50 protein-coding genes (2 of these 50 cut by a window edge) are annotated in these 57,671 nt (G+C 59.8%); 30 read left to right on the forward strand and 20 right to left on the reverse strand.

Annotated elements, in window-relative coordinates; genetic code table 11:
* From ttcA to HNQ50_RS19725, 5 genes are all read left to right on the forward strand, one after another.
* On the forward strand, nt 1-431 hold the final stretch of the coding sequence (gene ttcA, locus HNQ50_RS19705) for a tRNA 2-thiocytidine(32) synthetase TtcA (protein ID WP_184102934.1). Its footprint begins 517 nt before the window's first position; 431 of the gene's 948 nt are visible here — the last part of the coding sequence; its start codon lies beyond the left edge, outside the window; its stop codon occupies nt 429-431.
* A complete protein-coding gene (locus HNQ50_RS19710) occupies nt 431-1,219 on the forward strand; it encodes a fused MFS/spermidine synthase (RefSeq protein ID WP_184102935.1) in 789 nt (262 codons plus the stop codon). Before ttcA ends, HNQ50_RS19710 begins: the two co-directional genes overlap by 1 nt.
* 167 nt (nt 1,220-1,386) lie before the next feature.
* Nucleotides 1,387-1,893 (forward strand): RNA pyrophosphohydrolase, encoded by a 507-nt coding sequence (locus tag HNQ50_RS19715; protein ID WP_184102936.1) that lies wholly within the window; start codon nt 1,387-1,389, stop codon nt 1,891-1,893.
* Nucleotides 1,894-1,954: 61 nt separating this feature from the next.
* Nucleotides 1,955-3,637: a sensor histidine kinase gene (locus tag HNQ50_RS19720; RefSeq protein WP_184102937.1), complete on the forward strand. Its 1,683-nt coding sequence runs from the start codon at nt 1,955-1,957 to the stop codon at nt 3,635-3,637.
* Entirely contained in the window at nt 3,609-4,964 is a 1,356-nt protein-coding gene (locus HNQ50_RS19725; RefSeq protein WP_281386228.1) for a sigma-54-dependent transcriptional regulator, read from the forward strand. The genes HNQ50_RS19720 and HNQ50_RS19725 overlap by 29 nt, the downstream gene beginning before the upstream one ends.
* 100 nt (nt 4,965-5,064) lie before the next feature.
* On the opposite strand, the gene HNQ50_RS19730 is transcribed toward HNQ50_RS19725, so the two are convergent.
* Nucleotides 5,065-5,886 (reverse strand): PhzF family phenazine biosynthesis protein, encoded by an 822-nt coding sequence (locus tag HNQ50_RS19730; protein WP_184102938.1) that lies wholly within the window; start codon nt 5,884-5,886, stop codon nt 5,065-5,067.
* 109 nt (nt 5,887-5,995) lie between these two features.
* Here HNQ50_RS19730 and ppc point away from each other — a divergent pair, with 109 nt between their 5' ends.
* From ppc to HNQ50_RS19745, 3 genes are all read left to right on the forward strand, one after another.
* Nucleotides 5,996-8,755, forward strand: a complete 2,760-nt coding sequence (gene ppc / locus HNQ50_RS19735) for a phosphoenolpyruvate carboxylase (RefSeq protein WP_184102939.1) — start codon at nt 5,996-5,998, stop codon at nt 8,753-8,755.
* Between the two features lie 73 nt (nt 8,756-8,828).
* Nucleotides 8,829-9,317: a hypothetical protein gene (locus HNQ50_RS19740; protein WP_184102940.1), complete on the forward strand. Its 489-nt coding sequence runs from the start codon at nt 8,829-8,831 to the stop codon at nt 9,315-9,317.
* A gap of 697 nt (nt 9,318-10,014) precedes the next feature.
* Entirely contained in the window at nt 10,015-12,012 is a 1,998-nt protein-coding gene (locus HNQ50_RS19745; RefSeq protein WP_184102941.1) for a glycosyl hydrolase family 18 protein, read from the forward strand.
* Between the two features lie 398 nt (nt 12,013-12,410).
* On the opposite strand, the gene HNQ50_RS19750 is transcribed toward HNQ50_RS19745, so the two are convergent.
* The gene (locus tag HNQ50_RS19750; RefSeq protein ID WP_184102942.1) at nt 12,411-13,460 is read right to left on the reverse strand and encodes an FUSC family protein; all 1,050 of its coding nucleotides are present in this window, start codon (nt 13,458-13,460) and stop codon (nt 12,411-12,413) included.
* Between the two features lie 164 nt (nt 13,461-13,624).
* Here HNQ50_RS19750 and murB point away from each other — a divergent pair, with 164 nt between their 5' ends.
* Nucleotides 13,625-14,638 carry a UDP-N-acetylmuramate dehydrogenase gene (gene murB / locus HNQ50_RS19755; RefSeq protein ID WP_184102943.1) on the forward strand — a complete coding sequence of 338 codons (1,014 nt, stop codon included), beginning with the start codon at nt 13,625-13,627 and terminating at the stop codon, nt 14,636-14,638.
* 243 nt (nt 14,639-14,881) lie between these two features.
* On the opposite strand, the gene mpl is transcribed toward murB, so the two are convergent.
* Nucleotides 14,882-16,252: a UDP-N-acetylmuramate:L-alanyl-gamma-D-glutamyl-meso-diaminopimelate ligase gene (gene mpl / locus HNQ50_RS19760; RefSeq protein WP_184102944.1), complete on the reverse strand. Its 1,371-nt coding sequence runs from the start codon at nt 16,250-16,252 to the stop codon at nt 14,882-14,884.
* Between the two features lie 103 nt (nt 16,253-16,355).
* Here mpl and HNQ50_RS19765 point away from each other — a divergent pair, with 103 nt between their 5' ends.
* Nucleotides 16,356-17,327: a GGDEF domain-containing protein gene (locus HNQ50_RS19765; protein WP_184102945.1), complete on the forward strand. Its 972-nt coding sequence runs from the start codon at nt 16,356-16,358 to the stop codon at nt 17,325-17,327.
* Nucleotides 17,328-17,390: 63 nt separating this feature from the next.
* Here the strand turns inward: HNQ50_RS19765 and HNQ50_RS19770 are convergent, their stop codons facing one another.
* The 9 genes from HNQ50_RS19770 to def all read right to left on the reverse strand — a co-directional run bounded on the left by HNQ50_RS19770 (nt 17,391) and on the right by def (nt 28,229).
* Entirely contained in the window at nt 17,391-18,845 is a 1,455-nt protein-coding gene (locus tag HNQ50_RS19770; RefSeq protein WP_184102946.1) for a TrkH family potassium uptake protein, read from the reverse strand.
* Entirely contained in the window at nt 18,845-20,224 is a 1,380-nt protein-coding gene (gene trkA / locus HNQ50_RS19775) for a Trk system potassium transporter TrkA (RefSeq protein WP_184102947.1), read from the reverse strand. The genes HNQ50_RS19770 and trkA overlap by 1 nt, the downstream gene beginning before the upstream one ends.
* Nucleotides 20,225-20,375: 151 nt before the next feature.
* The gene (locus HNQ50_RS19780) at nt 20,376-21,683 is read right to left on the reverse strand and encodes a sigma-54-dependent transcriptional regulator (RefSeq protein ID WP_308419190.1); all 1,308 of its coding nucleotides are present in this window, start codon (nt 21,681-21,683) and stop codon (nt 20,376-20,378) included.
* Nucleotides 21,680-23,818 carry a sensor histidine kinase gene (locus HNQ50_RS19785; RefSeq protein ID WP_184102948.1) on the reverse strand — a complete coding sequence of 713 codons (2,139 nt, stop codon included), beginning with the start codon at nt 23,816-23,818 and terminating at the stop codon, nt 21,680-21,682. Before HNQ50_RS19785 ends, HNQ50_RS19780 begins: the two co-directional genes overlap by 4 nt.
* Entirely contained in the window at nt 23,819-24,451 is a 633-nt protein-coding gene (locus HNQ50_RS19790; protein WP_184102949.1) for a DUF4390 domain-containing protein, read from the reverse strand.
* Nucleotides 24,411-25,688 carry a 16S rRNA (cytosine(967)-C(5))-methyltransferase RsmB gene (gene rsmB / locus HNQ50_RS19795; protein WP_184102950.1) on the reverse strand — a complete coding sequence of 426 codons (1,278 nt, stop codon included), beginning with the start codon at nt 25,686-25,688 and terminating at the stop codon, nt 24,411-24,413. The genes HNQ50_RS19790 and rsmB overlap by 41 nt, the downstream gene beginning before the upstream one ends.
* A complete protein-coding gene (htpX, locus tag HNQ50_RS19800) occupies nt 25,689-26,543 on the reverse strand; it encodes a zinc metalloprotease HtpX (RefSeq protein ID WP_246428799.1) in 855 nt (284 codons plus the stop codon). It abuts the gene before it with no gap.
* A 121-nt stretch (nt 26,544-26,664) separates the two neighbouring features.
* Complete coding sequence (gene fmt, locus HNQ50_RS19805; RefSeq protein ID WP_184102952.1) at nt 26,665-27,597, reverse strand: methionyl-tRNA formyltransferase; 933 nt, start codon at nt 27,595-27,597, stop codon at nt 26,665-26,667.
* Between the two features lie 128 nt (nt 27,598-27,725).
* Entirely contained in the window at nt 27,726-28,229 is a 504-nt protein-coding gene (gene def, locus HNQ50_RS19810) for a peptide deformylase (RefSeq protein WP_184102953.1), read from the reverse strand.
* A 202-nt stretch (nt 28,230-28,431) separates the two neighbouring features.
* Between def and HNQ50_RS19815 the strand changes: the two genes are divergently transcribed.
* From HNQ50_RS19815 to HNQ50_RS19835, 5 genes are all read left to right on the forward strand, one after another.
* A complete protein-coding gene (locus HNQ50_RS19815) occupies nt 28,432-29,487 on the forward strand; it encodes a LysM peptidoglycan-binding domain-containing protein (RefSeq protein WP_184102954.1) in 1,056 nt (351 codons plus the stop codon).
* A gap of 44 nt (nt 29,488-29,531) precedes the next feature.
* Nucleotides 29,532-30,596, forward strand: coding sequence for a DNA-processing protein DprA (dprA, locus tag HNQ50_RS19820; RefSeq protein ID WP_308419191.1), 1,065 nt, complete (start codon nt 29,532-29,534; stop codon nt 30,594-30,596).
* 98 nt (nt 30,597-30,694) lie between these two features.
* Nucleotides 30,695-31,147 carry a DUF494 family protein gene (locus HNQ50_RS19825; RefSeq protein ID WP_184102955.1) on the forward strand — a complete coding sequence of 151 codons (453 nt, stop codon included), beginning with the start codon at nt 30,695-30,697 and terminating at the stop codon, nt 31,145-31,147.
* Between the two features lie 67 nt (nt 31,148-31,214).
* On the forward strand, nt 31,215-33,503 hold the full coding sequence (gene topA / locus HNQ50_RS19830; protein ID WP_184102956.1) for a type I DNA topoisomerase: 2,289 nt from the start codon (nt 31,215-31,217) through the stop codon (nt 33,501-33,503).
* 151 nt (nt 33,504-33,654) lie between these two features.
* On the forward strand, nt 33,655-36,288 hold the full coding sequence (locus HNQ50_RS19835) for a putative bifunctional diguanylate cyclase/phosphodiesterase (protein ID WP_184102957.1): 2,634 nt from the start codon (nt 33,655-33,657) through the stop codon (nt 36,286-36,288).
* Here HNQ50_RS19835 and HNQ50_RS19840 read toward each other — a convergent pair.
* Nucleotides 36,271-37,104, reverse strand: a complete 834-nt coding sequence (locus tag HNQ50_RS19840) for an anti-sigma factor family protein (protein WP_184102958.1) — start codon at nt 37,102-37,104, stop codon at nt 36,271-36,273. The two genes, HNQ50_RS19835 and HNQ50_RS19840, sit on opposite strands and share 18 nt — an antisense overlap.
* Nucleotides 37,101-37,634: an RNA polymerase sigma factor gene (locus HNQ50_RS19845; RefSeq protein WP_184102959.1), complete on the reverse strand. Its 534-nt coding sequence runs from the start codon at nt 37,632-37,634 to the stop codon at nt 37,101-37,103. Before HNQ50_RS19845 ends, HNQ50_RS19840 begins: the two co-directional genes overlap by 4 nt.
* A gap of 157 nt (nt 37,635-37,791) precedes the next feature.
* Here HNQ50_RS19845 and HNQ50_RS19850 point away from each other — a divergent pair, with 157 nt between their 5' ends.
* Entirely contained in the window at nt 37,792-38,268 is a 477-nt protein-coding gene (locus HNQ50_RS19850) for a tetratricopeptide repeat protein (RefSeq protein ID WP_184102960.1), read from the forward strand.
* 33 nt (nt 38,269-38,301) lie between these two features.
* On the opposite strand, the gene HNQ50_RS19855 is transcribed toward HNQ50_RS19850, so the two are convergent.
* From HNQ50_RS19855 to HNQ50_RS19865, 3 genes are all read right to left on the reverse strand, one after another.
* Entirely contained in the window at nt 38,302-38,991 is a 690-nt protein-coding gene (locus HNQ50_RS19855; RefSeq protein ID WP_184102961.1) for a PEP-CTERM sorting domain-containing protein, read from the reverse strand.
* A 419-nt stretch (nt 38,992-39,410) separates the two neighbouring features.
* The gene (gene groL, locus HNQ50_RS19860) at nt 39,411-41,051 is read right to left on the reverse strand and encodes a chaperonin GroEL (protein WP_184102962.1); all 1,641 of its coding nucleotides are present in this window, start codon (nt 41,049-41,051) and stop codon (nt 39,411-39,413) included.
* Between the two features lie 73 nt (nt 41,052-41,124).
* Nucleotides 41,125-41,415 carry a co-chaperone GroES gene (locus tag HNQ50_RS19865; protein WP_184102963.1) on the reverse strand — a complete coding sequence of 97 codons (291 nt, stop codon included), beginning with the start codon at nt 41,413-41,415 and terminating at the stop codon, nt 41,125-41,127.
* A gap of 269 nt (nt 41,416-41,684) precedes the next feature.
* On the opposite strand from HNQ50_RS19865, the gene HNQ50_RS19870 reads away from it, so the two are divergent.
* From HNQ50_RS19870 to HNQ50_RS19895, 6 genes are all read left to right on the forward strand, one after another.
* Nucleotides 41,685-42,647: a hypothetical protein gene (locus HNQ50_RS19870; RefSeq protein WP_184102964.1), complete on the forward strand. Its 963-nt coding sequence runs from the start codon at nt 41,685-41,687 to the stop codon at nt 42,645-42,647.
* A gap of 569 nt (nt 42,648-43,216) precedes the next feature.
* A complete protein-coding gene (locus HNQ50_RS19875) occupies nt 43,217-43,579 on the forward strand; it encodes a hypothetical protein (protein WP_184102965.1) in 363 nt (120 codons plus the stop codon).
* Nucleotides 43,580-43,725: 146 nt separating this feature from the next.
* Complete coding sequence (locus HNQ50_RS19880; RefSeq protein ID WP_184102966.1) at nt 43,726-45,555, forward strand: pectate lyase-like domain-containing protein; 1,830 nt, start codon at nt 43,726-43,728, stop codon at nt 45,553-45,555.
* Between the two features lie 179 nt (nt 45,556-45,734).
* Nucleotides 45,735-46,580, forward strand: coding sequence for an HDOD domain-containing protein (locus HNQ50_RS19885; protein WP_184102967.1), 846 nt, complete (start codon nt 45,735-45,737; stop codon nt 46,578-46,580).
* 38 nt (nt 46,581-46,618) lie between these two features.
* Nucleotides 46,619-47,098: a PAS domain-containing protein gene (locus HNQ50_RS19890; RefSeq protein WP_221303275.1), complete on the forward strand. Its 480-nt coding sequence runs from the start codon at nt 46,619-46,621 to the stop codon at nt 47,096-47,098.
* Between the two features lie 154 nt (nt 47,099-47,252).
* Nucleotides 47,253-48,002, forward strand: coding sequence for a response regulator (locus HNQ50_RS19895; protein WP_184102969.1), 750 nt, complete (start codon nt 47,253-47,255; stop codon nt 48,000-48,002).
* An 87-nt stretch (nt 48,003-48,089) separates the two neighbouring features.
* On the opposite strand, the gene HNQ50_RS19900 is transcribed toward HNQ50_RS19895, so the two are convergent.
* Complete coding sequence (locus HNQ50_RS19900; RefSeq protein ID WP_184102970.1) at nt 48,090-48,851, reverse strand: alpha/beta fold hydrolase; 762 nt, start codon at nt 48,849-48,851, stop codon at nt 48,090-48,092.
* Nucleotides 48,852-48,995: 144 nt separating this feature from the next.
* On the opposite strand from HNQ50_RS19900, the gene HNQ50_RS19905 reads away from it, so the two are divergent.
* The 7 genes from HNQ50_RS19905 to HNQ50_RS19930 all read left to right on the forward strand — a co-directional run bounded on the left by HNQ50_RS19905 (nt 48,996) and on the right by HNQ50_RS19930 (nt 55,258).
* Nucleotides 48,996-50,453: an HD domain-containing phosphohydrolase gene (locus HNQ50_RS19905; protein ID WP_184102971.1), complete on the forward strand. Its 1,458-nt coding sequence runs from the start codon at nt 48,996-48,998 to the stop codon at nt 50,451-50,453.
* Nucleotides 50,454-50,636: 183 nt separating this feature from the next.
* On the forward strand, nt 50,637-50,762 hold the full coding sequence (locus tag HNQ50_RS22430) for a hypothetical protein (protein WP_281386229.1): 126 nt from the start codon (nt 50,637-50,639) through the stop codon (nt 50,760-50,762).
* A gap of 17 nt (nt 50,763-50,779) precedes the next feature.
* A complete protein-coding gene (locus HNQ50_RS19910) occupies nt 50,780-52,114 on the forward strand; it encodes an ATP-binding protein (protein WP_221303276.1) in 1,335 nt (444 codons plus the stop codon).
* 126 nt (nt 52,115-52,240) lie between these two features.
* Entirely contained in the window at nt 52,241-53,251 is a 1,011-nt protein-coding gene (locus tag HNQ50_RS19915; protein ID WP_184102973.1) for an alpha/beta fold hydrolase, read from the forward strand.
* Between the two features lie 280 nt (nt 53,252-53,531).
* Complete coding sequence (locus tag HNQ50_RS19920) at nt 53,532-53,948, forward strand: organic hydroperoxide resistance protein (protein WP_184102974.1); 417 nt, start codon at nt 53,532-53,534, stop codon at nt 53,946-53,948.
* Nucleotides 53,949-54,020: 72 nt separating this feature from the next.
* On the forward strand, nt 54,021-54,563 hold the full coding sequence (locus tag HNQ50_RS19925; RefSeq protein ID WP_184102975.1) for a thioredoxin family protein: 543 nt from the start codon (nt 54,021-54,023) through the stop codon (nt 54,561-54,563).
* A gap of 83 nt (nt 54,564-54,646) precedes the next feature.
* On the forward strand, nt 54,647-55,258 hold the full coding sequence (locus HNQ50_RS19930; protein WP_184102976.1) for a TetR/AcrR family transcriptional regulator: 612 nt from the start codon (nt 54,647-54,649) through the stop codon (nt 55,256-55,258).
* A 7-nt stretch (nt 55,259-55,265) separates the two neighbouring features.
* On the opposite strand, the gene HNQ50_RS19935 is transcribed toward HNQ50_RS19930, so the two are convergent.
* Together HNQ50_RS19935 and HNQ50_RS19940 are read right to left on the reverse strand one after the other, a co-directional pair.
* Nucleotides 55,266-56,024, reverse strand: a complete 759-nt coding sequence (locus tag HNQ50_RS19935; RefSeq protein WP_184102977.1) for a COG4705 family protein — start codon at nt 56,022-56,024, stop codon at nt 55,266-55,268.
* Between the two features lie 94 nt (nt 56,025-56,118).
* On the reverse strand, nt 56,119-57,036 hold the full coding sequence (locus HNQ50_RS19940) for an AraC family transcriptional regulator (RefSeq protein WP_221303277.1): 918 nt from the start codon (nt 57,034-57,036) through the stop codon (nt 56,119-56,121).
* 139 nt (nt 57,037-57,175) lie between these two features.
* On the opposite strand from HNQ50_RS19940, the gene HNQ50_RS19945 reads away from it, so the two are divergent.
* A protein-coding gene (locus tag HNQ50_RS19945; protein ID WP_184102978.1) for an SDR family NAD(P)-dependent oxidoreductase crosses the window boundary here: on the forward strand, nt 57,176-57,671 show its 5' portion. The gene runs 284 nt beyond the window's last position; the window shows 496 of its 780 coding nt (coding positions 1-496); it begins with the start codon at nt 57,176-57,178; the stop codon falls past the right edge of the window.

Here is a 57,671-nt window from a genome sequence, read left to right on the forward strand (position 1 = left end):
AGATGAAGTCCATGCCGCCCAAACTGGTGAGTGACGATGGCAAGCATGTGGTGATCCGCCCGTTGGCGTACTGCCGGGAGAAAGACATCGTCCGCTACGCCGAAGCCCGGCAGTTCCCGATCATTCCGTGCAATCTGTGCGGCAGCCAGCCCAACCTGCAACGGGAAGTGGTGGGGCAGATGATCAAGGATTGGGACAAGCGTTTTCCTGGCCGGATCGAGAGCATGTTCCGCGCCATGCAGAACGTGGTGCCTTCGCACCTGGCAGATACCCGCTTGTATGACTTCAAGAACGCCAAGGCCGATGGCATTGCGCGTGAAGATGGCGACAAGGCGTTTGACCGCGACCAGTTCAGCGAACCCGGCCGCATCAATATCCTGGCCAGCAAGCCGGATGGCGATGCCCAGGATAGCGGCTGCGGTGATTTCTGATGCTGTTCCGCTCAAAACGCATCAGCCCGGCCGCACACGAAGAGATCCAGATCGACATTTCGGACTCGCTGGGCATCCGCAAGCTGCACTTTGGCGGCGATGACACACAGAGCGCCATGCGCGTCAGTGACCCGCTGGAACTCGTACTGGCCTACACCCGCTGCCTGTTTGGTTTTCTGCTGTTCAACCCCGAGCCGCGTGATGCGCTGCTGATTGGTCTGGGCGGCGGTTCGATTGCCAAGTGGATGCACGAAAAAATGCCCGCCACCCGGCTGACTGCAGTGGAATTGCACCCGCAAGTGGTGGCCGTGGCGCGTTCCATGTTCCAGTTGCCGATGGATGATGATCACCTGCAAGTGGTGGTGGGCGATGGCGCGGCGCACGTGTACGCCATGCCGGACGCCTCAACCGAGCTGATCATGATGGATGCCTATTCGGCCTCCGGCATTGCCGAACCCCTGGCGAGAGCGGACTTTTTCAGCGCCTGCCGCGACCGGCTGACCGAAAACGGCGTGCTGGTGGTGAATCTGTGGGGATCAGACCGGCGCTTTGAGACCTACCGGGACCGTCTGAGTGCCGCTTTCAATGAACGCATCCTGCTCTTGCCAGCCCGGCAAAAGGGCAATGTGCTGGCATTTTGCTTTGTGCGAGGCCAGAACAACCCCGCCTGGGCCACGCTGGCGGAGCGGGCAATCGCACTCAAAACCCGGTACGGACTGGAATTTGACGAGTTCGTCAGTGACCTGGCGCGCTTGAATCCACACAACGACCGCAAGATCTTCATTTGATTGCAAAATGCTGCGACCCGCATCGCAGCACGTCATGACAGCGTATTCAGGCCTGCCCCGTCCCCGATAAAACCGCGCTTTGCAGCGCCGGATCGCATTTGCTGGTTTCCAAGCCTTGGCGGATGTGGAAAAATCGGGGTTAACCAAAGTTTAACAAGGTATTACCCATGCTCGACCGAGACGGTTATCGTCCGAACGTCGGCATCATCATCATCAACCAAAGGAATCAGGTTTTCTGGGGAAAACGCGTACGCGAGCATTCCTGGCAATTCCCGCAGGGTGGGATCAAACAGGGTGAAACACCGGAACAAGCCATGTTCCGCGAGCTGATGGAAGAAGTCGGCCTGTCGTCGCAACAGGTCGAAATCATCGGTCGCACGCGCGAATGGTTGAAATATGATGTGCCGACCAACTGGGTCCGCCGCGAATGGCGCGGTACTTATAAAGGACAAAAACAGATCTGGTTTTTACTGCGGCTTAAGGGACATGACTCTGATGTCTGCCTGCGCCGCACCAACCACCCCGAATTCGACGCCTGGCGCTGGAACGAATGGTGGTCGCCGCTGGAGGCCGTGATCGAGTTCAAACGTGGCGTGTATGAAGCTGCGTTGTCGGAGTTGTCGCGTTTTCTGGATCGCGCGCCGGATCGTCGGCCGCCTTCTTCATCGACCTGAGCACGGTGCTGGCAAGCGGTACGCTGCATCACTGACCCGGCCCCAAGGCAGGGTGGCTGCTTTGGCCATCTTGCCCGGGCCGGTTTTCTTCCCGGATTTCGACAATGGCCCGGTTGGGCCAGGCAACAAGGCACAACAGAAGGCCCACGCCATGCCGGACACACCCGCCCATTCCACCCCGGAAATGCACTGGCGCTCGCTGGCCGTGCTCAATCTTTTCCGCCTGCTATGCGTTGTCGGGCTGATTCTCAGTATTGCCGTTTTTTCCCACCGTTTTGTGACTGACCCCGGCCTGCGTGAGCCTTTTTTGTGGCTGGTGGCGGGTGATCTTGTGCTGGTTGGCCTGTTTGCGCTGACCATCACCAAACGTAAACCCGGTTTTGAAATCCAGCTCAGTGTGCAGGTGGTCACGGATGTGATCTTCCTTGTGAGCTTGATGGATTTGTTTGGCGGGGTGAAAAGCGGCCTGGGTATCCTGTTGTTGCCCTATCTGGCGGCCGCGGGGTTGATTTCGCGCGGACGCATGACCTTGTTCCACGCCGCTGTAGCCAGTATTGCGCTGCTGATCGAGCAACTGTGGCGGGTGGTGGCATTCCAGTCGTCGTTCGATGAAAACTTCACCCCGGCCTTGCTGTGCGTGGCCTGCTTTGCGGTGGCCTGGCTGGGACACCGCTTGTCCCGCACCGCCGAGGCCAGTGAAAAGCTGGCTGAACAGCGAGGGGTGGATTTGCAGAACCTGGCGCAAGTGAACCAGCGCATCTTGCAAGACATCTCCGATGGCGTGGTCGTGGTTGATAGTCTTGGGCATATCCGCCAGTTCAATGAGCGCGCCGAGCAACTGACCGGGCGCAGCCTGCTGATTGGTGATCTGGTGGCCGAGCCCTTGCCCCGGTTGGCCGAAGCGGTGGCTGCCTGGCAAATGGACCGCACCCGGGTGGCCGAACTGGTGGCGGGCGGGCGCCCGCAGAAAACGCTACGCCTGCGCATGGTGGGTCTGTCAGATCAGGCGCCGGGTGATGTGATGGTGTATCTGGAAGATATGGACCGCCTGCGGCATGAATCCCAGCAACTCAAGCTGGCCGCGCTGGGCCGGCTGACGGCCAATCTGGCCCATGAAATCCGCAATCCGCTCTCTGCAATCAGCCATGCCGCGCAATTACTGGCCGAAGAAACGACGGATGATCCGCTATACACAAGACTGACGGCGATTATCGGCGACAACGCCGGCCGGCTGGAGCGTATGGTGCGTGACGTGCTGGAACTGAACCGGCGCGACCGGCTGCAGATCACCGAGATCAACCTGGGGCAATGGCTGGAAAGCTTCCTGGATGAGTTTCGTCAGGTAGAAAAGATCGCTCCGCCGCTGCCGCTTCTCTGTCCGCCGGATGTAGTGATACGGTTCGACCCCGGCCATTTGCATCAGGTGTTATGGAATCTGGCGCGTAATGGCTGGCGCTACTGCAGCCAGGGTGAGGGTAGTCTGACCTTTACCGTGACGCTGGCCGATGGCCACTGGCTGCTGGATGTGTACAACGATGGCCCGCCAGTTCCCGCTGATGCGCAGGTGCAACTGTTCGAGCCGTTCTTCACCACAGAATCGAAAGGCACCGGGCTGGGTCTGTATATTGCGCGGGAGATCTGCGCCGCCAACGCCGCACATCTGGTGTATGCGCCGCCGGAAAAAGGCGCGCGTTTTCGCATTACCTTCGGAATGAATGATGGCCAGAAAAACACGAACGGATAAACGCGTTCTGGTGGTGGATGATGAAGTCGATCTGGCAGAACTGCTGGAGCTAACCCTGCTGAAAATGGGCTTGTCGGTCGATACCGCCAACAGCGTGGCCCAAGCCCGGCAGCGGCTGGATAGCCAGCGTTACGACTTTTGCCTGACCGACATGCGCATGACCGATGGCGATGGCATGGACGTCATCCGCTATGTGCAGCAAAAGAAGCTCGATGTCCCGGTCGCGGTGATCACGGCCTATGGCAGTACGCAAAACGCAGTTGATGCCCTGAAGGCCGGCGCGTTTGACTACCTGGCCAAGCCGGTGTCGCTGGAACAACTGCGCACGCTGATCAAATCCGCCCTTAATCTGGATGAAGAAGCCGTCGCATCCGCCAGCACCGGCCCGGCCCGCATGTTGCTGGGTGAATCCCCTGCCATGAAACAGGTGCTGGAACTGATCGACAAGCTGGCGCGCAGCGCCGCACCGGTCTATGTCAGTGGTGAATCGGGATCCGGCAAGGAGCGCGCGGCACGCATGGTCCATGCCCAGTCGGTCCGTGCAGAAAAACCGTTTGTGGCCGTCAACTGCGGGGCGATCCCGGAAAACCTCATGGAAAGCGAGTTTTTCGGCTACCGCAAAGGGGCCTTCACAGGGGCGGATGCGGATCGTGACGGGTTTTTCCAGGCGGCACACGGCGGCACGCTGTTTCTGGATGAAGTGGCCGACTTGCCGCTGCCCATGCAGGTCAAACTGTTGCGCGCCATTCAGGAGCGCAAAGTGCGCAAGGTGGGCGCAACGCAAGAAGAAGCCGTCGACGTACGCATTATCAGCGCCACCCATCAGAACCTGGCGCGTTGTGTGGAAAGCGGGCGTTTTCGCCAGGATTTGTATTACCGCCTCAACGTGATCGAACTGCACATGCCGCCGCTGCGCGAGATGGGCGCAGATGTGGAACTGATTGCCCGGCATGTGCTGGCCCGGCTGGCCCAGCAAAGCGGACAGGTGGTCCCGGCGCTGGAGTCCGAGTCTCTGGCGGCGCTGCGCCACTATGCGTTCCCCGGCAATGTGCGCGAACTGGAAAACATGCTGGAGCGCGCGCTGGCGCTGTGTGATGGCCAGACCATTACCGCTGATGATCTGCAAATCACCCCGGCGACGGAATCCATGCGGGAGGAAGGCGCCAGCGCAGTCACCGACAACTTGCAGGATTATCTGGACCGGGTTGAACGTGCGGCCATTCTGGAAGCGCTGGAAAAAACCGGCGGCAACCGCACGCAAGCGGCCAAGGTGCTGGGCGTGACTTTCCGTTCATTCCGGTACCGGATGGAACGGCTGGGTTTGTGATCCGGCGCAAGAGAAGATGAAGCAAACCTGGATTTGCACAGACAAAAAAGCCCGGCATGCACCGGGCTTTTTTCCTGCGTTGGGGGTGAGGCGTCGGGGATCAGATTCCGTCGACTTCCAGCTCGCCCCCACCCAACTGCCACACCCGTCCGCCAATAGCCACGCGACGCTGTGCGTCCACATCCAGATACAGCACGGACAGCGGCGAAATACGGCGGTGAATGGTATGACCCTGTTCAATGCGGAACGAGAATGGCGGCGTATTGCCATTGGCAATGAACCAGTGACCAATGGCCGCTGCGGCGCTGCCGGCGCCAAAGTCTTCCTGCAGGTGGAATGGATCGGCGGTGAAGGCGCGCAAGGTCAGCACTTCGCCATCGTTGCTCCACAGGGCAATCTGCAAGAGTTGGTGCGGGTTGCCCAGCGCGGACATCAGCAAATCCAGCCGTGGCGCCACTTGCAGCACATGCTGGCGGGCGCGTAACGGCACCACCAGTTGCGTGAAGTCACTGTCCACCCACAACAGCGGGCCGGAAAGATCCGCCGGATTCAGGCCCAGCGCCGCAGCCAGCGCCAGATTGTCCACCTGGGCCGAACGGGCGTGACCGGCCGGGGTCTGCACCCACCACAGATCATTTTTCTTGTAGCCAATGGTCGGTGCGCCAATGGCGATCTGCGCGGCAATGCTGGACGCGCCCAGCGCGACCGCCGTGGAATACGGGAGCGCCAGTTGCGGCGTATAAGCCGTCCAGGATTGGCTGCGCGTCTCCAGAAAACCGGTTTCCGGTGCGCAGAATTGATAGGCGAGGCGTTGTGCCACGGCCGGATCGGGGCGTTTTGCGGTCTCACAGATGACCACAGGACAGCCGCCCATACGGCGCTCACCAAAGATGTTCAACAGGTGGAATGGAATTTTTACCATTTTTTAATCACGATTCACCCCGTATTTGCGACGGGGAGCGATTGTTATTTGTTACAATGCTGGGGTTTGTCCCAACTGTCCGATCAACGCCTTTCTGATAGCGAAACCCATGTCTTCTGCTCTGGAACTGATTGCCGAAAAAGACCAGCCTCTGGCGCGCGACCTCGAAATTCTTGCGGACGTGCTTGAAAACACGATCCGTGAACAAACCAGCAATGCTGCCGCCGACCAGATTGGCGCCATTCGGGACCTGGCAATCCGCTACGTGGAAGGCCATGATCCGGAAGCCAGCATTACCCTGGCGCGCACGCTTTCCACGCTTGACCTGGACAATGCCATGGCATTGGTGCGTGCGTTCAGTTATTTCTCGCACCTGTCCAATATAGCGGAGGACTTGCATCATAACCGCCGCCGTCGCATCCACAAAATGCATGGATCGGAAGCGCAACGTGGCAGCATCGAAGCCGCCGTCACGGCGTTGATCGAACGCGGTATCAAACCCGCTGAAATTCTGGCGCTGTTGAGCGACACACTGATCGCTCCGGTGCTGACTGCCCACCCCACGGAAGTGAAGCGCAAGACCATTCTGGAATGCCACGCGGCCATTTCCGAACTGCTGGTGGCGCGTGATCGCAATGCCATGACGCCGGAAGAAGAGCGCGCCAACCGCGAAGCGCTGGAGCGCGTGGTCCTTACACTGTGGCAAACCCGCGAAATCCGTACCTTCAAGCTCAAGGTACAGGATGAAGTGGAAAACGGCTCCACCTATTTCCGCAGCACCTTCCTGCATGAACTGCCACGTCTGTATGTGGACCTGGAAGATCGTCTGGCCGAACTGGCCGGTGCAGATGTTGAGCTGCCCAATTTTGTTCACGTCGGCTCCTGGATCGGTGGCGACCGTGACGGCAACCCGTTCGTGACCGGCGACGTGATGCGCTATGCCGTATCCCGCCAGTCCGGCATTGCCCTAGATTACTACTACCAGCAGTGTTCCAAGCTGGGCGCAGAACTTTCCATGTCGGTACGTCTGGTCCAGGTTGACCAGTCGCTGCAACGGCTGGCCGAACAAGCGGCGGAAGACGAGCGCAAGACCGAAGAGCCGTACCGTCTGGCGGTCGGCCACATTACCGCGCGTATTTTTGCGACCGCAGTGCGTATTGGTACCTTCCATCATCAACTGCATGATGTCGCCCGCGCGCCGGAATACGAAAGCGCGGCAGAACTGGAACGCGATCTGCTGATTGTGTCCAATTCGCTCAAGGCCCATGGCGCGGCCAAGCTGGCCAATGGTCGTCTGCGTCGTCTGCTGCGCGCGGTGTCGGTGTTTGGTTTCCATCTGGCCCCGATCGACATGCGCCAGATTTCCACCACGCATGAAAAGGTGCTGACCGAGCTGTTCCAGAAGGTCGGTCTGGAGGACTACAGCAAGCTTGATGAAGCCTCCCGCCGCATTGTGCTGCTGCGTGAGCTGGCCAGCCCGCGCCCGCTGATCTGCCCGTATATCGATTACAGCGCAGACGTGCAAAAAGAAATCGATATCTATCACGCGGCTGCGGAAATCCAGGCGCGCTATGGCTCGCACGCGCTGCCGAACTACATTATTTCCAACTGCGCGTCGGTGTCCGACATGCTGGAAGTAGCCGTGCTGATGAATGAAGTCGGCATCATTCAGCTGGCGCCGTCGCTCAAAGCCAAGATCAACATCATTCCGCTGTTTGAAACCACGGCGGACTTGCGCAATAGCGGCCAGATCATGGCGGACCTGTTTGCCCTGCCGCAATGGCGGGCCATTGTAGGCGGTCGCGATCAGGTGCAAGAAGTGATGCTGGGCTATTCGGACTCCAACAAGGATGGCGGTTACATGACGTCCAACTGGGAGTTGTACAAGGCCGAGCTGAATCTGGTGAAGGTGTTTGATGCCGCTGGCATCAAGATGCGCCTGTTCCACGGCCGTGGCGGCACGGTGGGGCGCGGTGGCGGCCCGGCGTTTGATGCCATCGTGGCGCAGCCGGCCGGTTCCGTGAATGGTCAGATCCGGATTACCGAACAAGGTGAGGTCATTGCCTCCAAGTTTGCTGACCGCGAAGTGGGTCGCCGCAATCTGGAAATCATGATCTCTGCCACGCTGGAAGCCAGCTTCCCGTCGGCTGAACAATCGGGTGTCGATACGCCGGAACGCCACAAGCTGGCCGAACGCCTGTCGCTGCGCGCTTACCAGTCTTACCGTGACCTGGTCTACGCGACACCGGAGTTCATCACGTATTTCCGTGAAGCCACGCCGATCAACGAAATCCCGAGCCTGAACATTGGTTCGCGCCCCAGCGCCCGCAAGAACACCAACAGCATCGCCGATCTGCGCGCGATTCCCTGGGTGTTCTCCTGGTCGCAGTGTCGTCTGATGCTGCCGGGCTGGTACGGTTTTGGTACGGCCATTGCTGAATATCTGGCCGAAACCGGCGACAAGGGTCTGGCTGTCTTGCAAGAACTGTACAGCGAGTGGCCGTTCTTCCAGGTGACCGTGTCCAATATGGAAATGGTCCTGGCCAAGTCCGACATCGCCATTGCATCGCGCTATTCGGAACTGGTGCGTGACCAGGATCTGGCCCGCCGCATCTTCGGCCGTATCCGTGACGAATGGCAACGCGCGGTGGATGCCGTGCTGGCCATTACCGGCCACAAGGAGCTGCTGGGCGATAACCCGATGCTGGCGCGCAGCCTGGATAACCGTCTGCCGTATCTGGACCCGCTCAACCACCTGCAAGTGGAGCTGCTGAAGCGCATGCGTGCCGGCGATGAAAGCGAAGAACTGCAACACGCTGTGCATCTGACCATCAACGGGATTGCCGCCGGCCTGCGTAACAGCGGCTAATCGATCCACCGCTTGCTGTATGAGGCGCTGCTGTACTGGAGCGCCTCCGGCAAACCGTCATATACTCGCCGCCATGATCCGACGCTTTGATTTCTTCAAGGCTGCGGGCCTGGCGGCGATGTTTTTGGTGGCGGCCCGGTCTGCTGATGCCGCTGGCCTGCCCAATCACTTTGGTGAGCAGGTAGAGTCCGCGCTGACTTGCGAATCAGAATGGTCCACTGAATGGTGGCGCGGCTACTTTCAGCATTATCTGGGCAAGCCCTTGCGCACGTGGGGTGAGGCCGAGTGGTACGACGCCAAAAATGCCCAACTGGCCGGCAATACCGCCACGGAAGTCTTCGTCAATGTGCCCTCCAGCGGGGCACTCATGGTGGGGGCATTGATCCCCACGCCAGTCGACAAGGTCAAAAAACAGCTGGAATCCACGCTCAATATCCAGTTTGTGCAACTGGCCGGCCCTTATCCGCGTTATCTCTCCAAATTCGGCAGCGTGCTGGTCGGGCTGTCCAACAACCAGACCAAGTGGTACTGCGCGCGCTGGAGTCTGGGCAACCGTCCCTGATTGTTCTGGTTTCGTTCTGGTTTTCCCCGCCTGACCCCCGCCTGACCCCCTGCTGCCCGCTACGCCTCTAATACCATTTGCATAACCGGTGGCTTTCTTCCGGTAATACCACTTTGTCATATCGGGCTCCGCCGCTCGTCGATCCTCTGCATGGTCACGTGTGCAGTTTCGGGCGATCTACTTTGTTGACAACTTGTTAAAGAATCTTGTCGGCAGAGTGACAAAAGACAGCCGGGCTGACGGGCCCCATAACAACAACGCGGACTGCATTTCGTCGGCGACGAACGTCATGTTATTCCGCCAGACGGACGGCGTTTTTTCGTGTTTGGTGCATGACCAAGCTCTTATGTTGCGTTGCGATATGGAAAGTGGGCGTCAAAAAAGCCACTTTTTGTGCATATTCACACTTATATGCTGCATCGCAATAAATCCGTTTTTTACAAAAACTGACAATTGCATCGATCTGGTGCAAGGAACAAACGGCTCAGGTGAAACCCGTATGTCGGTGGTCCTCTTGACGCCCTGGGAGGGTGTGGCCGTAAATGGGCGCCGTGGAACCGAAGTCTGCACAGGGTATCGGCCATCACCTGTTAACAAGCACGGCACGTACCGTACACGCGAAATAACAGCCCGGGTGATGAGACCACTGGATGCGCATGAATAGCGCCAATACAAGAAGGATGGAGACCTGACTTTCATGAAAATGAGACGTTTAACCCTTGCAGCAATTCCGGCCGCCCTCGTGGCGGCCCATTCTTTTGCTGCGTATCCCACATGGCAAGATGGCGGCACATACACTGCCGGCACCATCGTTTACTACAACGGTCACGACTACCAGGCCCTGGTGACGCAGACAGATTATGTCGGCGCCAACTGGAACCCGGCCGCAACGCCTAGCCTGTGGAAGGACCTGGGCGCGGATACCGGTGGTACACCGACCCCGACGCCCACTCCGGCACCGACCCCTGCGCCGACCCCGGCACCTACGCCGGCGCCGACTCCCGCTCCTACACCAGCACCGACCCCGGCTCCGACGCCTGCACCGACACCGGCACCAACGCCGTCCGGTACATGCTACGCAGCGTGGGTTTCGACCACCGCGTACAGCACTGGCGCAACGGTCAGCTACAACGGTGTGAACTACAAGGCCAACTTCTGGACGCAGGGCAACAACCCAAGCACCAGCAACGGTGGTAGTGGTACCGGCCAGCCGTGGACGATTGTCGCTAACTGTTCTGGCGGCACCCCGACGCCTGCACCAACACCGGCGCCAACGCCAGCACCGACTCCCGCTCCGACCCCGGCCCCAACGCCTGCGCCGACCCCGGCTCCGACGCCTGCACCAACACCGGCGCCTACACCGGCTCCGACGCCGACTCCGGCACCGACCCCGTCGGGCAAGTATCAAGTGGGTTCGTACTTCGCACAGTGGGGTATCTACTCGCTGGGTTACAACGTGAAGAACATCGACACCAGCGGTTCCGCTGCCAAGATGACCTTCCTGAACTACGCCTTCAACAACGTCTACAAGCAGGCTGACGGTACGTACCAATGCCAGGGCCAGGTCACGGTCACCGAGCAAGGCGCGACCAATCCAAGCGCACCGGGTGCCGGTACGGGCGGCGATGCCTGGGCAGATATCCAGAAGGGCTTTGACGCGACGACTTCGGTCAGCGGCGTGGCTGATGCCTGGAACCAGACGGTCAAGGGCAACTTCAACCAGTTGAAGGAACTGAAGGCCAAATACCCGAACCTGAAAGTGTTGATGTCGCTGGGTGGCTGGACATGGTCCAAGTACTTCTCGGCAGCAGCAGCAACAGATGCCGGCCGCAAGGCATTGGTCTCCAGCTGCGTGAACATGTACATCAAGGGTAATTACCCGGTGGACTCTGGTTCAGGCACGGGCGGTACCGGTGTACTGGCAGGTATCTTTGACGGGGTGGATATCGATTGGGAATACCCGGGTATCCAGGGTGTTGGTTACAACACGGTTGATGCGGTCAATGACAAGCACAACTACACCTTGTTGATGCAAGAGTTCCGTTCGGAACTGGACGCATACGGTGCAACCACCGGCAAACACTATCTCTTGACCGCCACCACGGGTGCGGGCTCGGACAAGATTGCCCAGGAAGAACCGGCTGCGCTGGGTGCAGTGGTCGACTGGCTGAACCTGATGGCCTACGACTACCACGGTGGCTTTGAACCCACTGGCCCGACGGACTTCCAGGCCAATCTGTACGCTGACCCGAACAGCCCCAACATCAAGAACGGTGGCGTAGTGGCAACGTACTACACGGACGCGGCAGTCAACGAACTGGTGAACGCCGGCTTCCCGATCGCCAAGCTCAACATGGGTATCCCGTTCTATGGTCGTGGCTGGACTGGTGTGGCTAACGTCAACAACGGCATGTATCAGACCGCCACAGGCCCTGCCGCCGGTGCGTCTGAAGCAGGTATCAACAACTACAACGTGTTGAAGCCGGCCGCTGGCTCGGTGTATTACAACAACACCGCAGTGGGCCTGTACAAGTATGACGGTACCAACTGGTGGAGTTACGACGATCCGACCATCATCTCGACCAAGCTGAACTACACCAAGTCCAAGGGTATGGGCGGCGTATTCTCCTGGTCGCTGGACGGTGACGATACTTCCGCCACGCTGATGAACGCCATGGGCGCCATCAATCAGTAAGCAGCAAGGTTGTAGACCCGACGACGTATCGTGATCCGATACGGTTGGCCCCCCGGAGATTTTCGGGGGGCTTTTTTATTTGGAGGAGTGAGGAGTGAGGAGGGGGAAGGATGCATACCCCGGACTCGTCATTCCGGCCTTGAGCCGGAATCCAGGTGTAAACAGGTGTGCCGCAGGCACTGCAAATGGTTTGTCCGTGGTTTGCCAGAGTAAGCCCATCTTGGGTGGGCGTCCCTCGGCGGTCCCCTGGATTCCGGCGCAAGGGAGCCGCCGAGGACCGGAATGACGAAGTATTGGTTTGCGAGGCACGATGAAGTGGACACACAATCTGACACGCCACACGCCACACGCCACACGCCACACGCCACACGCCACACGCCACACGCCACACACCGAAATCAATACACCCCTGGCTTGTGCTGTTTGGCCTGCCAGGCCTCAATTCGCGGCAACATCTTCAAATACAGTCCGGAGCCCACCGCGCATAGCGCACACGCCAGCACGGTGTTTTCCACGCGCGCCAGGGCAAAGTGCATGGGTGAGGCAATCACGCGTTGCAGACCAAAATCCAGCAACACCATGACCAGTGCGGTAATCGGGATCACCGCCACCCAATAGTTACGGGCCTGGGCCGCCGGTGTCATGGCCGCCATGAGCGTGACCAGTATCGCCAGCACCCATTCGCTTTGTACGTAATAGATCACTGCCGCGCCCGCCACGACGCCAATCAGGGACCCCACCAGCCGCTGGATCAAGCGATGCATGCTGTGGTGGGCGTCATACACCGTGACGATGGCAATGGTCAGTGGCACCCAGTAATAGCGCAGCAACCCCAGCCATTGGCCCAGCAAATAACCGGCCAGCACCAGCGAAGCAAAGTAGAGCGCAAACGCGCCATTGTTATGCCGCCGCCGCATCAGGTGCCGCGCTGCTTCTCGCAACATCGGTGCTGTCTGGTATTCCGGTTCTTCAAACAACTTGAGCGAAACCAGCACCGATAAAATGCCCGAGAGGCCGCCAATGATCAGGTAGGTGCCGCACAAGGGGGGGAGGTCCGGCGCACTATCGCCAAACAGAAACGCCACCAGCCAGTACTTGCCAATGAACTCCACCGAGCCGCCTGCGCCTTGCAGCCAGCCGGCAAACAGTGCAAAGCCCACCAGCAAGGCCAGACCTGCGCCCGGGACATAATGACCCGCCACGCCGGCAATACCGGCCAGCAGCATGCCCAGTGTCATATAGATAATGGCGGCAATGCGCTCGCTGGTTTCACCGCCGTAATCGACAAACAGCGTGTAAAAGCCAGCGACGCCCCCATAGACCGCCGGCAGGAACTCGCCACGCGTTAGCGCGATCAGGAGCGGCAAGCCCACCGCAATGGCACCACGGAACATCTTGCGACGGTTGATCGGCGTATTGGCCAGTATCAGCGAGGGGTGCAAAGCCATGGCAGCGGGGCAGACCGGTTGAGGAGTGTGCAATGTAGGCAGACTACATGATCTTGTGGAGGTAAATAAGCCCGATCGGGCGCAGTGTCACATCCGCATGCCAAATGTTCTGGTCTATGCCTTGGCCGCTGCATACGGGATAATCACGTTTTCAGGGACACGCCATGCCGCTCTCGCAAAATACCGACCTCACCGCGCTCAACACCCTTGGTTTACCCGCCCGTGCACAGTACTTCTGTGCGCTGACTGATCTGGCGCAACTCGATGAGCTTCGCGCCGACCCGGCCATCGCTGCACTGCCCTGGCACGTGCTGGGCAGCGGCAGCAACCTGGTGTTGCCCGATCAGGTTACCGGGCTGGTTATTCAGGTTGCGCTGCGGGGGCGCACGTTGATGGGCGAAGATGAGCATGCCTGGTATGTCTCTGCCGGCGCAGGGGAGAACTGGCACGATTTCGTGCAGTGGACGCTTGCCCAGGGCTGGGCCGGGCTGGAAAACCTGTCCCTGATTCCGGGTACCGTGGGCGCGGCACCGATCCAGAACATTGGCGCGTACGGCGTAGAGGTCAAAGATTTGTTGTACGGCGTGCATGCCACAGAGCTGAAAAATGGCGAGCGCCGTATTTTCAGCCAGTGCGAATGCCGTTTTGGCTACCGTGACAGCATCTTCAAACAAGAAGAAGCCGGGCGCTGGCTGATCAGCGAGGTGATTTTCCGTCTGCCCAAACAAGCCGTGCTCCATACCGCGTATGGCGACCTTGTGAACGAGATGCAGCGCGTGGCGGCTGAACCCTCAGCCCAGGCCGTGGCGCAAGCGGTCATCCAGGTACGGCAACGCAAATTGCCCGACCCGGCGGTGATCGGCAACGCCGGCAGCTTTTTCAAGAACCCGGTTGTGGATGCCGCCACGCATGGTCAGCTAAAGGCAAAGTGGCCGGAACTGGTCAGCTATCCCTTTGGCGAGGGCGCATTCAAGCTGGCGGCGGGTTGGCTGATCGACAAGGCCGGCTGGAAAGGCAAGACATTGGGACCGGCCGGCATGTATGAAAAACAGGCGCTGGTGCTGGTCAATCATGGTGGCGCACAGTGTGCAGACGTGCAGCGCCTGTGTCAGGCTGTGCAGGATTCGGTGCGGGGGCAGTTTGGCGTGCAGCTGGAACCGGAACCCGTGTTCTGGTGATAGGCGGGGGAGGTGTGCATACCCCCGGCTCGTCATTCCGGCCCTGAGCCGGAATCCAGGCGTAAACATCGGTGCCGAAGGTACTGAAAATGGTTTGGCCTGTGGTTTGCGCGGGTAAGGCCACCTTTGGCGGCCGGCTGGATTCCCGCTTCCGCGGGAATGACGAAGTAACGGTGTGCTGGGTGTGATGAAATGGCCACACCATCTGGCACACCTCACACCTCACACCTCACACCTCACACCTCACTTGTCTAGCGCGGCCAGCAACTTGCCGTGAATGCCGCCAAAACCGCCGTTACTCATCACCAGCACATGGTCGCCCGGCTGTGCGGCGCTGACCACATCGGCAATCAGCGCATCCAGATCAGTATGACTGTGCGCGCGTTCACCCAGCGGTGCCAGAGCCTCCGCTGTATCCCAGCCCAGATTGGCGCCATAGCAATACACCCGATCAGCATCGGTAAGACTGGCCGGTAGCTGCGCCTTCATGGTGCCCAGCTTCATGGTGTTGGAACGCGGCTCCAGTACCGCCAGAATGTGCGCGTTGCCTACTTTGCGGCGCAGACCGGCCAGCGTGGTGGCGATAGCGGTTGGATGGTGGGCAAAATCGTCGTAAACGGTTACGCCGTTGGCGACCCCTTTGATTTCCATCCGCCGTTTGACGTTGCGGAACTCACCCAGCGCGGCAATGGCCTCGGCCACCGGCACGCCAACGTGGCGTGCTGCGGCGATGGCGGCCAGCGCGTTCAGGCGGTTGTGCTCGCCCAGCAAGTCCCAGGTGACGCGTCCTTGGGATTGGCCGGCGAGTAACACGTCAAAGTGCTGCCCGTCGTCATTGGCGGTGCTCCAGCCGGCGGCGGTGCCAAATCGTTCTGTTTCGCTCCAGCAACCGCGCTGGAGTACCCGTTCCAGGCTCTCTTCGCGGCCGTTGGTCACCACGCGACCGTTGCCGGGTACGGTACGGATCAGGTGGTGAAATTGCGTTTCGATCGCGGCCAGATCGGCAAAAATATCGGCGTGATCGAACTCCAGGTTGTTCAGGATCGCGGTGCGCGGCCGGTAATGCACAAATTTGGAACGTTTATCAAAAAAGGCTGTGTCGTATTCATCCGCTTCGATTACAAAGAAAGGAGATTGCCCGCCTTTTTCCTGGCGCGGTTCGCCTGGCAAGCGCGCGGAGATACCAAAGTTCTCTGGAATGCCGCCCACCAGAAAACCTGGTGCAAGGCCCGCATATTCCAGTATCCAGGCAAGCATGGAGGTCGTGGTGGTTTTACCGTGCGTCCCCGCAACGGCCAGTACCCAGCGGCCTTGCAGAATATGATCCCGCAACCATTCCGGGCCGGAGGTATACGGCAAGCCGCGATTGAGGATTTCTTCCATCAGCGGGTTGCCGCGGGTAACCACGTTACCCACAACATAGAGGTCTGCGCCAAGGCGCAACTGGTCTGGGGAATACCCCTCAATCAGTTCGATACCAAGGGCTTCAAGCTGGTCGGACATGGGCGGATAGACCCCGGCATCGCAGCCTGTCACGGTGTGGCCCGCCGCGCGTGCCAGGGCAGCAATACCGCCCATGAAAGTGCCGCAAATGCCAAGGATGTGGATATGCATGGTAAGTATGGAAATGCTTCAGAAATTAAGAGTTTGAATGTCTTGGCGCGTCAAGTTTGGATTGCGTACAATTCCGTATTCATTTCACGCTCAGAACTAGATCATGCAGAAAGCGCCGCCGGTTAACCCGGTGGAAATCGCCCGGATTGCCCTGAAACGGTTGGTCGAAAGCCGCTTGCCGCCGACCCCGGAAAACTATACGCAATTTTACAACGCGATTGCCACCATCAAAGCACCGGACGATAAGACTACGGACGAGCTTAAGCAGGCCTGGCAGATTTTATGCCGCCTTGATGATGCCGCAGGTGAGGTCAGCAACACCACGGAAGAATTGCTCTCTGCGCTGGCCAGCAGCGGTGAGCATATGGTCAGCAGCCTTGGTGAGTTGCAAGACGCCCGCGAAGCGCATCGTACCCGCAGTGTGCCGGTTGAAGAAACCCATGGCCGGCTGGAATCGCTCCTGACCAACCTGATTGATTCCACCAGCACCATTCAATCTACCGTGCAGACGTCGCACGGGGATCTGGCCGCCATTCGCGAGTCGATGCGGCATATTGAAGAAGATCTGGCCCATAACCGCATGATGCTGGGGCTGGACCCGCTGACCGGTGCGCATAACCGGCAGGGTTTCGATCATCTGCTGGCGGCCGAGGTCAAACGCGCGCGCCGGCATACGGGCAAGCTGTCTGTGGTTATTCTTGATCTGGATGACTTCAAGCTCGTCAATGACCGTTATGGTCACCTGGTCGGTGACCAGGTGCTGGTCCACGTGGCCGACCTGGCCAAAGCAGTGTTGCGCGAAAGCGACGCCCTGGTGCGCTATGGTGGTGAAGAATTCCTGTTGATCTTGCCGGAAACCGACCAGAACGGCGCCCGTTATGTGATCGACCGCTTGCGCGTGGTGGCTGCCCGTACCCCATTCATGCATCGCTCGGAACGCATTGACGTGTCGTTCTCCTCCGGTGTGGCGCAACTGAAAGATGACGAGAACGGCCGCGCCCTGGTGTTGCGCGCCGATGAAGCCCTGTATCGCGCCAAGGCCAATGGCCGGGGCCGGGTGGAACTGGCTGTCTGATCACCCACCCATTGGTGCACATGGAAAAACCCCGGTTCCTGCCGGGGTTTTTTGTTGGCTCGGTCAATTGCGCCAGAAGGCAGGTGTGAACAGGATCAGTACAGAGAAGATTTCCAGCCGGCCCAGCAACATGGCAAAAGTGCAGACCCACACCTGGCTCGGCCCAAAGATAGAGAAATTGGCCGATGGCCCGATAGCACCCAGACCCGGGCCGGTGTTATTCAAGCTGGCCACCACCGCGCTGAAGGCGGTCAGAAAATCCAGACCGGTCAGTAACAGCACAAAGGTCAGTACCACCATGCTGATCACATACAGAGAGATAAACCCCAGGACGGCAAAGATCATGGGCGGCGGGACGCTGCGGCCATTGATCTGGACCGGCTTCACCGCGTTGGGGTGTAACAGGGTGGTGAATTGCCGGCCGGCTTCCTTGATCAGCACCAGCGCGCGGAACATCTTGATGCCGCCGCCGGTTGAGCCTGCACAAGCCGTGAAGCAGGACAAAAACAGCATCAGCAAGGGTACAAACAGCGGCCAGGCCGCAAAATCTGCGGTGGCGTAGCCGCTGTCAGTGGCAATCGAAATCAGATTGAACGTCACATGGCGCAGCGACGTTTCGTAATCGGGATAGATATTCTGCCAGGTAAGATAACCCGCCAGCCCCAGCGCAGCCAGCACCAGCACCGCGATCATGGTTTTGAACTCGGAATCCCGCCAGTAGGTCAGCAGAGAGCGCCGGGAGAGCGCGACATAATGCGTGGCAAAGTTGGTGGCCCCCGCCAGCATGAAGATCACCAGTACCACTTCGATCCCAGGCGAGTTGAAATACCCCACGCTGTCGTTATGCGTGGAGATTCCCCCCAGCGAGATCGCCGTCATGGCATGGCACACGGCATCAAACCACGTCATGCCGGCCAGCTTGAGCAACAACATGCACAGCACGGTCAGGCCGGAATACACCAGCCACAGATTGCGCGCGGTCTCGCGGATGCGCGGCTTGAGCTTGGCATCTTTGATCGGACCGGGCATTTCTGCCTTGAACATCTGCATGCCGCCGACGCCCAGCATGGGCAAGACCGCCACCGCCAGCACAATCACCCCCATGCCACCCAGCCAGCTCAGCATATGCCGCCACAGGTTCAGCGATGCGGGCAGGGCATCCAGGTCGGCAATGGCGGTTGAGCCGGTGGTGGTCAGGCCGGCCATGCCTTCGAAATAACCGTAGGTAAAGCTCATATGCGGGTCGTAGAGCATCAGCGGTGCGGCGGCGGAGAGCGGCAACAGTAACCAGATGCCCACGACCAGCAAGAAGCCGTCACGCACATGCAGTTCGCGGCGGAACGGGTGCGTCAGCAGCAGAACCAGCAGGCTGCTGACAATGCTCAGCACCAGCGCCTCGGCCAGCGGCAGAAAGCCCGCATCCTGCCCTAGCCACGCCAGCGCAATGGGCACCAGCAAGGTGAATGAGAACAACAGCGCCACCCGCGCCAGAATGTTCAGGGTGGGTAACAGGCGCATCAGAAGAACCCCAGTTTGACGGCAAACAGGTGTTCTACCTCCCGTGTGCGCATCTTGTCGTGGACGAACACAATGCAGCGGTCGTCGGCCTCGATCACGGTGTCATGGTGCACCATGATCACCTTGCCAGAACGCACGATGGTGGCCAGAAAGGCATGGGCCGGCATGCGGATTTCATCCACCCGCCGCCCGATCACGCGGGAGACGGACTTGTTACCGTGCACCACCAGCTCCACGGCCTCCGCCGCGCCCCGACGCAGTGGTTTGACGGCGGCGATATCGCCCTGTCGCGCGTGGGCCAGCAGCGTGCCAATGGTCAGTTGGGCGGGGGAGAGCGCGACATCAATGCGGCTATCTTGCAAGAGGTCGACGTAACGGGAGCGATTGATGATGGAGACCACCTTGCGCGCGCCCATTTGCCGCGCCAGCAGTGCAGACATGATGTTGTCTTCATCGTCCGAAGTGAGCGCCAGGTACATGTCGGTACGATGAATCTGCTCTGCCTCGAACATGGTTTCGTTGGTGGCGTCGCCGTGCAGCACCAGCGTGCCCGGCAGCTCGTTGGCCAGCCATTCGGCACGGTTAGGGTCGCTTTCCACCAGCTTGACGCTGTAGTCCTTCTGCAAGGCCTTGGCGAGGCGATAACCGACGTTGCCGCCACCCGCCAGCAACACGTTGTTGATCGGGCTTTCCACCACGTGCAGCGCGCCAATCACTTTGCGCATCTGCCGGGTTTCGGCCAGCACAAACACCTCGTCCCCGGCGAAGAGCTCGGTATCCCCATCGGGCCGGATATAGTGGTTTTTGCGGTAAATACCCACCACGCGGCGGTCAATATTGGGCAGCACGTCATTGAAGGCGGTGAGCGGCTTGCCAGCCATGGGCGCACCCTCGGTCACGCGGGTGACCACCAGCTGCACCAGGCCATTGGCAAAGTCCAGCACCTGCAACGCCTCCGGCATTTTCACCAGGCGCGTCAGATAATCCGTGACGACCTGGGCCGGCGTAATGGTGTGGCTGATGGCAAAACCGTCTTCCTCGGCAAAGAGGTCGGCATGCGCCAGCAAGTCGGCATTGCGGATGCGGGCAATACGCGTGGGTACGCGGAACATCTGGTAGGCGATCTTGCAGGCCACCATATTGAGTTCATCGGTGGGTGTGACGGCGAGCAGAAGTTCGGCGTCGGCAGCCCCGGCTTCGCGCAAGGTGGTCGGGCTGGAAGCGGAGCCGGCCACGACCCGCAGGTCAAGCTTGCTGGTTAATGGGGCCAGATTGGCGGGGTTGTCATCGACGATGGTGACGTTGTGCTGCTCGTACACCAGTTGTTCGGCCACGGTGGCGCCAACCCGGCCTGCACCAAGGATCAGGATATTGGACACGGTATGCGGACTGCTCCGGTATTGTTTTTGGATCGGCCACTGCGGTGGGCCGGACTGCGGTCAGGCCGCAAATGAAAACGGGAAGCGATCCAGTGGATCAGCTTCCCGTTCAGACTAGCACAGCCGCACCAATGTGCGACTTGCGCGCCATTCAATCATCTTCAACCGGCTTGTTCTTCTTGGGCATATTCACGCCCAACTGCTTGAGTTTGCGGTAAAGGTGAGTGCGTTCCAGCCCGATGCGTTCTGCGACGCGGCTCATATTGCCGCCCGAGAGCTCAATCTGGCGTTCCAGATAGAACTTCTCGAACTGATCGCGTGCTTCGCGCAGCGGCAGGTTCATATCCACCGCAGACAGCGCCGGTGCCGGGGCAGAAATCTGCACGGCAGAGGCTTCGATGCTGGGAGAGAACTGCGACAAAATACGCGACACCGGATTGATATCGATTTCACCATCGCGACAAGAAAGCGCCAGGCTTTTCACCACGTTGGTCAACTCATCCAGGTTGCCCGGCCAGTCTTGCTGGGCCAGCAACTGCAGCGCGTTGTGGCTGAAGCGGCGGGCGCCCAGTTTGTGTTGGGCGACGGTATCGGCCAGGATGGTTTCCGCCATGCGCGGAATATCTTCCTTGTGCTCACGCAAGGCGGGCACCGGCACGATCCATTGCGACAACTGGCGGAACAGTTCCGGGTCCAGGTCGCCGCTGAGCTGGTCCAGCGGACGGCTGGAGGCCGACACCAGGCGCACCTTCATCTTTTCCAGCTTGCCCAGTACCGACTTCAAACCGGCTTGCGCCCGTGTATCCAGATACGCCAGATCCCGCAGGAACAGCGTGCCGCCAGTGGCCTTGTTCAGAAGCTCTTGCGGCGCGAGGGCGAATTCTTCATTGGAATACGGGGCTACAAACGGCTTGCCATCCGGATTGACGTAGCGGGCGCAGTATTCGAAACCCACACCAGGCGGGCCGATCAACAGCACCGGCGCCATTTGCGCTTGTGCGGCTTGCAGCATGCGGGTGAGTTCGCGGATGTGCTCGCTCTCGCCAAGGCGTGCCAACGTCATGACCGGACGTGGTGCCTCCTGCTGCATGGTGACCGCGCGCTTGACCGCCGCCAGCAGCTTTTGCAGGCCGATGGGCTTTTCCAGAAAATCCAGCGCACCGATACGCGTGGCTTCCACCGCGGTATCAATAGTGGCGTGGCCCGACATCATGATGACCGGCATGGTGAGCTGGCCGTTGCGGGCCCACTCTTTGAGCAAGGTTACGCCATCGGTATCCGGCATCCAGATATCCAGCAAGACCAGCCGTGGCTGCGCCTGATTGCGCAACCGGCGAGCCGCTTCGGCGTTTTCCGCCACAGCCACGCTATAGCCTTCGTCTTGCAGAATTTCGGACAGCAATTCGCGAATGCCGATCTCGTCATCAACTACCAGAATATCCTGACTATGCAACTTCATTCCTCCGCCAGCGGCAGATCAATACGAACCCAGGCTCCGCCAGTTTCGCGGTTTCCGGCCTGAATGCGGCCGTGATGCTCGTCGATAATCTTTTTCACTATCGCCAATCCCAAGCCCGTACCTTTTTGTTTTGTTGTGATGTACGGTTCAAAAACCCGAGGCAGTATATCGGGTTGAAAGCCGTTTCCGCTGTCTTCAACGACTAGTCTCGCAAATTTATCGGTTTTTTCGGTCCGGACGCAAATTTGTGGCGTCCGTACCGCACCTTCTGCCGTTTGTCCGCTTTCCTGGGAATGGATCGCATCTTGTGCATTCTGCAGCAAATTGTGGATCACCTGGCGTAAATGGGTCGCATCGCCATCCACAATCAACGGGCTGTCGGTTGTATCTTCATATTTCACGGATGCTGCTTCATACAACACCAGCACCTCACTTAACAGTTGCCGCAAATCCAGCGCTTTTTTCTTGCCGGTGGGTTTGCGCGCGTAGTCGCGGAAGGCATCCACCATTTGCTTGAGCGCTGCAACCTGCTTGACGATGGTCTGAGCGTTGCGGCTGAGCAAGTCTTTTCCGGGCTGGTCCAGTTTATCGGCCAGCTTGAGTTCCATACGCTCGGCAGCAAGCTGGATCGGTGTCAGCGGGTTTTTGATCTCGTGTGCCAGCCGCCGTGCTACTTCGCCCCAGGCTGCATCGCGCTGGGCCGAGATCAAGTCCGTAATGTCATCAAACACCACCAGGTAGCCGGTGCGGCTCTCGCCCACCGCCAGCCGGGTTCCACGAATCTGCAGGATACGCTTCTGGTCGGCCACTTCGACCGATTTTTGCCAATGTTCTTCACGGCCGGCAAAACCCAGCATGACCTCATCGCACAGCGCCATGAGGGCCGGGTAGAGTTCGGGCCAGCGCTGCAATGGCAGGCTGCCCAGTTGCAGTGGTTCAATGGCCAGAATGCGCAGCGCGCTCTGGTTGGCTGAAGCCAGGCTCCAACTGTCGTCAAATGACATCACGCCGGCCGTCAGCGAGCCTAGCATGGCTTCCAGGTAGGCGTTGGCGGCTTCTTGCTCCGCCTGGTGCTGTTCCAGCGCAGAACGCGCGTCGGCCAGCTGCCGCGTCATCCGGTTGAACGAGTGGGTCAGAATGCCCAGCTCATCGCGACTGATCACGGGCTGGCGCTGCGAATAGTCACCCGAGGCCACCGCGCGCGTGCCCTCGGCCAGCACCGAGAGCGGCGCGGCAAGTTTATCCGAGAGATAAATGGCCAGCGCCACTGCGCCCAGCAAGGCCATGAGCAGCGCCAGGGTCAGCGTCAGGCTGTAGATCAGCTTGAGGCCCTGGCGGGACTGGGAGAGCTGTTTGTAATCGGCCCGGACCTGCTCGACCAGTTCTGCATCGGCTGCCAGCGTGTGATCGACCGGCTGGCGCAATTGCAAGATTCGCGTGCGTTCAGACAAGCCCGTGTCATGCACCGGCATCATCACCCGCATGGTCAGGCCCTGACCGGTATCGGCTTCTAGCTGTTTGAGCGGCCCTTGCTGGGCCTGACGTAGCTGGTTGCGGTCTGGAATACTGGGAAACAAGCCGGCATTTTCATTGCCGATATGGGCGATGGTCTGGCCGGTTTCATCAAAAAGGCTGATTTCCTGTACGCCAATCTGGTCGCGCAGGCGGGTCAGTCGTGATAGCAGGGCGGTGCCGTTTTCATCGTGAATCTCCAGCGCAATCACCCGCGCCTTGCGCAAGAGATCGTTCTGCTGGAAATCAATGGCGTTGTGGCCCAGATTGAGGCCCCGATCCAGCGCACCTTCAACCCGTACGTCAAACCAGGTTTCGATGGAGCGGTTCAGAAACTGCACGGACAGCGTGTACACCAGTGCGCCGGGCAACACGGCCACCAGCGAGAACATCAGCACCATGCGTAGCGTCAGCCTGGAGCCAAACACCTTGTGTTTGACCTTTTGCACCAGTTGCATCATGCGCACGCCCACCAGCACGATCATGGCCAGCAGCATGAGCCCGTTGATGCTCAGCAAAATGGTGTAGTACTTGGCAAACGCCGAGGTATTGCCGGAGGCGGTTGCCAGCAAGAACAACAGGATGGTGCCCAAAGAGGCAAGAATGACCAGAGCGCGTCGCATTTACTTTCCGTCCTCGTCGCTGCGCAGGCCGACCTCCGTCCAGCTGGACTCCAGTTGCCAGTCGCTATGCCCCAGCGCAGTCAATTGCCAGGTTTTGGGCAGTTGCGAGACATCCAGCTTAAGCCGCATGCGGCCAGAGAAATCACTCTTGTCCTGGGCGATGGAGGTGTCTTGCAGCACCGCCCAACCACGGATCACGCCCAACGCACCCAGCGCTTCATCCAGCGTGTTGAAGCTGCGATAAAAACTGCCCAGGTGCAGGCGATACTGGCGGGAGAGCGCGTGGTAGCTCAGACGGTAGGTGAGGGTGGCGGTCGGAGAGAACCAGTCCGCCACTTGCCGATACCAGGAGTACATGCGCGGGCGGGTGAGCTGGAACTCATACACAAACGGTAAAGAGAGGCCGTTGACCAGCGCGTCTTCCAGCGCGGGGGCCAGCGTGATCTTGTAATTGGCGGAGATTTCGACCTGGTTGTCGCCCCAGCTCGATGAAGTCTGCTGGGCCTTGATCCCGCCGTTATCCGCCCAGGCGGCCGAAAAAGCGGCCGACAGGGCCAGCCACAAGACAAAGAGCCCGCACCAGCGGCGCAGGCTACTGAGCTTGTTTCTGGAAAAGGGCGTAGTAAAAACCATCGTGCTCCGGATTCGGCAAAAGCTGCCCTTCTGAGGCGGCCTCCAGGGTCACCGGCAGTCGCTGGGCATCCGGCGTTCTGGCCGCAAAGGCCATTGCCTGTTCTGCGTTTTCTGCCGGGAATATGGAGCACGTAGCATAGAGGAGTTTGCCGCCCGGGGCTACCAAACCCCACAGGGCATCAAGCATTGCGGCCTGTTGTTGCGCAAACTGGACAATATCGCCCGCCCGGCGCAGCCATTTGATATCCGGGTGGCGACGTGCCACGCCGGCCGCTGAACACGGTACATCGGCAAGGATACGGTCAAACGGCTTGCCGTCCCACCAGGTCGCTGGCTGGCTGGCATCTCCGGTTTTCAGCGTGGCCGTCAGGCCCAGGCGCTTGAGGTTGTCGTCCACGCGGGAGAGGCGCTGGGTGTCGGCATCAACGGCGGTCAGGTCCAGCGTCGCCAGTTCCAGCAAATGGCCGGTTTTGCCACCTGGCGCGGCGCAGGCATCCAGCACGCGCATGCCGTCGGCGACATCCAGCAAGCGGGCGGCTTGTTGCGCACCCCAATCCTGCACCGACAACAACCCGTCGTAAAAACCCGGAATCCGGTCTACGCCAACCGGGTGACGCAACTGGATCGCGGTGTCATCCAGCGCCCGCGCTTCAATACCGGCTTCTTGCAATGCGGCCATGGCGGCATCCAGCGTGTGCCGGCGCCGGTTGACCCGCAGGGTTAACGGCGGGTGGGTGTTATTGGCGGCCAGGATGCTTTCCCACTCCCGTGGGTAAGCCTTTTTCATGGCGTCAATCCACCACGGCTGGTGCGACCATTTGCCATAGGGTGTACTGCGCGCCTCACTCAACAACTCATCGCGGCGGCGCAGAAAATTGCGCAGCACGGCGTTGACGAGGCCCTTGCCCATGCCTGTGCCGGTGTGCGAGGCCACTTTCACCGCGTGATCGACCACGCTGTACGGCGCGGCGCGGGTGAACTGCAACTGGTACAGGCATACCAGCAACAGCGAACGCAGCGCCGATTCGTGCAGCGGCTTGTTCAACAATTGCTTGAGCGTGCTGTCGAGCAAACCCAGGTGACGCAAGGAGCCATAGCTCAAATCCTGGATTGCGCCGCGCTGCTGCGGGCGCAAATCAGGTTCATCACGCCACACGCGCGTCAGCGCGTCGGTGAGGGTCTGGCCGGCCATGACCGCATCAAGGGCCTGTGAGGCCAGTTTCTGGGTTGCAAACACTTATCTGAAATCCGTCTGGTTCTGGCCGCGCGCCATGGCATACAGGCGCTCGACGCGTTCTTCTGTTCGTGGGTGGGTCCGGAACAGATTCGCCAGACCGCCGCCATGCAGCGGGTTCATGATCATCATCTGTGCCGTTTCCGGGTGTTGTTCGGCGGTATGCATCGGAATGCCCGCTGCATAAGCTTCGATCTTGCGCAGCGCGTCCGCCAGTGCTTGTGGATCGCCGGAGATTTTTGCGCCGCCCGCATCTGCAGCAAATTCGCGTGAGCGGGAGATCGCCATCTGGATCAGCGAGGCCGCCACCGGGGCCAGGATTGCCACCGCAATGCCCACAATCGGATTGACGGGGCGACCGTGTTCATCGCGGCCACCAAAGAACATGGCAAAGTTGGCCAGCGCAGAAATAGCACCGGCCATGGTGGCGGTAATGGTCGAAATCAGGATGTCGCGGTGTTGCACGTGCGCCAGTTCATGCGCCATCACGCCGCGCAGTTCCCGGGCGCTGAGTACCCGCATGATACCGGTGGTGCACGCTACAGCGGCATTTTCCGGGTTACGGCCAGTAGCAAAGGCGTTGGGCTGGTCTTCTTCAATGACATAGACCTTGGGCATGGGCAAGCCGGCGCGGCCCGCCAGCTCACGCACCATGGCGACAAGTTCCGGTGCGGTGGTGTCATCCACCAGGTGCGCGTTGTACATGCGCAGCACCATCTTGTCGGAGTTCCAGTAGGCAAACACATTCATGCCGCCTGCAAACAACAGGGCCAGCAGCATGCCTTTCTGGCCGCCAATCATGCCGCCGATGACACCAAAGAGCGCCACGATTGCCGCCATCAGCAAAGTGGTTTTCATCCAGTTGTTCATTGTTTCCTCTATCAAGATTGCCGCCGGCCTGTGCCGGCATCAATCAATAGATTGCCGTCGGCAAGAATAATTCAACGTGCTTGTGAAACATGCACATTCGCGGCCCCGTTCAGGCGTCGCCGCCCAGGCGCGTACCGACGGTAATCCCGCCGCCGGCCAGCAACGCTGCGGCGTCCATGCGCTTGCCGCCCGCTTTTTGTACTTCCAGCAACTTGAGCACCCCGTCGCCCGTGGCAACCAGCAGCCCGTGGCGGTCCGCCTGAATCACTTCGCCGGGTTGGCCCTGGCCGGATACCGGTTCGGCACGCCAGATCTTGAGCGCTTCACCCGCCAGTGTGGTCTGGGCGGAAGGGAAAGGATTAAACGCCCGGATCATGCGATCAAGCGCCACCGCACTGTGTTGCCAGTCAATCTGCGATTCTTCCTTGCGCAACTTTTCGGCGTAGGTCACGCCCTCTGGTGGCTGCGGCTGGCGCGCCGCCTGCAAACGCGGCAGTTCGGCCAGCGCGTCTACCACCGCAGCGGCGCCGGCGACGGCCAGTTTGTCGTGCAGGGTGGTGGCGTTGTCGGTGGCTTCAATGCGCACCGGATGCATGCTCAGCATGTCACCGGTGTCCAGCCCGGCATCCATCTGCATGATAGTGATGCCCGTTTCGGCATCTCCCGCCAGGATGGCCCGCTGGATCGGCGCGGCCCCACGCCAGCGTGGCAGCAGAGAACCGTGAATATTCAGGCAGCCCAGCCGCGGCATATCCAGCACCGCCTGCGGCAGGATCAAGCCGTACGCAGCCACGATCATGACCTCTGCCGCAATGGCCGCCACGGGGGCCTGTTGCTCGGGCGAGCGCAGTTTTTCCGGCTGATAGACCGGCAGGCCGTGTTGCAAAGCCAGTTGTTTGACGGGCGAGGCGGTCAGCTTCATGCCACGGCCTGACGGACGGTCCGGCTGGGTCAGTACCAGCGCAATTTCATGACCGGCCTCAATCAGGGCGGCAAGGGCGGCGGCGGCAAAATCCGGCGTTCCGGCAAAAATCAGTTTCATGAGCGATCCAGCCTGTGCAAATGGACGAACAAAAAAGAAACGCCGCCAGCGGCGGCGCGGGTGAACGTTGCCCGATAGCCACAATGAGCGCGACCAGTACGCGGCCGGGCGGCTACGGTCGTCGGGACTTACATCACCTTGCGTTCGTTCTTTTTCAGCTTCTGGATGATGCGAACCAGCTTCAGGCGCGAAAGCTTTTCAACAAATACTTTGCCGTCAAGATGATCCATTTCGTGCTGAATACAAATCGCCAGCAAACCTTCTGCCGACAGTTCGAATTCTTTGCCAAACTGATCCAGTGCGCTGATTTTCACGTGCTCAGCCCGATCAACCTCTTCGTAAATGCCGGGAACCGAAAGGCAACCCTCTTCAGATTTGACCTTGCCGTCCATCTCCAGAATCCGGGGGTTAATCAGGACGAGTAATTCGTCTTTGGATTCAGAAATATCAATGACGATAAGACGTTCATGCACATTTACCTGTGTGGCAGCCAGTCCGATGCCTGGTGCGGCGTACATCGTTTCCGCCATATCATCGACAAGCTGTTGCAGCTTTGCATCAAAAACGGTGACGGGTTTTGCAATTGTGTGCAAACGTTCATCGGGATAATGCAGGATATTCAGAATTGCCATGTTTGCTTGCAGCTCAAAAAGTTTATATGCAGAATCTACGCGGCTTTTGAGCCCCAGTAGAAATCAACGAAGAAACAGTCTTTTCCGCGTCAGAGCATCAATCTTGATGTCTGGCGAGGACAAATGGGTTCACGTTGGCCGTCCCGGAACACATGTGTCCGGCCCTTTCCGGATTTAACCGGAGCAGATGAGTATGACCACCATGCGTAAAACAATTATATCGCTTCTTTTTGCCCTCAGTGGCGCAGCCGGCATCGCACATGCCGATACGCTGGCCATTCAGGACAACGCGCCGGACCGCTACGTTGTGGTCAAGGGCGATACCCTGTGGGGTATTTCCGGGCATTTTCTGAAGCAGCCGTGGCGCTGGCCGGAAATCTGGAACATGAACCGGGACCAGATCAAGAACCCGCACTGGATTTATCCAGGTGACGTAGTGGTTCTGGATCGCTCTGGCGCCACCCCACGCTTGAAGCTTCTCAAGAATGAACGTGCGGGCGCAAACGGCGAAGTCAAGTTGTCACCCAGCGTACGCGTCAGTGATCTGGATAACAACGCGGTGCCCAGCATTCCGCTGGCCTCCATCCAGCCGTTTCTGAACAAGCCGCTGGTGGTCGAAGAAGGTGAATTGCTGACCGCCCCGCGGATTGCCGCCGGCCCGGATGATCGCGTGGTCTTTGCAAGCGGCGACAAGATTTACGCCGTGAATATGCCGAACGCCAAAGTCGGTGAAATTTACCAGGCTTATCGCCCATCCCAACCCTTGTACGACCCGAAAGACCCGGAGCACAAGCGCGTGATTGGTCATGAAGTGACCTATCTGGGCGATGTCTCGGTCGAAAAACCAGGTGCGGTGGTGACATTGCGCGTCCAGGCCAGCAAGGAAGAACTGGGCATTGGTGCTCGTCTGGTCAAGGCCAGTGATGCCGAATACCTCAACTACGCCCCGCACGCACCGGATCACGACGTGAAGGGTCTGGTGGTCTCCGCCTATGGCAGCGTGGCCGAAGCCGGTCCGATGACCACACTGGTGGTTAACCTGGGTTCCGCTGATGGTCTGGATGTCGGAACTGTGCTGGCCACCTGGAAAGCCGGGCGTCCGATCAAGAAAGAGTCGAAAAGCGAGCCTGACCTCTTTACTCCTCCCGAGCGCAGTGGCAGCGTGTTCGTTTACCGTGTCTTCCCGCACTTCTCGTACGGGTTGCTGCTCGATAGTACCGAGCCGGTCAACGTCGCTGACGAGGTCACTAATCCTTGATATCTGACAACGCGGACGCAGCCTTATGGCTGCGGTTCGCGCTTGTGCCCGGCATCGGGCCGCGCCGCCAGTCTGGTCTGCTGCAAGCGTTCAAAACGCCGCAGGCCGCACTGGCGGCTTCGTTTTATGACGTATGCAACGTACTCGGTGGTACCACCCACGCACGGGTCTGGTGTGATGCCGCCCATGCGCCGATGTCGGATGCGGTGTTGCAAACGCTGGAGTGGCTGAGCGCGCCCGACCATCACCTGTTGACGCTGGCCGACGCGGTATATCCACCCCGGTTGCTGGATTTGCCTGACCCGCCCTCGGTCTTGTTCTGCATGGGCGATACCCGTCTGTTGTCGCGGATTTCCCTGGCGGTCGTGGGCAGCCGCAATGCCACGCCGCAAGGTATTGAACATGCGGAGCGCTTCTCTGCTGCCGTGAGTGCGGCGGGTGTCGGTATTGTCAGTGGGCTGGCTGCGGGGATTGACGCCGCAGCGCATCGCGGCGGGTTGACCGGCCCGGGCAGCACCATTGCCGTCATCGGCACGGGACCGGAGCGCGTTTATCCGGCATCCAACCGGGCGCTGGCGCACCGCATTGCGGCAGAAGGGGTGATTGTTTCTGAATTCGCGGTGGGCTCGGAGCCCAAGGCCGGGCATTTTCCGCGTCGCAACCGCTTGATCGCGGCCTTGGGTAAAGGGTGCCTGGTGGTGGAAGCCGCAATGCAAAGTGGCTCGCTGATTACCGCTCGTCAGGCCAATGAGTTGGGGCGGGAGGTCTTTGCCATACCGGGATCAATCCATTCTCCGGTGGCCAAAGGGTGTCATCTGCTGATCAAAGAAGGGGCCCGGCTGACGGAAACGGCCGAGGACATTTTGCAAGAGTTGGGCTGGGGCACTGCAACGGCCTGGCCGGCGTTGCCAGAGACGGAGCCGGCGGCCGTCCCCGAAGGGGAAGAGGGTATGGTGCTGACCGCACTGGGATATGACCCGGTGACGGTCGACGAACTGGTTGTAAGGTGCGGCTTGACGGCAGACCGACTGTGCGCAATCCTGCTTGCTCTGGAATTGCAGGGGGTGGTTCTGGCGCTGCCAGGCAACCGTTTTCAGCGGGGTGCATGAGCGGCCAGAAAAAAGGGGGTGGCTTGAATTGCCATTGCGTCGCCTTCAAATTCCAGATACAGATTTAAAAAAGAAACGCATCAGGGCCCGATTCATACATGCTGGAAGTACTCGCTTACCTTTTTGAACAGTTCTACCACGCCGAGGGTGAACCCGACGTGTCGCTGCTGGCTTCGCGCCTTGCCAGTGCCGGGTTTGAACAAGACGACATTGCCCAGGCGATGGGTTGGCTGGCAGAACTGAACCGTATCGATACCTCGCGCTATGCCGCGCTGGGCGATATGGCCGGCCGTCATTTGCATCCGGAAGAACTGGCCAGGTTTGACGAGGAAGCGCTCGATTACTGGATGTATCTCACCAGTGCCCGGGTGCTGGGTCCGGCAGAGCGCGAAATGGCGCTGGACCTGGTCATGCATGCCGCACCCGGCGAGATTTCGCAGGAGCGGCTACAGTTGATCGTGCTGATGGTGGTTTGGCGAAAGCGCGATGAACTGTCTAATCTCTTGATCGAAGAGATCCTGTTCGGCCGCGAAGGCCTGACCCAGCACTGAGCGTGTACGACGCACTGGCCAACCGGCCTTTATCCATCTCTAAGAAACGTGAACGTTACGGCATACCATGTCCGCAAATTTGCTGATTGTTGAATCGCCGTCAAAAGCGAAAACGCTGAAAAAATACCTGGGCCCGGATTTTGAAATCCTGGCTTCCTACGGTCACGTCCGTGGTCTGGTGCGTAAGGATGGCTCGGTCGATACCGAGCACGACTTCAAAATGAAATACCAGATCATCGACAAGAACAAAAAGCACGTCGATGCCATCTGTTCTGCGGTCAAAGACGCACAGCACGTGTTTCTGGCAACTGACCCGGACCGCGAAGGCGAGGCCATTTCCTGGCACATCATGGAAATCCTCAAGGACAAGAAGCTGACCGGTAAGGACCGCACCTTCAAACGGGTGGTGTTCCACGAAATTACCGAAGCCGCCGTCAAGAACGCCGTGGCGAACCCGCGTGACATCGACGGCGATATGGTTGATGCGCAGCAGGCCCGTAGCGCACTCGATTACCTGGTGGGTTTCAACCTGTCACCGCTGCTGTGGCGCAAGGTCCGTTCCGGCTTATCCGCCGGCCGCGTTCAAAGCCCGGCATTGCGCCTGATCTGTGAGCGCGAGATTGAAATCCGCGCTTTCACGGCCCAGGAGTACTGGACTATCCACCTGGATAGCCACAAGGCACGCACCAAATTCGGCGCTCGCCTGTCTGCCTGGCAAGGCAAGAAGCTCGACCAGTTTGATATTCCCGACGAGAAGGCCCAGACCGCCATCCTGACCGCCCTGCAGGGCAAGGATGCCAAGGTCGCCAATGTCGAGAAGAAAAAGAAATCCCGCAGCCCTGCCGCGCCCTTTACGACCTCCACCCTGCAACAGGAAGCCGTGCGTAAACTGGGCATGACCACGGACCGCGCCATGCGCACTGCCCAGCAGTTGTATGAAGGCGTGGACGTGGGTCAGGGCACGGTCGGTTTGATCACCTATATGCGTACTGACTCGGTCAACCTCGCCAACGAGGCGCTGGACGAAATCCGCGAGTACATCGGCAGCAATTTCGACAAGGACTACCTGCCGTCGGCCCCGGTGGTCTACAAGAACAAAGCCAAGAATGCGCAAGAGGCGCACGAAGCAGTGCGGCCAACCTCCATCCTGCGCACGCCGGATGCGGTCAAGCCCTACCTGTCTGCCGACCAGTTCAAGCTCTACCAGATGATCTGGAAGCGTACGCTGGCGTGTCAGATGACCCCGGCCCGGTTTGATACCGTCGGTGTGGACATTGAAGTGGGTGCTGAGGCTGTGTTCCGTGCCTCTGGTCAAACGCTGGTATTCCCCGGCTTTATCGCCGTGTACCAGGAAGACCAGGACGACGTGGAAGAGGGCGACGAAGACGAAGCCCGTCTGCCGGTACTGGAAGCCGGTGAAGTGTTGCCGATCGACAAGCTCTTTGGCGAACAGCATTTTACCCAGCCGCCACCGCGTTATTCGGAAGCCAGTCTGGTGAAATCGCTGGAAGAGTTCGGCATTGGCCGTCCCTCTACCTACGCCTCCATCATCAAGACGCTGAAAGACCGTGAATACGTTGACCTGGATAAAAAGCGCTTTATCCCGACCGATACCGGCGAAGTGGTGAACAAGTTTCTGACTGATCATTTCACGCAGTACGTGGATTACAACTTCACGGCGCGCATGGAAGACCAGCTGGACGACATTTCTACCGGCAAGCGCGAATGGGTGCCGGTACTGGATGAGTTCTGGAAGCGTTTCCATGAACAAGTTGTGGAAAAGCAATCGCTTTCCCGCAAGGAAGTCACGCAGGAAGAACTGGACGAGCTGTGTCCAAAATGTGGCAACAAGCTCGCCATTCGTCTGGGCAAGCGGGGTCGTTTCATTGGTTGCACCACCTATCCGGAGTGCGATTACACCCGCAATCTGAACGAAGACGCGGACACCGCCCCGACCGAACCGGAAGTGGTGGAAGGCCGGGTTTGTCCGGAAGATGGCGGCCAGTTGCTGATCAAGACCGGCCGTTACGGCAAGTTCATTGGCTGCGCCAACTACCCCAAGTGCAAGCACATTGAGCCGCTGGAAAAACCCAAGGACACCGGCGTGGAATGCCCGCTGTGCCACAAGGGAACGCTGACCGAGAAGAAGAGCCGCTACGGCAAGCTGTTCTACTCATGCTCAACCTACCCCAAGTGTACTTACGCGACATGGAACCCGCCCATTGCGGAGCCATGCCCCAAGTGCAACTGGCCGGTACTGACGCTGAAAACGACCAAACGCCGTGGCGTAGAGAAGGTGTGTCCGCAGAAAGAATGCGGCTATGCCGAGCAGGTTTCTCCGCCAGACGCGAATTGACGTCAGGACGGAAGCACGCCAGACTCTGGGTTAATCGTGATACTTACAAGAACCGGCCCTCGCGACACGCGGCGGCCGGTTTTCTCTTGATACCCGTAAGAACCTGTTAAGAGTCTGCAGCGACAATCCGCCACGACAACAAACAGGTTGAATGAGTCTTTTGATGGTAAACCCGGAACGGCCCGAACCCGTGCTGGACGCCGCCTTGCGCGGCGATGCAGCACTGCAGCAGGCCTACTTTGACGCGCTGGAACATGTGTTGCCGCAATGGCTGGCACAACATGACCAGGACGGTCTGACTGCGGCACTGGCGACCGTGGGCAAAACAGCCCGCGCGCGCCTTGCCAGCCTGTACCTGAATCCGCATGGCGAGCACGATCATGCCCGGCTGGTCGCAGTCTGGCGTGACGACGAGTGCCGGATCTCCGCCGTCACCCCGGATTACCTGCGTGTCATTGAATACCCCGCGTTTGCCTTCCTGACCAACACCCTCAACGCAGGCAAATTGCTCAACACCGCGCTGCCCGAGCTACCGCTGGCCGAGCAGATGTGGCTGGCCCAACTGGGCGCACGGCGTTTGCTGGCGCTGCCTTTGCTGGATCGGGGCGTGTTGTTTGGCTTTGTCTGTTTGCTGGACGAAGAAGAAACCCCACATCGGGGAACCACCGAACTGCGTCTGTTGGGCCTTTTGGCCGCACAAATTGCCGAAACGCTGGTGCGCCGCAAGCTGGAAGAACACCTCGCCACGACGCAGACCCGCTTGCAATCGCTGGTTGGTGCAACCGGCGATATGGTGTTTGAAGTCGGCGCGAACGGCGTGATTGGCGAAGCCTGGTCGGGCCATCCGGCGCTGGCCGATGCCCGCGTGATCACCGGGCGCGCGCTGGCCGACGGCCTGCCGGCAAGCCTGGCGGCGCAGATTGGCAAGGCCTTGCCAGTGGCCAATGTGATGCGTCGCGGGCAGTCATTCAACTGGTCCACCCGCCACAACGGGGTGCAAGTCTGGTTCCGTGTCCGCGTGCAGCCCGTGGCAGGTGGTGTGGGTGATGCCGTGGTGCAAATCCATGACATGACCGCGCACATGCAGGATCACGCCCGCCGGCAGACCTTGCTGGACACCTTCAAACTGCTGGAAGAGGCCGTACTGGACCTCTCGCCCGCACATGAGCTGATTGAATCCAGCGAAGCCTGGGCCAGTTTGCGTGGCCTGGAGCAGCGTGATGCCCAGCGTGATCTGGGCAAGAGCTTGCTGACCTGGATTTTCCCCGATGATGTGCCGCAGGTAACGCAAGTGCTGGCACAGCTGGAAAACTGCCATGGCGAGACGCCGCAAGTGCGGTTCCGCCTGATGCAGCAAGGGGGAGAATTCTTGTGGGTGGAGGCGCGCCTGTTGCCGCGCTTTGACGAAGAGTGTCACCTTGCCGGTATCCGCGCCGTGGTGCGCGATGTCACCGTGGCGCACGTCAGTGAGCAGCACATTACCCAGTTGGCGCTGTACGACGGCCTGACCAAGCTGCCCAACCGGTTGATGCTGGATGACCAGCTGGCGACGGCCATTGAGCGGGCCCGCCGCAATAACACCAAGGTCGCGCTGGGTTTCCTCGACCTGGACCAATTCAAACAGATCAACGACGCCTTTGGTCACCGCACTGGTGACCAGTTGCTGGTGGGTCTGGCGCAGCAGCTCAAGAGCGTGCTGGGTGAACATGACATTCTGGCGCGCTGGGGTGGTGACGAGTTTGTGGTGCTGATGCCCGACGTTACCGACACCAATGCGCTGAAAGAGCGCGCCGAACGCCTGCGTAGCATTACCCGCCAGGGCCTGGCGCTGGATGGGCTGGATGCACGCCCGACCGTCAGCGCCGGCTTTGCGGTGTTCCCGGATAACGCCAGTTGTGGCGAAGACCTGCTATCCGCCGCCGATCACACCATGCACCACGCCAAACACGTGGGCCGTAATACGGTGTGCTTCTACGGCGACCTGTTGCACATGAAGTCGCTGGGTCGTGAGCACGTGGCCATTCAGGCGCGGTTGGCCGATGCCATTCGGCAGAACCGGCTGCAGGTGTTCTACCAACCCATCGTCCGCTCGCGCGACGGTGAGGTGTTTGCAGTGGAAGCCCTGGCCCGCTGGCAGGATGAGAAGAACGGCTGGATCAGCCCGGAACTCTTTATCCCGATGGCGGAAAAGGTGGGTTTGATTCAGGAGTTGTCAGACGTCGTCGCCCGCCAGGCCTTTGCCAAATTGCGCGAATGGCGTGATGCTGGCCTGACCCAGCGGCTGATGCTTAATATCTCCCGCAGCCAATTGTTTGCGCCGGAGTTCGTTTCCGGCATGCTGGACTTGCTGCTGCAGTTCCGCCTGCGTCCGCAAGACGTGATCCTGGAGATCACCGAGTCTGTGGCGCTGACCGATTACTCACGACAGCTCAAGCACTTGCGGCAACTGGCCGCAGCGGGCTTCCAGCTGGCGATTGATGACTTTGGTACCGGCTACTCCTCGCTCTCCCAATTGCACGAAATGCCGGCGGCCCTCATCAAGGTCGATGTCTCGTTTGCTCAGCGTTTGCACACCGAAGAGGGTCGGCGCGTCATGCAGGCCATTGTGCAACTGGCCCAAGGGCTGCAATTGCAGACCATCATCGAGGGCGTAGAGTCGGTGGAGACCGCCCGCTTCCTGCAAGGTATGGGCGTGGATTACCTGCAGGGCTTTCACTTCAGCGAGCCCGTGCCCAGCGGCGTCGCTGAATTGTGGATGCGCCTCGGACTAGCCAACAAGGCCTGACGGGCGCCGGACCTGGCTGTAGAGCGGCGGCACCTTGCCGTTGCGGATGCGCTCTGACAACGCTTGCAGCACGGTGGGCGGGGCGCGCCCGACCAGCACATAGCTGACGTTGTTGCTGCGCCAGGTCAGCAGGGTCTGGTTCTCATCCATTTTTTCCTGCACGTCCTTGTCCGGGCGATTGTCCGGCGCGGCACACAGTGCGATCGGGTCGCCAATCACGGGCAGATACACCATCTGGACCACCGGCTTGTCGTTATAGCGCAGCCGCTGTACCCGCTTGAACTCAAAATGCATGTCCTTGAGGTCTGGCACGTTGATCGCCAGGTGATCGTGGGTTTTGACGTCTTCCAGGGTGCGCGCGGAGAGTGCGGCATCGTCGCGCACATCCACCAGCGTATCGCGCACATACATTTCCTGGTATTGCGCCACGGCGTTGACCCAGGGGGCGTCGGGTTCGGCGGCGCTTTGCCAATAGCGCACGCCCGCCAGCGCGCACACCGCGCCGGTAAAGAACGCTGCCGCCAGGCGTGCTGTCTGCCAGCGCGCGGGCTGGCGGCCAGTCAACGGGGGCATTGGCGCCGCGCGATCACGGCTGGCCTGCACCAGGACACCAATGCTGGTACTCAGACTGGCCGGCATGGTCGGCAGTGTCTCGGCGGCAAAGGCATCCGCATACGGTAAGCGGGAGGCCGCCAGCGCATTGGCGGTGCTTTGCGCCTCGGGCGATTCAGCCACAAGGCGCGCGACGGCTTCTGCGTCCTGGCCCGATAGCTCGCCATCCACCCAGGCCATCAACAACGTCTCGTTCAATTTCATGGCTTTACTCCCTTGGGCAAGCGCTGTGGCCGGCTGATGGCGAAGAGTTCGCCCAGCGTGATCCGCGCGCGGGCCAGCCGGCTCATTACGGTACCAATTGGAATATCCAGCGCGACCGCCGCTTCGCGGTAGCTCAGCCCCTCTACGCCCACCAGTAACATCACCACGCGTTGCGGATCAGGCAGCGCGCCCACTGCGGCAATAATTTGCTGATGCAGCAAATCGTTTTCCGGATCGCCAGCGCGTGGGTCGGGCAGGTTTTCCAGCATATCGTCCTGCCAATCTGCGGCGTTTACGGCCCGCACCTTGCGAGCGCGGATCTCGCTGATCCAGATCGAATACATAATGGAAAACAGCCAGGACAGCGCAGACGTCCCCTCCTGCAACTGGTGGGGGCGCTCCAGCGCCCGCACGCAGGCACGCTGAACCAGATCTTCGGCATCGTGCCGGTTGGCCGTCAGACGCAAGGCAAAGCGCCACAGACGCGGCAACAGTGATGGAATCAGCCGGGATAATTCTTCGTCGAGCATCGACGTGTCCTGTAGGGCTCGGTTACCAGGAATGTACTGGATAACGGATGGCGTCCCGGATTATTCCAGTGGGATAGAAAAAAATGTTGCGGAATAAATGCAGTCCCTGAGGCGTTTGGCCAAAGAGCGGCACAGCCTGCCGCGCAAGGAGACGGCAATGAAACACGGCTTTATCGCGGCGGCGTTGATGGCGTTGGCCCTGGGTACCAGCGCAGGGGTTTGGGCCTCAGGCGGAGGCGGGGGCGGCGGTGGTGGGCAATCCAGCCCGCCCTCGGTCATGGCGGCGCATATCAAGGCCAAACTGGATGCGCGAGACTGGCAAGGGGCCCTTTCTTTGCTGGATGAGGCCCGTCAGCAACAACCACGCAATGCAGACTGGTGGAACTACACCGGCTACGCCCAGCGCAATCTGGGCCATCTGCCGGAGTCTTTTGCGGCCTATGAAGAGGCGCTGCGCCTTAACCCCAAACATCTGGGCGCACATGAATATCTGGGCGAGGCCTATCTGCAAGACAATCAGCCTGACAAAGCGCGGGAACAACTCAAGCAGTTGCAAGCGCTATGCGGGCATTGCGATGAGTATCAAGACCTGGAAGAGGCCATTTCGGATTACACCGCAAAACACCCCGGCTAAACACGCATAGCCGGGGCACCCGCCGGAGCGGGCCTATGCCGTCGTCAGCGTGGGGCGGTGGCCCGGCTGTCGCCGCTGGCGCCACGCCAGCGCGGCCACGCCAAGGCCCAGCAATGCCCATATGCCCGGCTCCGGCACGGCCTCGACCTGCAGATGATCCAGGAAGAGGGGTGTTGAACTGTTAAAGACATACAGGTTGGCGCCGTCTTCCGGGTAAGGCAGTTGCACGTACACCCAAGGGGATCGTCCTGGTTGAACGGCGGGCACCACTACATTGGCATACCAGAACGAGGTGAGGCCGACACTGTCGCCCGCCAGATCATAAGCGCTGACATTAAGAATGGTGCCTTCTGGCGCATAGGGCGCATAAACACGCACATTGGCAAGGGCAAAGAGGGCCAGGCCAGTACTGCCAATCGCGTTGGAAGGCTGGAACAGTGGTAACTGGTAATCGGGCTGGATATAAAGCGCAGTGGTACCTGACCAGGCCGGGGCCACCGGGGTGCCGTTGTATGACCCGAAAGCCAGATCGGTAAATTGATCCGCGCTCAGGTTGTAGCCATCAATCAGCAAGTCAGTGGTGTCGTAATCCGTGTGGGAGGGTGAACTGATCATGGTGGGCGTGATCGGCACGTTATCAAAGTCGATCACGGTGGCCGCGCTGGGGGCGGACAGCCCCACCAGAGCCAAAGCCAGCACCGCAGAAGGCAACAGGGTCATCATGTACTCCTTGTCTTGCAAGGTAGAACCGGTTGTTGCGGGTGGTATGGATTGGTGCACTGCGATTATGGGCCCAGTGTACCGAGCAATCCCCCCGTCACGGAAACATGACAGACGCATGGTCAGCCAAGGCCAACGCTGTAGCCCGGATGAAGCGAAGCGGGAATCCGGGGTTGCCATGCCAACAAAATCACCTCTGCCCGCATTGCCACCCCGGATTCCCGGCCAGGTGGCCTCCATCCGGGCTACAGGTTGCCCTGCCAGCATTGGTGGCGGCTCCCTCGCGGCGGCGAGGGCGGGGGGAGTCGGGCTGTTACAAATCGATCGCCCCACCTCTGCATGCCACAAATGAAAAGAGCCCGGCTAAGCCGGGCTCCTCACATCGATCAGCCTCAAGCAGGGGCCAAAGATGAATCAGGCGATCAGAAGTCCATGCCGCCCATACCACCCATGCCGCCGCCACCCGGCATGGCCGGAGCGTCATCCTTGGGCAGTTCTGCAACCATGGCATCCGTGGTCAGCAGCAGACCAGCAACGGATGCAGCGTGTTGCAGGGCAGAGCGGGTGACCTTGGCCGGATCCAGCACGCCGATCTCAACCAGATCACCGTACTCACCGGTGGCGGCGTTGTAACCGAAGTTACCCTTGCCTTCCACAACCTTGTTCACCACGACAGACGGCTCATCACCGGCGTTCGCCACGATCTGACGCAGCGGTGCTTCAATCGCCTTCAGAACGATCTTGATACCGGCATCCTGGTCGGCGTTCAGACCCTTCAGTTCGCCCAGGTTGGCACGAGCGCGCAGCAGGGCAACGCCACCGCCGGCCACAATGCCTTCTTCCACGGCGGCGCGAGTTGCGTGCAGCGCATCTTCCACGCGGGCCTTCTTCTCTTTCATTTCAACTTCGGTCGCAGCGCCAACCTTGATCACCGCAACACCGCCAGCCAGCTTGGCCACGCGTTCTTGCAGTTTTTCACGATCGTAGTCACTGGTGGCTTCTTCGATCTGCTTGCGGATCTGACCAACGCGCGCCTTGATGCCTTCTTCGTTACCCGCACCGTCGATGATCGTGGTGTTTTCCTTGGCCACTTCGATACGCTTGGCCTGGCCCAGCAGTTCGAGGGTGGTTTTTTCCAGGGTCAGACCGACTTCTTCAGCGATCACGGTACCGCCAGTCAGAATGGCGATATCTTCCAGCATGGCCTTGCGACGATCGCCAAAGCCCGGGGCCTTGACTGCAACCGTCTTCAGAATGCCGCGAATGTTGTTGACCACCAGTGTCGCCAGCGCTTCGCCATCGACATCTTCAGCAATGATCAACAGCGGACGGCCAGACTTGGCCACTTGTTCCAGCACCGGCAGCAGATCACGGATGTTGCTGATCTTCTTGTCGAACAGCAGCACAAACGGATTGTCCAGCAGGGCAATCTGCTTTTCCGGATTGTTGATGAAGTACGGGGACAGGTAGCCGCGGTCAAACTGCATACCTTCTACCACGGCCAGTTCGTCTTCCAGACCCGAACCGTCTTCAATGGTAATCACGCCTTCCTTGCCCACCTTGTCCATGGCTTCGGCAATCTTCGCGCCCACGGTCTCATCGCTGTTGGCGGAGATAGAACCAACTTGTGCGATTTCCTTGTTGGTGGTGGTCGGCTTGGCAATCTTCTTCAGTTCTTCAACCAGGGCAATCACGGCCTTGTCGATACCGCGCTTCAGATCGGTCGGGTTGAAACCGGCAGCCACGTACTTCAGGCCTTCGTTCACGATGCCTTGTGCCAGCACGGTCGCGGTGGTGGTACCGTCACCAGCGACGTCGGAAGTCTTGGAAGCCACTTCCTTGACCAGTTGTGCGCCCATGTTTTCGAACTTGTCTTTCAGTTCGATTTCCTTGGCAACAGAAACACCATCCTTGGTGATGGTCGGAGCGCCAAAGCTGCGTTCCAGCACCACGTTACGACCCTTAGGGCCCAGCGTGACTTTAACGGCATCGGCCAGAATGTTTACACCAGCAACCATGCGGGCGCGTGCGGAATCGCCAAATTTGACTTCTTTTGCAGCCATTGTGGATTACTCCTGAATCTTGTTGAGTGGTATGGCCAGAGTGGCCAGACCCAAATCGGGGTTCGGGCGAGCCTTAGGCTTCAACCACGCCGAAGATGTCTTCTTCGCGCACAACCAGCAACTCTTCGCCGTTCACTTTGACGGACTGGCCGCTGTACTTGCCCAGGATGACGCGGTCACCCACTTTGACGGACAGTGCACGCACTTCGCCGCTATCGAGCAGCTTGCCAGTACCTACGGCAACCACTTCGCCCAGATCCGGCTTTTCGGCGGCGGCGCCCGGCAGAACGATACCGGATGCGGTTTTTTCTTCAGCCTCAACACGCTTGATGACTACGCGGTCATGCAAGGGACGGATCTTCATCGTTTATTCTCCTGAGAAATCAATGCCTGAAAGTTCAGGGGCCATCTGGTAGGTGTGGCCCGTTAGCACTCTCGGCTAACGAGTGCCAATGATAGGGACGGGTTCCCTGGTTTTCAAGGGGAGAAAGGTTAAATTTCTGTTGAGCTGTCGCACTGCCCAACGGTTATTGCTGTCGTAGTCCATTGAATTCTGGAGTTCGCTCACGCAACTGGCGGCGGTGTATTTTTGTCACGCGTCCCTTGAGAAATACCGCAGATAGACTAGGTTGCATGATTGGTTTGCAATCTGATAAGTGCCTCCCGAAGCGAAGCACTTTCCGTCATTCTCTTGAAAGTCCGGGACTGTTTATGCCGTTCACGCAACCCTACAAGGGTTTCTTTACGAAAGGCGATCTTATTTATGGCCTCGCTCCATCGCGAAGAGGCCTGATGATCCACCTCCGGGGCACCGACTTGATTTTGACCAAAAGTACCCAGGTGGAATATATCGCTTCAACGGTTGACCACTATCGTGGAGAGACATACCAAAAAAAAATCGATGAATTCAACGCCGCTTACGAGGCTGAAACCGTGGGCTATTTGCCACAATACAATCAGCCCCAGATTCTCGAAGCACAAAAACGGAGAGACAAGAGAATCGAGGTCGCTAATGAATTTGCTGCCGATCTCACTGGTTTTCAAAACCAGCTAGGTCTTCATGCAAAATATGGAAGATACATTCCGGCACTTCAGGGCTACGGCATGAACGAGGAAGCATTTGCTAGCGCAGTGGACAACGTAGCTTCCAACTCTGCCTTTCGCGCCAAATCAAAATTTGGAATGGAGTGGACCGCCAGGAAAAATGCGGGCCTGGATGCCAACTCCAGTACGGCTGGCGTGCATATCCATTTTGCACTTGATGACATAGACATGGCTGCGGTGGTGACAAAAACGCACCGCTTTGAGGATCAAAGCCACAACGTACTCGCCGAGGACCTTCCAAAAGGCAAAAGCAAAAAAAACGAGGATAAAGTCAGAACAATTACTCACTCCGAGTTGCGTTGGATATATCGCAACCGTGGAAACCCGTTAGTCCAGCGAAGCATCCAGTTCTGGCTGAATCAAGTCGCTTGCGGCCCGCCCTGGGAAAACGATACAGAGACAACAACGTTGCCTACCAACCGAAGAGTTGTTTCCTGGAGGACTGCATGGACCCTGTACAAACCGAGTCTTACACATAACTCGTTCGACTGACTCGCATCCACCTCCGTCCAATACAGACAGAACAACTCAGTACTTTGCCACTCCCCGTGCGCGATCAAGCTGCTGAGGCAAGGCCGTTGCCCAGCCATTGGCCGCTTCGTGCGCGGTGGCCCGTAGGGTGGATTCGCGTAGCAATCCACCGTTGCCAGGGTGGATTGTCGCTGCCGCGCCGAATCCACCCTATACGCAAACCCACGTAGCCCGGATGAAGGCCAACGGCCGGGAATCCGGGGTGGCAATGCCCGCAAATCTGCTATTGCCCGCATGGCAACCCAGGATTCCCGCTGTCCCGCTGCAACGGCCATCCGCAGCACTCAGCGGTTTTGTGGGGGCACCCACCGAGGCGCGTGCTTCATCCGGGCTACAGGACTCCGTAGGGTGGATTCGCGTAGCAATCCGCCGTTGCCAGGGTGGATGGTCGCTGCCGCTCCGAATCCACCCTATACGCAAACCCACGTAGCCCGGATGAAGGCCAACGGCCGGGAATCCGGGGTGGTAATGCCCGCAAATCTGCTATTGCCCGCCTGGGTGTCCCCTGGACACCACACTTACCCCCCAATTTGACGATCAGCCAAGGGCCAGCGCGCCGTCGTGTTTTCTGGGGCGTCAACGGCCTGCGCGTGCCAATTGGGTTGTCACGTTTTTGTCATCTAGATCGTGCTGCAGCAAGCCCTGGAGGGGATTTTGCCGCACCGTCGGGTAAGTCTGCAGATCGCCAGGCGCAGTGGATCATCCTTTTTTGCTGCACCGTTTTAGCACAAACCGGTAAGCATATTCCCGTATTTGAAATCGTTTTCACGCTGTTGCAGTATCCGGCCACCAAAGCCAAGGCCATGATTTATATGGTCATTTGTAACTATCGCTCAATGCACCAGGAAAGGGCGTGCGGCTGTGGTACACCAAACCGGTGTGAAAGGGTCTGAGCTGCCAATCAACTCGCCAGACCGGAATTTCGCTTAACCATAAGCCGCGCAACATGCCCGCATGCGTGTAGCGGCACCACCCGACCAAGGGCCAAAGAGCCCGGATAAAACCGGCGGGTGTAAAAACTGGATCGAGGAGTTTTTGCATGAAATGCCGTACCCCGCATTACCTTGCCCTTGGTGCGCTCAGCGCACTGACGCTAGCGCTCACCGCGTGCGGCGGTGGTAGCAGTTCTGCTGCTGACCCGTCCACCAACAGCGCGCTGGCTCCCACGCCCGTTCCGACACCCACATCCGTGCCGACGCCCACGCCAAACGCTAAGGTGGATTTCGGCCCCAATGTGCTGGTGTTTGACCCTGCCATGTCCACAGCCGATATCCAGACACAGATCGATATCGTGTACGCGCAGCAGCACACCAACCAGTTTGGCCCCAACCGCTATGCTTTGATGTTCAAACCGGGCACTTACGCGGTGGACGTCAACGTGGGTTTTTATACCCATGTGCTGGGATTGGGCGCCTCGCCCGATGACGTGCAAGTCAATGATCTGCATGTCGAGGCCGATTGGTTGAACGCCAGCCAGGATGCCACGCAGAACTTCTGGCGCTCAGCCGAAAACCTGGCGGCCAATCCGGTCAGCGGTACGGATCGCTGGGCGGTGTCGCAGGCTGCGCCCATGCGGCGTGTGCATATCAAGGGCGGTTTGTTCCTGAGTTCGCCGTGGTGCGGCTATTCCAGCGGTGGTTTTCTGGCAGATACGCTGATTGATGGCCAGACCAACTCTTGCTCACAACAACAGTGGTTCAGCCGCAATACGGAATGGGCCTCCTGGGTGGGTGGTGTGTGGAATATGGTGTTTGTCGGCGTCCAGAATCCGCCCACCGCCGGCACATGGCCGTCCTCCCCACTCACCGTGGTGGCGCAGACGCCAGTGGTGCGGGAAAAACCGTTCCTGACCGTCGATAGCAGCGGCAACTACAGCGTGTTTGTGCCGGCCCTCAATACCAACACCACCGGCACCACGTGGCATGGTCGTACCGCCGCCGGGACCTCGTTGCCAATCAGCCAGTTCTACATTGCCAAAGAGAACGTGGATACCGCGCAGACCATCAACGCCGCGCTGGCCAAGGGGCTTAACCTGATCATTACGCCGGGCGTGTATCACCTGACCGATACCATCCGCGTCACCCGGCCGGATACCGTGGTGCTGGGCCTGGGGGTGGCCACGCTGGAAGCCGATACCGGGCTGGATGCCATGGATGTGGCGGATGTGGATGGTGTGAAGATTTCCGGCTTGTTGTTTGAGGCCGGCACAACGTCTTCCCCGGCCTTGCTGCAAGTGGGTTCCGCAGTGACCGGCGTGAGTCATGCGGCTGACCCAACCTGCCTTTATGACATTTATGCGCGGATTGGCGGGCAGATTGCCGGCAAGGCGCATACGGCGGTGGTGATCAACAGTAACAACGTGATTGGAGACGACTTCTGGCTCTGGCGTGCCGACCACGGTGATATTGGCCTGACCACCACCGGCTGGACTGTCAACCCGGCCGCCAACGGGCTGGTCGTCAATGGCGACAACGTCACCCTGTATGGCCTGGCGGTTGAACATTTCCAGCAATACCAGACCTTGTGGAACGGCAACGGCGGCAGCGTGTACTTCTATCAAAGCGAAGAACCGTATGACGTACCCAACCAGGCCGCGTGGATGAACGGCAGCGAGAATGGTTACCCGTCGTACAAGGTGGCCAGCGGCGTGACGTCGCACAAGGCGTATGGCGTGGGGATCTACAGCTTTTTCAGCACTAACAACGCGGTATCGCTGGCCAACGCCATTGAGGCACCGCAACAACCTGGTGTGACCTTTACCGATCTGATTACGGTGGCGCTGGACGGCACCAGCCTGATCAGCAATGTGATCAACAATACCGGGGGCAGCAACATTGGCCAGAACGGTGCCGTGGCGAGTTATCCGTAACCCGCCCGCGTGACGAACGCACCCCGGGTGGGGTGCGTTTTTTATCTGGAAAGAGGCCAGCGCCTAGCTCCGTCATGGCTGGCCGGATGCGCTCTAGCAACACCAGGCCCGCGCAAATTACCGGGGCACGGCGGCATTTGGCATATGCTGTAGGGATAAAACCAGTGTGAGGCACAACCATGCTCACCGCCGCCCAGAAACGCTGGGATGTCGAGCAGTGGACCCATTACCTGAAAGTGCAGGAAATCCCGGTCTTGCCCAGAACCCGGGGCCTGCTGGACTTGCTCGTCGAGCATGCCGACACCGTTGCGCCCAAACGGCTGGTGGAACTGGCCAACAGCGACTCTTTTCTGGCGTTGCGGCTCTTGCGCTATGCCGAAGCCCATCGCTCTCACCACCTGGGGCGGGAGAGCACCACGCCGCTCTCGGCCATTTTGCAGACCGGCACCGACAATCTGATCAAACTGATTGCCGAAAGCCCGGTATGCAACGAGGCAGAAGAAGGCCTGCACCTGAGTGAATCCCGCTGTGCCACGGCCTCGGTCTACGCCCGGCAATGGGCCGCATGGCGGGCCGATATCTCGCCGGAAGAAGTTGCGCTGGCCGCCTTGCTGGCGGAAATGGGCGAAATGTTGCTGTGGCACTTTGCGCCGGAAATCCCGCGCGCGGTGCAAGAAGAACTGCGCAGCGGGCGGGCGCTGCGCACATTGCAGGCGCAGCAACAGGTGGCCGGTTTCTCGTTCAAGACCCTGTCTTTGTCATTGGCGGCCGCCTGGCATTTGCCGCCCTTGATTGCCATGCTGATCAAGGGGGTAGACAACATCCGCGCGCAGATCGCCCGCATTGCCAATGACACCGCCCGCCATTTGCAAACCGACCCCCAAAACCCGGCGATTCCATCGGACATGATTGCGCTCAGGCAATTGTTGCCCAATGTCAGTTACAGCAAATTGCTGGCACCGCTGGACATCACGGATGAATATCGCGAAGCCGTGTTGCTGGCTATTTCCAGAGACGAGCAATGAAAGACAGATCGATTACACCCCAGACTCATGAGCGGCTCATGCGCGACGGTGAATACATTGTGTCCAGCTCTGACCTTGCCGGGCGCATCACGGTGGTCAATGACGTGCTGATTGAGTACTCCGGCTATACCGAGGCTGAACTCATGGGCCGGCAACACAATATCTTGCGCCACCCGGATATGCCGCGCGCGCTGTTCTGGCTGATCTGGGAAACCATCAAGCACGGCGAGGATTTTCAGGGCTACGTCAAAAATCTGTGCAAAGACGGTGGTTTTTACTGGGTGCATGCCCGCATCAGCCCGCAATTTGATGCAGAAGGCCACCCGACCGGCTACCAATCGGTACGCCGCAAACCGGCCCGGCGCGCCGTGGATAAAGCCGCCGTGCTGTACCAGCACATGCTGGCCGCCGAGGCGGCGGTCGCCAGCGCCGATGCCGTTGCGGCGGGTCTGCAAGTGCTGCAGGCCGAACTGGCCGCGCAACAACTGGCCTATGAGCAATGGGTTGCGCGGCTGTAGCCGGCTATGCGGCGGCGCAGATGTTCCGCTCTGCCAGATGGCATAGTCCGGGTCTGTCATGCTGACAGCATTGAGAGTGTGCCGTATTGTTGACGTGCTGGTGTTGACCATCCCCGTTGGCGTGGATGCAACCCGTTTTTAATCCAGGGCGCTCATGGACCCGCATATTGACCACATCCTGATCGTGGATGATGACCGTGAAATCCGCGAACTGGTCTCGACCTACCTCACCAAAAATGGCCTGCGCGTGTCTGTGGCCCAGGGTGGCCGCCCAATGCGGGCCATGCTGGAAGTCACGCCGGTTGACCTGATCGTGCTCGATATCATGATGCCCGGCGAAGACGGCCTGTCTTTGTGTCGGGAGTTGCGCGCCGGCAAACACAAGCTGGTGCCCATTTTGATGCTGACTGCGCGGGATGATGAAACCGACCGCGTGCTGGGGCTGGAAATGGGCGCGGATGATTATCTGACCAAACCGTTTGCCTCCCGCGAGTTGCTGGCGCGGATCAAATCCGTGCTGCGCCGCACCCGCATGCTGCCGCCCAATCTGCAAGTGACCGAAGCGGCCAGTGTTTTGACGTTCGGGGATTGGCAGCTGGATACCACCGCGCGGCATCTGGTCGATAAAGAGGGGACGGTGGTGGCGCTCAGTGGGGCTGAATACCGGCTGTTGCGTGCATTTGTCGATCACCCGCAGCGCGTACTTAACCGGGATCAGTTGCTGAACCTGACGCAGGGGCGGGAGGCGGATCTGTTTGATCGCTCCATCGACTTGCTGGTCAGCCGCGTGCGCCAGCGGCTGGGTGATGACGCGCGCGAGCCGGGCTATATCAAGACCGTGCGCAGCGAAGGCTATGTGCTTGCCGTGCCGGTCAAGATCACCGAAGCCCGCCAGGAGTTCTGATTCGTCGATTGCGAATGATTGGTCAAGGGCGAATGGCTCATGCAAACAAGGCGGACCCCAGGGCCCGCCTTGTTTGTTGCCAGCCGCTTACCTGGCGGCGATAGTCTGTACGGCGTCGATGATGACCTTGGTCACTTCTTCCGGGTGCGATTGTTGCGGCACGTGGCTGGATGGCAAGGTAGTCGTTCTGGCGTTCAGTTTTTTGGCGTAATCGCGTTCCAGATCTGGCTGGATCATGCGGTCGTTGGACGACACAATGTACCAGTTCGGACGGGTGCTCCATGCGGCAGCGGTGACTTTCTCGCCAAACGCTTTGGACTGGATCGGGCCCTGGGTGGCGGCCATGACGTCAGTACGGGAACGCGGCAGATCCTGGGCAAAGTAACTGGCGACACCGTCTGCCGACAGCGACAGATAACCGGCGGCATCGGCTTGCAGGTGCTTGATGCCTTCCGGCACCGGATATTGCGTGCCTTGATCTGCGGTGGACTGGCCGGCATCTGGCGCAAAGGCAGCGACATAAACCAGGGCGGCGACCTTGGGGTCGTTACCAGCCTGGGTAATCACGGTGCCACCCCAGGAGTGGCCTACCAGCACGACGCGGCCAGGTGCATTGGTGATGGCGCGCTGGGCGGCGGCAACGTCGCCAGACAGCGAATCCAGACCGTTTTGTACGGCGGTGACCTTGATCCCCTTGGCTTGCAGCAGCGGGATCACGCGGGACCAATCCGAACCGTCGGCAAAGGCGCCGTGAACGATCACGACGGTCGGGGTGTCAGCGGCCTGAGCTACGCCAGCAGACAGGGCAAGTGTGGCAACAGCAGCAGAAATAAAAGAACGTGCAGTCATGATGAATCTCCTTGGGTTGTGTTTGTTTACAAGACAGGACGAAGTATGCGCAGGACAGGTGCAGGGCAACATCGGTCGGATATCCGATGCCTGCCTCATCCGGCCAGCGCGGCACAACCCCAGGCAACCGGAAGCCGTTAACCCATGCAGTCCCATGTTCTTGAACCCCGCGCGCTGATCCCGGCCAGAGACGCCATTGTTGCCATCGCCTTTATTGGTGATTTGAGTATGGGGCGCGCTACGGATCAGTCGCCGCGCACCGCCTGGCTGGCCATGGCGCTGGCCCGCGCCGCCGCGTGCAGCGATGCAGAGATTGCGGCGGTGGAAATCTGTGCCTTGCTGCGCTGGTCTGGTTGCACGGCCAATGCCGCCGGGTTTGAGCGCATCCTGGGCGATGACGTGGCCGGGCGTGAAGCCATGATGGCGCTCACCCTGCCGCCGCTGAACGCAGATGCCCAAAGCCAGATGCCGGAAATGGCGCAAATCCATTGCGAGGTAGCGGGAGATATCGCCCGTATGCTGGATCTGGGCGAACCTATCGAAACCGCCTTGCGGCATACCTTTGAGCGTTATGACGGCAGCGGCTTGCCCGGCGTGTTGCATGGCGATGCGGTACCGCTGGCGGTTTACATTGTGGCGTTGGCCAGCGATCTGGAAATCCTCAGCCGGGCCCACGGCTTGCCGCGCGCCCTGCAATGGATAGAAAGCCGCGCGGGGCAGGTGTACCCCACCGGACTGGCGGCGCTGCTGCGACAACACGCCGCCGACTGGCTGGCGCAACTGGATGGCTTTAGCAGTCAGAACACCTTGTTGCCGCCCGCGCTGAACGCCACCCACCAACCGGTTGCGCTGGAGCTGGTGGCGGATATTGCGGACCTGAAACTCCCCTGGCTGGCCGGATATTCGCGTCAGGTGGCAACGCTGGCGCAGTCCGTCGCGCTGGCGCTGGGGCTGGAGGCCGCTCAGGCGCAACAGCTTTATCGTGCTGGCCTGATCCACAACATGGGCCGCGCCGCCTTGCCCAACGCCTTGTGGAATGTCAGCGGACCGCTGGTCTATGCCGCGTGGGAACGTGTGCGGCTGGTGCCGTACTGGACACGCCGCGCCGCGCAGCACACCGCCGCGCTGGCGGCGGAAGCGGAGCTGGCCTCTTACGCGTATGAGCGGCTGGATGGCAGCGGGTATTTCCGGGGCGTGACCGGGGAGGCCATCCCCACGGAACGGCGCGTTCTGGCCGCCGTGGTGGCCTGGTGCGCGCTGGTCTCCCGCCGGCCCTGGCGTGCCGCGTATACGGCGTCAGATGCCGCTGCGCTGTTACAGGCCGAAGCCCGCGCCGGCCGGCTGGATGCGGCGGTGGTGGATGCGGTCATTGCCCATGCCACCGGCCGCCTGCCAACCCGCAAGACCGCCACCCTGTTGTCTGAGCGCGAAACCGATGTGCTACGCCGCATCAGTCTGGGAGAAAGCAATAAAGAAGTGGCGCGTGCGCTGGTCATCAGCCCCAGCACGGTACGCACGCATATGGAGAGTATTTTTCGCAAACTGCAATGCAGCACGCGCGCTGCGGCCACGCTCAAAGCGTTCACGCTGGGCGTGTTGTAGCGGTTAAAACGGCGGCAAGTGAAATGTTTTGTATTGGGCTGCCGCGTATATACATTGTCATACAAAGGCTGTTTGAGGGCTGGGTATAAAGGGGGCGTGACCAACAGGAGCGCATCATGACCACCCGGCTTTTTGCAGCAATACCGCGCCATGCCGGGGACCGATGCCCGCATGGAGACAACAATGAAACGCTGCTTGCTAGTACTGTCTTTTCTGGCGTGTACGGCGATTGTGGAACACATGAACCCCGTGCAATGCCAGTTGATTACCCTGGACCGCGCCCGCAAGCGTCGGTCGCCATCCCACTGACAAGAGAGTGCATGGTCATGGACCAGACACAGCGCCCAACCCGTGGGCCGCGCACCATGTTCACCCGTCTCTCGCTGATCTTTCTGGGCGGATTGCTGCTGGCACATGGCCTGACCTATGTGCTGATCATGCGGGAACGCGGCGCAGCGGCCACAGACATGATGCTGGGCTATCTGGAAAAAGACGTCGCCAGTTCTGTCGCTTTGCTGGATCGCCTGCCTGCGGCCGAGCGCGCCCAGTGGCTGCCCCGTCTGGAACGGCACACTTACCGGTTTGAACTGGGGCAGGGTGTAGCGGGCGGTGTGCCGGACACCGGGTTGTCCCGGCGCATTGCGGCGGCGTTTGTCGATGCCATTGGTCAGCACTATCGTGTTACGGCCAGCAAAGTGCCCGGCAGCCGGGACCGTGTTCAAGCGCACGTGACCCTGAGTGACGGTACGCCGCTGACCATCGACATGATCCCCGCGCCGCTGGCGATTCCGGCCTGGTTGCCGCTGGTGCTGGCGCTGCAACTGTTGTTGATTGCCGCCATGGTCTGGTACGGCGTGCGGCTGGTCACGCACCCGCTGGAGCGCCTGGCCAGTGCGGCCGATACGCTGGGGCCTGACCTGAAAGCCGCACATTTGCCGGAAACGGGCTCGATCGAAGTGGTGCGGGCGGCGCGGGCCTTCAATGCCATGCAGGCGCGCATTGCCCACTACATGGCGGAACGCGTGCAGATTCTGGCGGCTATCTCCCACGATCTGCAAACGCCCATTACCCGCATGCGGGTACGCGCAGATTTGCTGGATGACACCGCCCTGCGCGACAAGCTCAACCAGGATTTGACCGAGATGCAATCGCTGGTGAAAGAAGGCGTGACCTATGCCCGCACATTGCAAGGTGTCAATGAGCCGCCAGTGCGCCTTGACCCGGATGCACTCTTTGCCAGCATGGTTTACGACTATCAGGACGCTGGCCAGCCGGTCACGCTGCAAGGCCACATTGGTCACAAACTGGTCACCCGGCCACAAGCACTCAAGCGCGTGCTGGGCAATCTGATCGATAACGCGCTCAAGTACGGCGGCAATGCCGATGTCCTGGTCGGGCTGGATGGCAGTGCGGTGATGGTCCGCGTCTGTGACAACGGCCCCGGTATCCCGCCCGACCAGCTTGAAGCGGTATTCCAGCCCTTTTTCCGGCTTGAAGGATCGCGTAACCGCGAGACCGGCGGCACCGGGCTGGGGCTGGCTATTGCCCGGCAATTGAGCCTGGCCATGAACGCCGATCTGACCCTGCAAAACCGCCCGGAAGGGGGAGTAGAGGCCAGGCTCCGCTGTCCGGGGGACGTCCAGTCCCACCCATCCGGGTAAGCCTTAAACCACGCCGGTTTTTTTCAATTACGTTAGCTACCGAAGCCCCCGTGATCGGACTCACGAAGCGGGTCAGGGGTCACTCGCGCCTTGTTTTCACCCATTCGACTTCAAAGGAAAAACATCATGTCTCAAGCTCTCCGCCCATTGCGTTCCGGCCTTGTCGCCGCCGCCCTTGCCGGTCTTGCACTGGCCCAACCCGCCCATGCGGCCGACCCGGTGGTGGCTGGCGCGCACACGGAATTTGCTGCGCTCAAGCACATCAAGGCCGGCGTACTGGATGTCGGTTATGCCGAAGACGGCCCCAAAAATGGCAAGCCGGTGATCCTGCTGCACGGCTGGCCGTATGACATTTACAGCTATGTGGATGTCGCCCCGGCGCTGGCGGCAGCGGGCTACCACGTCTACGTGCCGTATTTGCGCGGCTTTGGCACCACGCATTTCCTCTCGGCCGATACCCCGCGCAATGCCCAGCAAGCCGCACTGGCGACGGACGTCATCAACTTCATGGATGCGCTACATATCGACAAGGCCATTCTGGGCGGTTACGACTGGGGCGGTCGCACGGCGGATATCGTGGCCGCGCTGTGGCCGGAACGCACCAAGGCGCTGGTATCGGTCAGTGGTTATCTGATTGGCAGCCAGGAAGTGAACAAGGCGCCGCTGCCGCCCGCCGCCGAACTGCAATGGTGGTACCAGTTCTATTTCTCCACCCCGCGTGGCGAAGCGGGCTACGCCAAATACACCCACGACTTTGACCGGCTGATCTGGCAGACCGCATCGCCACAGTGGAAGTTTGATGACGCCACGTACAACCGTTCCGCCAAGGCGTTTGATAACCCGGATCACGTGGCGCTGACCATCCAGAACTATCGCTGGCGTCAGGGGCTGGCTCAAGGCGAAGCGCAGTACGACGCGCTGGAACAAAAGCTGGCCACCTTCCCGGCCATTACCGTGCCGACCATCACCCTGGAAGGCGACGCCAACGGTGCGCCGCACCCGGCTCCGGCCGCTTATGCCAAGCGCTTTACCGGCAAGTATGAGCATCGCCAGGTGGATGGCGGCATTGGTCACAACCTGCCGCAAGAAGCGCCGGCAGCCTTTGTGCAAGCCATTGAGGATGTCGATCGTTTCTGATTGACCTCACCGGGAAAGCACCCGCGGGGTGCTTTCTCTTCTGCTGTTTTTCCCCGATGCATGCCGTTGCCTTGCCCAGCCATCACCATGGCCGGGTCGGCGGCTTGCGCGCTGCGGTCAGGCAAGCCGCAGGGATTTGTAGGGTTTTGTACCAAAGCGCACGACGTACACAGACGCATGCGCAAGCCGGCGCAAGTGGCTACATCGCCGATACATCGCCCCGGTTAAATGAGTTCCGTGTTCAGACAGAACCAACCACCAGTTCATCAAGGAGAAAATCATGACTCGTATTGAAAACGTGCTGTACACCGCCCAGGTTAACGTCACCGGCGGCCGTGAAGGTCAGGCGCACAGTGACGATGGCCGTCTGGATATCAAACTGTCGCCCCCGGGCAGCAAGGGGGCCGGCACCAACCCGGAACAACTGCTGGCCGCCGGCTGGTCTGCCTGCTTTATTGGCGCCATGAACCGCGCTGCCAGCAAGCTGCAAGTGAAGCTACCGGCAGATGCCTGGCTGCATACCGAGATTGATCTGGGTACCGCAGCCGACGAGTTCTTCCTGCAAGCGCGCCTGACCGTCCACCTGCCGGGCATTGAGGCTGAAACCGCCCGTGCCGTGGTCGATGGTGCACATCAGATTTGCCCGTATTCCAAGGCCTTGCGCAACAACATCCACATTGAGCTTTTGCTGGGCTGATCACAAGTCAGACCAGTCCGGGCGCGGCCATATCCCCGCCGCGTCCGGTTCCCCGACTCTGGAGGTGCAACCATGAAAACCCTGCTTTGTATTGTCGCGCTGGCCGCTGCTTTTGTCGGCGCCCTGGCTATTGGCACCCGGGCCAATGCGTCCAGCCAGACCGTCGCTGCCAATGCGGTCGCGCCAGAATTCACCGGCATCAACCAGTGGATCAACTCCCCCCCGCTGACCATGAGCAGCTTGCGCGGCAAGGTAGTGCTGGTCGATTTCTGGACGTACTCCTGCATCAACTGCATTCACACATTGCCCTACGTCAAACAGTGGTACGAGAAGTACAAGGATCAAGGGCTGGTGGTGGTGGGCGTGCATACGCCGGAATACCCCTACGAGGCCAATAGCAGCAATCTGCAAGATGCCATCAAGCGTTACGGTATTCATTACCCGGTGGCGCAAGACAATGACAACGCCACCTGGAACGCCTGGCAAAACCAGTACTGGCCGGCGACTTATCTGATTGATGCGCAGGGCAAGGTGGTTTACCACACCATTGGTGAAGGCCGGTACGAAGAAACCGAAGCACAAATCAAGAAACTGCTGGCTCAGGCCAAAGGCTGAACGCGCAGCCCGAGTGGCTCACATCTCATCGACGGCTGGCGTGGCGCGTTGTTAAGGAAATGATCGTTTCCTATAATGAGCCAATGACTGCAAGCAAACCGCCAGCCGCCCGCCCTGGCCGCCCCCGCGAATTTGATGTGAACGACGCTCTGGATGGCGCGGTACGGGTGTTCCGGGAGCGCGGGTATCACGCCACCTCGGTCAGTGACCTGGGCGCGGCCATGAACCTGACTCCCGGCAGCATTTACAAAGCCTTTGCCGACAAGCGCGCCGTGTATATCGCCACGCTGGACCGCTACAGTGCCCAGCGGCGGCAATGCATGATGCTGGTGCTGGATGCGCTGGATAACGGGCGGGAAAAAATCCACGCCATGTTGCGCTTTTACGCCGATGCTGCGCACGGTGAAGAGGGGCGAATGGGCTGTCTTGTGGTCGGCGGCATGGTCGAGATGAGCACGTTTGATCCGGAACTGGCCGCACACGTGAGCGGTGCATTGCAACGCACCGAAGACTTGCTACGCGCATTGCTGGCGGATGGCGTCGCGGATGGGTCCATCCCGGCCAGTCTGGACCAGGACGGGGCCACCCTGGCCCTGCTGAGCGTTCTGGAAGGTTTGCGCGTGGTAGGTAAATCCGGCCGCAACCAGGCCCAGATGCTGGCGGCGGCCGACGCGGCGGTGCGTTTGCTTGGTTGATCGTTGCTTAGTGGCTACTACGAGCAGGTCGCTGGCGGAACACCAGAATACTGGCGAGGATAAACGCAAACAGGGCGGCAGAAGCCGAATACCGGCTTAACGCCAGCCCGCCCTTGGCGAGTGGTTTATCCAGAAAATCCCCCACCACAGCGCCCAGCGGGCGGGTCAGGATAAAGGCAATCCAGAACAACAGCGTGTGGGAAAGGCGCGTCCAGTAATACGCGGCTACCACCAGCACCAGCAAGCCGCCAAACACAATGGCCGCGCCGGTGTAGCCCAGCCCGGCGGTATCTGCCGTCCAGTCACCCAGCGCGGTCCCCAGTGTTTGCGAGAACATGATGGTTACCCAGTAAAACGCTTCGGCTTTGGGGCTGTTGATGGTGCCGACGGAGACGGACCCCATCACGCGGTGCCACACAAACAGCGACACCAATAACAACGCCAGCAGCAAGCTGGAGCCGCCGGCATAACCAATACCCAGTGAGCGATCGGCAAAATCGGCCAGCGTGGTGCCCACGGTGGTCGTGGCAATGATGGTGGCCCAGTACAGCCACGGATGGAATACTTTGGCGCGGATCTGCGCGGTGACGGCAACGAGGAAAATCACCGCAAAAATAGCGGTGCCGATCAGATAACCCAGGTTCATGGACATGGATACCGCATCGCCGCCGGTTTCACCCAGCGTGGTGGCGGCAATCTTGATTATCCAGAACAACAGGGTGACTTCAGGCACTTTGACGAGTGGGTGTGACGTGGTTTGGGTCATGGGTCTGCGGGCGCTGGCGGACGCTTCAAAGAATGGGAACAAGCCAGGCAGTCTGACCAGGGCAACTTAGCCCAGCCATAGACCCGGCCGGGCCTCAGAGCACCAGGTTTTCCAGCACCCGCTTATTGATGCGCAGCGCGCTGATGTCCCGCCGCGGCGGTTGGCCGAACATGCGCGCGTATTCCCGGCTGAACTGGGACGGGCTCTCATACCCCACCTGGAACGCGGCGTCTTCGGCGTTGATGGCGTCCACAATCATCAACTTGCGGGCCTGCAATAGCCGCATGCGTTTCTGATATTGCAGTGGCGACATGGCCGTGAGCGCTTTGAAATGGCGGTGAAACGCCGAGGCCGACAGCCCCGCCACGGCAGCCAGCTCATCAATACTGATGGCCCGGGCGAAATGGCTGCGCAGGTGGTGGATGGCGTTGACCACATTGGGCGTACCGCTATTGCCCAGCGCCAGGCGTGCCACCGCACCGCCGTGGGGACCAGTCAGCAGCCAGTAGCAGATTTCTTTCATGATGGCCGGATAGAGCACCGGGATCGCCGCCGGGGTCTCGATCAAGCGCAGGGCGCGCAAGGTGCAATCGGCCAGCGGGCCCTCGATCCGGATCACCGCCGCGCCTGGGGTGTTTTCCGGTGGCAGGGCTGGTGGTTGCGGAAGTTCGGTCAGCACCTGGCTGAGCATACCGATATCCAGCCCGAGGATGACACTCAGATAGGGCTGGTCCGGGCTGCCCCTGGCCACCTGGCTGAAACCGGGCATATCCAGGCTGACCAGCAGCGCCTCACCCGCCGCGTAGTCGTAGCGCGTGCTGCCAAAGGTGGTCCATTTGGCGCCCTGAATCACCACACATAACGCGGGCGAGTGCAGCAGATGCGTAGGGTGATGTTCTTGTGTGGCCCGCAGCAAGATCAAACCGGGCACTTGGGTGAAAAACGGGCTGCTGGCTTCGCCGTGGCTATCTATATACGTATTCACGGCCGTGGCCAGTTGTTGCATCCGCATGATCTTTACCCGTTCTGGTGGCGCAAACCAGCATACGGGCAGAAGCAGGATCAGGCAAGAATCAGCTTGCTTCCGGCATACCGGGTTTTATCGGTGCGGCGTACGCTTGCGCTGGTAAATCAACGCTCTGGAGCAAACCATGACGCAAGTGACATCCAATACCCAGGTAGCAAAAGTGGCAATCGTGACCGGTGGTAGCCGTGGCCTTGGCCGCAGCACCGTGCTGGCGCTGGCCAAACGCGGTGTGCACTCTATCTTGACCTGGAACCGCGCCAGCCAGGAGGCCGAAGCCGTGGTGGCCGAAGCTGCCGCGCTGGGCGTGAAAACCGTTGCCCTGCAACTGGATACCGGCAACACCGCCGCGTTTGATGGCTTTGTGGCGCAGATCAATACCGCGCTCGCCCAGTTGGGTGTCAGCTGCTTTGATTACCTGGTGAACAACGCCGGGACATCGCACCACGCCAGCATTCAGAACACGACGGAAGCGGAACTGGATGCGCTCTACAACGTGCATGTCAAAGGGGTGTTTTTCCTCACGCAAAAGCTGTTGCCGCTGATGAACGATGGTGGACGCATCGTCAATATCTCCTCCGGCTTGACCCGTTTTTCCGTGCCGGAAAGCGGCCCGTACGCGG

The sequence above is a fragment of the Silvimonas terrae genome (assembly GCF_014202765.1).
In the GTDB taxonomy this organism is placed as follows: Bacteria; Pseudomonadota; Gammaproteobacteria; order Burkholderiales; family Chitinibacteraceae; genus Silvimonas; species Silvimonas terrae.

What these genes read in the sequence shown, in the direction of transcription:
- topA (WP_184102956.1), top strand. Translation starts at nt 31,215, where the DNA reads ATGTCCGCAAATTTGCTGATTGTTGAATCGCCGTCAAAAGCGAAAACG.
- HNQ50_RS19710 (WP_184102935.1), top strand. Translation starts at nt 431, where the DNA reads ATGCTGTTCCGCTCAAAACGCATCAGCCCGGCCGCACACGAAGAGATC.
- HNQ50_RS19770 (WP_184102946.1), bottom strand. Translation starts at nt 18,845, where the DNA reads ATGCGCCTGTTACCCACCCTGAACATTCTGGCGCGGGTGGCGCTGTTG.
- HNQ50_RS19745 (WP_184102941.1), top strand. Translation starts at nt 10,015, where the DNA reads ATGAAAATGAGACGTTTAACCCTTGCAGCAATTCCGGCCGCCCTCGTG.
- HNQ50_RS19855 (WP_184102961.1), bottom strand. Translation starts at nt 38,991, where the DNA reads ATGATGACCCTGTTGCCTTCTGCGGTGCTGGCTTTGGCTCTGGTGGGG.
- HNQ50_RS19740 (WP_184102940.1), top strand. Translation starts at nt 8,829, where the DNA reads ATGATCCGACGCTTTGATTTCTTCAAGGCTGCGGGCCTGGCGGCGATG.
- HNQ50_RS19895 (WP_184102969.1), top strand. Translation starts at nt 47,253, where the DNA reads ATGGACCCGCATATTGACCACATCCTGATCGTGGATGATGACCGTGAA.
- HNQ50_RS19780 (WP_308419190.1), bottom strand. Translation starts at nt 21,683, where the DNA reads ATGAAGTTGCATAGTCAGGATATTCTGGTAGTTGATGACGAGATCGGC.
- HNQ50_RS19815 (WP_184102954.1), top strand. Translation starts at nt 28,432, where the DNA reads ATGCGTAAAACAATTATATCGCTTCTTTTTGCCCTCAGTGGCGCAGCC.
- HNQ50_RS19925 (WP_184102975.1), top strand. Translation starts at nt 54,021, where the DNA reads ATGAAAACCCTGCTTTGTATTGTCGCGCTGGCCGCTGCTTTTGTCGGC.
- HNQ50_RS19935 (WP_184102977.1), bottom strand. Translation starts at nt 56,024, where the DNA reads ATGACCCAAACCACGTCACACCCACTCGTCAAAGTGCCTGAAGTCACC.
- HNQ50_RS19845 (WP_184102959.1), bottom strand. Translation starts at nt 37,634, where the DNA reads ATGCTCGACGAAGAATTATCCCGGCTGATTCCATCACTGTTGCCGCGT.
- groL (WP_184102962.1), bottom strand. Translation starts at nt 41,051, where the DNA reads ATGGCTGCAAAAGAAGTCAAATTTGGCGATTCCGCACGCGCCCGCATG.
- HNQ50_RS19750 (WP_184102942.1), bottom strand. Translation starts at nt 13,460, where the DNA reads ATGGCTTTGCACCCCTCGCTGATACTGGCCAATACGCCGATCAACCGT.
- HNQ50_RS19835 (WP_184102957.1), top strand. Translation starts at nt 33,655, where the DNA reads ATGAGTCTTTTGATGGTAAACCCGGAACGGCCCGAACCCGTGCTGGAC.
- ppc (WP_184102939.1), top strand. Translation starts at nt 5,996, where the DNA reads ATGTCTTCTGCTCTGGAACTGATTGCCGAAAAAGACCAGCCTCTGGCG.
- HNQ50_RS19840 (WP_184102958.1), bottom strand. Translation starts at nt 37,104, where the DNA reads ATGAAATTGAACGAGACGTTGTTGATGGCCTGGGTGGATGGCGAGCTA.
- HNQ50_RS19880 (WP_184102966.1), top strand. Translation starts at nt 43,726, where the DNA reads ATGAAATGCCGTACCCCGCATTACCTTGCCCTTGGTGCGCTCAGCGCA.
- HNQ50_RS19915 (WP_184102973.1), top strand. Translation starts at nt 52,241, where the DNA reads ATGTCTCAAGCTCTCCGCCCATTGCGTTCCGGCCTTGTCGCCGCCGCC.
- murB (WP_184102943.1), top strand. Translation starts at nt 13,625, where the DNA reads ATGCCGCTCTCGCAAAATACCGACCTCACCGCGCTCAACACCCTTGGT.
- HNQ50_RS19905 (WP_184102971.1), top strand. Translation starts at nt 48,996, where the DNA reads ATGCAGTCCCATGTTCTTGAACCCCGCGCGCTGATCCCGGCCAGAGAC.
- HNQ50_RS19930 (WP_184102976.1), top strand. Translation starts at nt 54,647, where the DNA reads ATGACTGCAAGCAAACCGCCAGCCGCCCGCCCTGGCCGCCCCCGCGAA.
- HNQ50_RS19825 (WP_184102955.1), top strand. Translation starts at nt 30,695, where the DNA reads ATGCTGGAAGTACTCGCTTACCTTTTTGAACAGTTCTACCACGCCGAG.
- HNQ50_RS19765 (WP_184102945.1), top strand. Translation starts at nt 16,356, where the DNA reads ATGCAGAAAGCGCCGCCGGTTAACCCGGTGGAAATCGCCCGGATTGCC.
- HNQ50_RS19870 (WP_184102964.1), top strand. Translation starts at nt 41,685, where the DNA reads ATGATTGGTTTGCAATCTGATAAGTGCCTCCCGAAGCGAAGCACTTTC.
- mpl (WP_184102944.1), bottom strand. Translation starts at nt 16,252, where the DNA reads ATGCATATCCACATCCTTGGCATTTGCGGCACTTTCATGGGCGGTATT.
- HNQ50_RS19920 (WP_184102974.1), top strand. Translation starts at nt 53,532, where the DNA reads ATGACTCGTATTGAAAACGTGCTGTACACCGCCCAGGTTAACGTCACC.
- HNQ50_RS19730 (WP_184102938.1), bottom strand. Translation starts at nt 5,886, where the DNA reads ATGGTAAAAATTCCATTCCACCTGTTGAACATCTTTGGTGAGCGCCGT.
- HNQ50_RS19865 (WP_184102963.1), bottom strand. Translation starts at nt 41,415, where the DNA reads ATGAAGATCCGTCCCTTGCATGACCGCGTAGTCATCAAGCGTGTTGAG.
- HNQ50_RS22430 (WP_281386229.1), top strand. Translation starts at nt 50,637, where the DNA reads ATGAAACGCTGCTTGCTAGTACTGTCTTTTCTGGCGTGTACGGCGATT.
- HNQ50_RS19725 (WP_281386228.1), top strand. Translation starts at nt 3,609, where the DNA reads ATGATGGCCAGAAAAACACGAACGGATAAACGCGTTCTGGTGGTGGAT.
- HNQ50_RS19890 (WP_221303275.1), top strand. Translation starts at nt 46,619, where the DNA reads ATGCGCGACGGTGAATACATTGTGTCCAGCTCTGACCTTGCCGGGCGC.
- htpX (WP_246428799.1), bottom strand. Translation starts at nt 26,543, where the DNA reads ATGAAAACCACTTTGCTGATGGCGGCAATCGTGGCGCTCTTTGGTGTC.
- def (WP_184102953.1), bottom strand. Translation starts at nt 28,229, where the DNA reads ATGGCAATTCTGAATATCCTGCATTATCCCGATGAACGTTTGCACACA.
- HNQ50_RS19940 (WP_221303277.1), bottom strand. Translation starts at nt 57,036, where the DNA reads ATGCGGATGCAACAACTGGCCACGGCCGTGAATACGTATATAGATAGC.
- HNQ50_RS19715 (WP_184102936.1), top strand. Translation starts at nt 1,387, where the DNA reads ATGCTCGACCGAGACGGTTATCGTCCGAACGTCGGCATCATCATCATC.
- HNQ50_RS19790 (WP_184102949.1), bottom strand. Translation starts at nt 24,451, where the DNA reads ATGGTTTTTACTACGCCCTTTTCCAGAAACAAGCTCAGTAGCCTGCGC.
- HNQ50_RS19910 (WP_221303276.1), top strand. Translation starts at nt 50,780, where the DNA reads ATGGACCAGACACAGCGCCCAACCCGTGGGCCGCGCACCATGTTCACC.
- HNQ50_RS19850 (WP_184102960.1), top strand. Translation starts at nt 37,792, where the DNA reads ATGAAACACGGCTTTATCGCGGCGGCGTTGATGGCGTTGGCCCTGGGT.
- HNQ50_RS19900 (WP_184102970.1), bottom strand. Translation starts at nt 48,851, where the DNA reads ATGACTGCACGTTCTTTTATTTCTGCTGCTGTTGCCACACTTGCCCTG.
- fmt (WP_184102952.1), bottom strand. Translation starts at nt 27,597, where the DNA reads ATGAAACTGATTTTTGCCGGAACGCCGGATTTTGCCGCCGCCGCCCTT.
- HNQ50_RS19885 (WP_184102967.1), top strand. Translation starts at nt 45,735, where the DNA reads ATGCTCACCGCCGCCCAGAAACGCTGGGATGTCGAGCAGTGGACCCAT.
- HNQ50_RS19785 (WP_184102948.1), bottom strand. Translation starts at nt 23,818, where the DNA reads ATGCGACGCGCTCTGGTCATTCTTGCCTCTTTGGGCACCATCCTGTTG.